Below are 57671 nucleotides of genomic sequence, written 5' to 3'. Positions count from 1 at the left end.
TGCGATGGTCACTTCTTTGTTGAATGAATGTTTGTCTGCCGGCAATAATGAATAGTTGGCCAGCGTCTTTTCATTGTATTCGTTCAGTATGGTTTCATCCACCACCAATGTGGCGTTGACGTCTTTAGACATGATGTCGGCGATGCGGACCGTAAAATCTGTTACTGTCTTTTCACCTACATTGACAGGCACGCTCTTTACATTCTTGAAAGCAGCTTCATTGATGTAAATGCGGTTTCCTATCGGGTCATATTCTTCCTTACAACCGGTTAAGGCTAACAAAGTCAATAATCCGGCAAATAATGTATATGCTTTATTCTTTCTCATAATATATTATTTTTTAGCTGGGTTCATTATTTGGATAGCTTGGCGCAAGTATTTGTAATTGTTGGAGAATTCGTATTCCATGTGGAATGTACCCAGTCCCCCTTTGCGTCCTTCAACAGGGTTCCAGTAAGCCATTCCGAGCAAGGAAGGCATTTCTCCTCGTTCCGGGTCACGGAAAGTAACCCCACCGGTTGCGGCCCAACTTTCAAAGTTTTCCGTTACGATGTAACGTTCGGGACCTATATATTCTTTTATCCAGTCGAACCGTTGTTTTAATCTTGTGGCGGAAGTTGCTCCGTATGCTTGCGATACTGCATAATTGGCATATTTCCAACCCTCTTCCGAGATGAGATCTACAAAGCCGTCTACAATAATCAACTTGTCCGGACCTAATCTTTGACGCATTTCCCTTAACAGGGTAGTCATGTTTTCTTCTTTGTACAGCAAGTCTTTGCTGGTACATTCGTGGTCGAAATCAATTCCGTCATAGCCGTATTTGTGTATACTGTCGGCTATCGCTTGTGCAGCTTTCGGAATATTTTCCGCTACGTTCTCGAAGTTACCGGGAAGATTGGCCATGTTGTGTGAGAATAGGGTGAATGTAACACGTGTTCCCAACACTTCCTGAACATATTTCAGGTCGTCTTTCTGGAATTGCGTCAGACTGCCGTATGATCCCCAGATAGAAACGATATCTACACTGTCCGGAATACTTTTCAGACTGTAGTATAACGAGGCTGCCCCTTGCGGTGACCAGCTTCCGAACCATCCGAATGTGAGGGGGTGATCACTTTTTTTATATTCCCTGAGTGCTGCATAATATTCTTCAGACAGCGGTTCAGGTTCGAAATTCTTGGTTTCCATTTCAGTCCAGTCATCGCAGCTATGGAAATTCATAGCTATGAGCATCACAAATAATAGGTTGAATATATTTTTCATATTGTTTATTCTTTGGTAATTTATCCGGTTAATCCTTCTTTGCCCACCATAAATCAGTAGCATCCGTATCCTGTCCGTTCGACAAGAAAGTACAAGCCTCTGTAACGTTGGCTCCATTACTGTTGTATTCATCTTCCGAGAAACGCAGACGGCGTTGCTGGCGTTCTTTAGTGACACCTTGTGTGGAAAGGTTGTCATGTGCGGGGAATACAGCCGGATATCCGGTGCGACGGAAGTCAGCCCAAGTTTCGTTTCCAATCGGGAAGTTGGCAATCATCTTTTGTGTCAGGATGCGTTGCAGGTTATCTTCGTCTGCATTAGCACCTGTCTTATCCCAAGCTACCGTTAATTTGCATGGGTTTGTGTAGTTGTAGGCAGCGTTCAACGGACATATGTAATCAGCCGGTACGTTCGTATTGTTGGCAATGTATGCATCGGCACCTGATATTCCGTGCTCGTTGAATGACAGGCGGATACCTTCTTTGTAGAATTCTTCTGCCGTTCCGCCCATGTTCCACTTTTTCAGTGCGCCTTCAGCCCGTAGGAAAGCTACTTCTGCTGCGTTGAATATCAACATGGGAGTTTTCGTTTCTACTTTGACGGTAGAATAGGTTGAGAACATACTGGTGGTAATACCTTGTATGCCGGAGCGCACGCCGATATAATCATAATCTCCGGATGCGGATGATTTAGTAAAGTAGGCTTCGCAACGAGGATCCTGATATCCGTTCATAAAGGAGACGATGCAGGCATTGGCACGAACCTCCCCCCAAGAGTTCACACTGGCAAGACCATTCTTATAGTTCGTTGCAGTGATGTTGTCGTAGGCGTCGCAGTCGTTACTGTCCATCACTCCGTATGGATGCGATACGGCTTCTTCTGCTTTTTCCTGTGCATATTCGGGTACTGCATTACTGATGCGGATAGCGATACGTAGTTTCAGGGAATTGGCGAATTTAATCCATTTCTTATAATCTCCCTGATAGATACGGTCTTCTGTGGTCAACTCGTTAAAGGACGGGTCGGTATTCATCAATGCGGTGAGTACGCCGATGCTGTAATCCAAATCGTCCATCATTGCTTTCCATGCAGTCTCTTCATTATCGTATCCTACGGAGTATTGTCCGCTTTCAACTTTTGTGTAAGGAAGCGGACCTTGCATGGTAGCTATAATCTGCATGATATATACCCGCATGATTTTAGCTAATGCATAATAGTGTCCCGAGGCTTCGCTGAAACGCTCGATGGAGAAATAGTTGGGGTAGAAATTTTTGAAATACCAGTCAACCGACCATTTATTCCAGTTGTCGTCTACATTATAAGTATAGAAATGTTGCGACCGGCTCCAACTGCTGGAAGGAGTCAGCATGCCACCGAACGGACCTGCCCAGAAAGTGATGTTACGTTGGGCGGGGTTCTCTTCGGTAGAAGACATACACGTGATAAGTTGTGCAAACAGCAGACGGGAGTTCAACGTAGGTGGCTGATACTGATTGGTGTTGAATTCCTCAAATTTTCCCGTACAATTACACATGAGTACTGTCAATAGTACCGAACATATTATTTGGGTTACTTTTTTCATAATTCTTTTTGTTTAGAAATTGAGTTTTACGCTAAATCCGAGATTACGTGTAGTGGGCTGCATAAAGTAGTCATAACTTTGATAGTAGTTCGACTGTGTTGATGCGGTTGCTTCTGGGTCGAAAGGTGCCTTGCAATAAATCATCCAGAGATTCTTACCTACTAATCCGACGGTCATTCTTAGTTTGTCACGGAACCATTCTTTAGGCAAAGTGTAGCTCAGGCTCAATTCCGCCAGACGCACATTGGTGGCGCTGTATGTATAATATGCAGCATATCCTTTCACAGTGTCAAAGTATTTTTCCGTATCTACATATCCATGATTGATAGGCACGCCACCAGTATCACGGTAGTTGGCAGTTACTTGTGAAACTCCGTACTGGTCAAGCACACTTTGTGTACCGGACAAGGCAATACCACCGAAACGAGCAGTAAGCGTCATACCCAGATTGACACCTTTGTAAGAGAAGTTGTTGCTCCATCCCATGTTTGTCTTCGGCAGGATCGAACCTAGTTTGAATTCGTCTACCGATTCGATTTCAATCTTTCCTTCCTGTGAAACGAAGACGTTACCATTACCGTCTCTCTTGATACGGTGAGTAGCATATACGTCACCGATAGAACCGCCTTTGTATAATTTTACACGTGCATCGAGATTGCCTAATTGTCCCATATCGTAATTATCTTTGGTAATTGGCTCTCCGGTCATCGGGTTAATGGAACCTTCGGTCAGCTTGATAATTTTATTCTTGTTCCAAGAGAGAGTCAGGTGGCTGTCCCATGCAAAACCGTTCCACTTGTCGCTATATCCTAATGCCATTTCTATACCTTCATTGCGGACATTACCACTTTGGATATACGCTTTGGAGTATCCGGACGAGATAGATAGGTCGGCGGTGAAAGTCTGGTTGATCGTGTTCGACTTATAATAAGTCAAATCGAAAGAAAGACGGTTGTCCAACCATTTTGAGTTCAGACCGAATTCCCATGAACGGGTCTTTTCCGGTTTCAGGTTACGCATCGGGTAAATGGATGTGGAAGACCATTTACCGGAAGCTATATTGAATTCGTATGTCGGACGTGTGATGAAACGCTCGAAAGAAGTACCTACTTCTGTATATGAACCGCGCACTTTCAGGAATGAAATCCATTCGGGTAGTCTGGCCATGCTGGAAATGACACCGGACAAACCTACGGATGGATAGAAGAAAGAAGATGCTTCGGAAAAGGCAAGTTGTGATTCCCAGTCGTTACGTCCGGTAGCGGTTAAGTAAAACATACTCTTGTAGCCGACTTCCGCATTGATGAAAACACCTTGCGACTGCTGGATATATCCCGATTGGATTCTTCTGTATTTGGCAGATGTGTCAATGTTGTGTACGGCAAAGAAGTTATAAATACCTTCCAGGTTACCGCCATGACCTATCTGCTCTTCTCTCTGGTCGTTGATAGAAGCTCCGATATTGGCATTTACGGACCACATGTTTTCGTTGAATGATTTGGCAATGTTCAGCATGATGTCACCGTAGAAACTGCTGTACTCTTTGCGGTTGTCATAGTAACCACCATAATCGCTGGCAAACTGCTCGATAGTAGAAGCGTAGCGCTTATCGGTGGAACGCATATCTGTTTTGTCATATTTCAGACGACCGGTAATGTCAATTCCGTCGATGATGTTCCATTTCAACGATGCATTGGTCATGAAACGTTTCTTTTTATTCTCACGGACAATGCGGTTCATGGTCCAGTAAGGATTTTGCAGTTCCATACTTTGAGTTTCGTACGGCCAGTATTGTTCATAAATGCCCAAACCTTCATTGTAGCGTTCGTACATACGGATTGCATCGAAGTTTTCTCCGCGTGGGAACAGGTATAAAGCGGTAAGCGGGTTGAAATAACGTCCCTGTGCGGTCATATTTCTGTCATTCTGGAAAATCAGGTTGGCACCGAAGTCCAGAACCAGTTTGTCGTTCAGGAAACTAGCGGTATTGCGTCCTGATACGTTATAACGTTCGTATTTGTTGTTGGGCAGAATACCGTTTGAGTTAGTTGCCGAGACGGAAACATACGTCTGGTTTTTTGACGTACCAGTAGAGAGCGATACCGAATTAATGGTATTTACACCTGTGCGGAAAAACTTTTCAGGGTCATAGTTGCTGTTCACAAGGTCACCCCAGCTGGCGAATACTCCATCTTTATTTCCATATTTACTTTGCATTTTGGGTAACATGGTGGGAGTAGAGAAAGTAGTACTGCTCGATACACTGATATTCGTTTTATCTTTTGTTCCTTTCTTGGTGTTGATAAGTACTACACCGGAAGCAGCAGCATTACCATAAAGTGCCGCTGCAGCGGGACCTGTCAGCATGTTGATGGACTCAATATCTTCCGGGTTGATATCCGCAACGGCGTCACTACCAGGCTGGTCGGCTGTGATACCCGTATCGGTCCCTTCGTTCACAACGTTGAACATCGGAATACCGTCGATAACGTAAAGGGCATTATTAGATTTGGTAATTGACTTCACGCCACGCATTACCACACGCGCTGCAGAACCCGCACCGGATGCCGAAGAATTGATTGTCACACCTGCAACCTTACCATTCAGCGAGTTCATAAAATTCGCATCCTTTACAGTAGTGATATCGTCAGAGCTTAACTGTTGCACATTGTAGCTCAACGCTTTCTCCGAACGTTTGATACCCAAAGCGGTTACAACCACCTGCTCCAGTTCAGTTGCTTCTTCCGACAGGACGATGTTCAGTCTCGTCTGACCGTTGAAAACAATGTTCTGTGTCTGATAACCGATATAAGAAACAGTCAGCACATCACCGACGTGTATATTTTCCAAACGGAAATCACCGTCAATAGAAGTAATGGTTCCCTGTCCGTTTTTAGTGGAGATGGAAGCTCCGATAACAGGACCGGAGGAATCATTTATTACACCCGAAACGGCATAGGATTTCTGTTGTTCCGTTCCTGATTTTTTGATAAACAAAACAATCCGTTTGTCTGTAATCCGATAATCTATGGAAGTGTTTTTCAGTAAAGAGGTTACGATTTGATTAATATCATTCGATGTCATCTTTATTGACGTCTTCTGATTAGTGTTGATGTCACTGTTGTAAAAGAAAGAATATCCACTTTGTTTCTCAATACTTTCGATTACTTTGGCAATGGAGGTATTCGTAAAGTCTAGCTTGACATCCCGTTTCACGGTCTGTGCGAGAGCAAAATAGGGAATCATTAAAAGTAATATTGCCAAAAAGAGGTCTTTTTTGAGCTCTTGTGTGGAAGTGTGGCAATATTTTTGATAAGAAATTTGGTACTTTCTTAAGTTTGTCATACTTTTATAAATTAGAAATTAAGGATTGTGACGATGGGCATCGTCATGATTTTTGCAAAGTCTCAGAAGCGGGAAAATATTGGTACTATTTTCTCGCTTTTTCTGTGTTTTTTACAGTACTATGTCATAGGCTATTCGTTTTTTAAGTTTTACAATATGGGTTATTTTAGTATTATATTTTTTCCTTTTCGTTCATACTTGAACGGGGTGCTTATCTGCATTATTTTTAAAATAGACTCAAGCGGCTCATTGGTATAAAACTCTCCAGTAAAGGATTTTCCTATCAGCTCATCATTCATGATGATAAATTTCACATTAAACAGTTGTTCCAGGCGTTGGCAGATGTCGAGCAAAGGAGTATCTGACAATACCCATACATTCTGGGTCCAACGTATCTCACGGATGGCATTGTTTAATTCTGTGAGCAGCATATTTCCGCTGTTAACATCGTACTTCAGTTGCTGACTGGGTTTCATCAACATCTGTTTCTTTTCATTGCTTACTTCAATAGAGCCTTCCAGTAAGGTCGCTGTAATCTGCGGAGACTGCGAACTGGCATTTACAGTGAACTTTGTTCCCAACACCCTGATCTTTAATTCACCGGCACGTACAATGAATGGATGTTTCTTATCATGCTTTACATCAAAGTAGGCTTCCCCTTCCAGAAAGATTTCTCTTGAATCGCCCGAAAAATGCTCCGGATAAATCAGCTTGGAATGATTGTTCAACTGAATCATGGTTCCATCGGGCAATGGCACTTTCTGTACGATCCCACTGTTGTTGGTCTTTATGATGAACGAAGGATCTGTATCCAACATCATGTACAACCACCCGCTCATTGCAATTAACAAAGCCACCGTAGCTGCTGCGAGCCATATTCGGTACTGCTTGTTACGGCGGCGGAAAATGTCAATAGAGTTGCTGTCAGTTTGGATTCGTGTCATCAGCCGGGAGAAAGACTTTTCTGCTGAGTGTTCTTTACTTGGTCCCGGAGATCGCAGTTTGATACCGGCAATCAACTCATCCATTTCATTTGTTTTTTCTTTTTCAATGCGCATTTTTTTCTTGTTTTCTAAAGCTTTATACTATATAGAAAACTCAAGTGGTAAAACTACTAAAAGGAAAAAGAACTTTTTTTTAAAATTTTTCTAGAAACGGTTTTATTGATTCCTTTATTTTAGCTTTGGCGAGTAAAAGCTGGCGTTCTACGGTACAAAGTTTCACGTTTAAAGCCTCTGCTATTTCGCGATGATTCATTTCATCTTCTTTCGCCATTTGAAAGATGACACGGCAACGTTCGGGCAATGAGGAGATTGCCTGTTTTACTGCTTGATGCAATTCTTTGTAGGATAATTCGTCCAGAGGATTCTGGGTAGTGATGTTTATTTGCAGTTCGGTCTCAGGAAGATCATCCCTTTTGGAGATATATCCACTTTTCAGTACATTGAGGCATCCGTTGCGTACTGCTTGATAAATGTAAGGGTGAAAATTAGGGATAGCCGTAAGCATGCTTCTGTCTTTCCACAAAACAAAAAATACGTCTCCTATAACGTCCTCGCACGCAGCTTCCGAATGAAGAAACAGCATCGCGAAATTGAAAAGGCGGTCGTAATAATGCATATATAACGTACGAAAAGCTTTCGAATCCCCTTCAGATACTAATTTCAGTATCTCTTGTTCATTGCTTATACGTTGTTTATTACTCATAGATTTTTCTCTTCTGGTAAAAGATTGTGGTTTGGCGTACAAAGAAACAGACTTTATTTTGTTTTTCCTAACGTTTTTATGAGTGGTGTTTGTTTTTTCTCTGTTATTGAGAAAACTTTATGTTGATTTTTGGAAGTATTATAGTAATTATTGAACATCTATTTCTATTTGTCATGCGTATTTTTGTGATCTAAATTCATTAATTATCAATCATTATGCTAATACTAAGAAAAATTGTATTCTTCTTTTTTTTGTTTGTAGGGTTATCGCTATTTGCACAACAAGACTATATGGTGAGTTCTTATGTGCGGGGTAATTTCTACAATCGCGGACGTATTTCTACTGAAAGTCTGCGGGCGAGTGACGACCTTATTTTCTTGAATGTTCATCCTGATAAAGATGGATCGCTTTCATTCGAGAACCCACGTGCATTTCAGGGAAAGGGGGTGACAACTTGGGAAGGATTGATTAAATCGGTTCGTGCAAAAGTAAAAGGAACAAAAGCGAAAATACGTTTAGGAGCTTCCAGTGGTGAATGGAAGGCAATGGTGGCTGATGAGACTGCTCGTACGGCATTTGCAAGAAACATAAAGAAAGTGCTGGAAAAGAATAAATTGGATGGCATTGACCTTGACTTTGAATGGGCGGAGAATGAGAAAGAGTATGAAGATTATAGTCTGGCTATCGTGAAGATGAGGGAGGTGTTGGGCGATAAGTATATTTTCAGTGTTTCTCTGCATCCTGTTTGCTATAAAATTAGCAGGAAAGCTATTGATGCAGTTGATTTTATTTCACTTCAATGCTACGGTCCTTCGCCGGTTCGTTTTCCGGTAGAGAAATATGATTCGGATATTCAGATGGTATTGAAGTATGGTATTCCCAAAGAGAAACTGGTAGCGGGAGTTCCTTTCTATGGTGTGACAAAGGATAATTCAAAGAAGACAGAGGCTTATTTCAGTTTTGTACAAGAGGGATTGATTACTGAGCCTGCACAAAATGAAGTAATATATAAGGGAGAGAAATATGTGTTTGACGGACAGGACAATATCCGTACTAAGACCCGTTATGCGATGGAGCAAGGACTAAAAGGCATGATGAGTTGGGATTTGGCCACGGATTTGCCGTTGGATGATTCTAAATCATTGCTCAAAGTGATGGTTGAAGAATTAAGGAAATGACCTCCCCTACAGGTCGCTGAATTTCCTATTGGGAGGTATCAGAAGAGATTCTTCATTATCGTTCTGAATAATAGAACAACATGAAGGCAGATTCTACTTCTGATACATCTCCCTTTCTCAAGATTGTTTAATTTGCTTCAGGTAATCTGAAGGAGAGAGCCCAAATTCTTCCTTAAAGCATTGACGGAAATATCCCGTACTGTTCATTCCTACTTTGTAGGCTATTTCAGAGATATTGAACTTCCCTTCAAGCAGCAAACGTTCTGCATTCTTCATTTTCACTTTTCGGATATATTCGTTGGTCGAGAGTCCTGTAAGTGCTTTCATTTTCCGGTAAAGAGTGGAACCGCTCATGCACATTTTATCAGATAGATAGTTAATATCAATCTTCTCTGAAGAAAGGTTTTCCTCGATTAAAAGGGTAATTTTTTCGATAAACTCATTATCTAATTTGCTCAAAGCTTCGGCAATTACTATACGCTTTTCACTTAAATCTATTTGACTTCCCGGAGTAGATTGCGCCTGGAATTGGGCTACTAACTTTTTCCTTGAATCGAGCAGATTATTGATTCGGCTACGTAACAGAGAAGCACTGAAAGGTTTCGTCAGATAAGAATCGGCTCCTACTTCATATCCTTCTTCTTTATCTTGGAGAGAATCTTTGGCTGTCAGCAGAATAATAGGAATATGGCTGGTGCGCACATCATCTTTTAATTGCTTGCATAAAGTGATGCCATCCATCACAGGCATCATAATGTCGCTGACTACAATATCGGGGATACGGCTAAGAGCTTGTTGCTTACCTTCTTCTCCGTTGTTGGCCGTGATTACCTCAAACGAGTCGGTGAAGGATTCAACTATATATTTCTGTATTTCTTCATTGTCTTCTACAATCAATAGGATTGGTTTACTGGTATCTAATGTCGCTTCTTGTGAATATTCCAGTTCCGTATTCTGGTTCATCTCTTCTTGAACCGGTTCCGTTGAGTCTGCGTGTAAGGCATTGGGGTAGATATTATCCGTCAGTAAACTGATATAGAACGTACTTCCTTCATTTTGGATGCTTTCTGCACGAATTTCCCCTTCATGTAAGGTGACGAGATTCTTCACCAAGGCCAGTCCGATACCTGTACCGGATGCCTGATGCTTGCCGCTTTCCTGATAATAGCGGTCGAAAATATGTGGCAGGGCCTCGGCGGAAATTCCGTACCCTGTATCACTGACTTTTATTTCCGTATAAGCTACCTCATTACGCATGGTCTGATGCAAACTTAGCGTTACACACCCTTGTTCCGTATATTTGATAGCGTTGGAAATCAGATTGTCCAAAACAATCGTGATGATTTCTTTATCGAAGAAAAGAAACATTTCTTCTTTTTCTATCTGAATCCGGAAATCTATTTTGGTATTTTGATTTAATTCTTTGTATTTAAGCCCTATTTCATAAATCAGAGGGGCAATGTTTCCTTTGCTGACACACAATTTCTTGTTTTGTGTCTCCGTCTTTCGGAATTCCAGTATCTGATTGATCAGATTGAGCAAACGTAGTGCGCTCTGATGGATAACTGATAGTTTCTGGGCTTGTTTTGCAGGAAGTGATGCTTCTTTTTGCATATCTTCGAGAGGACCGAGGATTAAGGTCAACGGTGTACGCAGCTCATGCGTGATATTGGTATAGAAACGCAAGCGTTCCTGATTTAACTCCTGTTCCTGCTCATGGTTTTTCTTTTCCAACGTATAGAGACTCTCCAGATCTAACTTCTTTTTGTAAGCATGCAAGATAAGATAAGTGATGCTGATAGATACCAAGATGTAGATAAGTTTTGCCCACCACGTCAACCAGAGAGGAGGATTGATACGGATGGTCAGGGAAGTGGCTTCTTCCGGCCATTTTTGATTATGAATTCGTGCTTTGATAAGGAACTCATATTTTCCCGGAGGAATGTTTCGGAAAGTGACACTATTATTTTCGTTGACGGTATACCAGGAATTTTCGAGTCCTTTCAGCATATACACATATTCTACCTGATTGACAAGTGAGTAGTTTTGTACATTGAATGTCAATCCGAAGCTATTTTGTGCATGACTCAACTCAACGTTTTGTCCTTTGGAGAGATTGATAATCATGTCATTGTTTTCCAGATTACTCAACCGTCCCAGTATTTTCATCTCTGTGACAACTGCTGCCGGGGCCGGTTGTTCATTCATAGTAATGTCTGGATTGAAACAACATACTCCATTGATAGAACCGAAATAAATCTGTCCATTCTTGCTTTGTGTGACACAACTGCTTGAAAAACTTCCTGCCGGAACATCGTCAGAGTGGTCATAGTTATAAAAACAGCCTTTATTCGTGACATAACAACTGATACCTTTATTATTGCTAAACCAGATATTCCCTTTTTTATCTTCTGTTATGGCACAAATATTCGTATTGATCAGCCCGTCTTTCCGTTGGTAAGTTTTGTAATTCAGCTCATCAGTCGACAGGAAACAAACTAATCCTTCCCCCGTTCCTATCCACATTCTTTTTTGTTTATCCTGTATGATCTGATTGATGGTGTTAGAACAAAAGCCATCTCTTTGAGTGAACGTCTTGATTTTCTGTAAGTTCGGGGTGTATATGCCAAGTCCGTCTCCGAAAGTTCCAATCCAAAAACGTCCTTTCTCATCTTGAGCTATAGAACGTATAAAATCACTGTGCAGTTCGCTATTATCTGTATTGTAATGTTGGATAATTTTCATGGTGAGAGGATTTAATACAACAATTCCTCCACTATATCCAACCCAAATGTTATGTTGGGCATCTTCATAGATCGTACGGACGTCTAGATTAGATTGTCCCATGAGGGAGATGGAACGGAATCTTTTATTCCGGCTATCATAATAGCTGATTCCTCCTTGGTAGGAACCGAACCATAAATTCCCTTTTGAATCCTGTAAAGAAGCTAATATAAAATTTGAAGGAATATCTCCACTCTCTTTCTTATAAATGGCAATCCGTTTCTCTCCTTCAAATACATTAATACCTCCTCCGTCTGTTCCGATCCAAATCCGTCCTTGTCTGTCCATACAAAGACTGCTGGCTACTTTGTTGTTCAGGCTGTTTTCATTGTTTGGAATCGGGGAATAGCTTAATGTGGTGAACAAAGGAGGTTTGCTACTAATAAAGTTGATGCCTCCTCCCCATGTTCCTATCCAGATATTGTCGAAAGAATCCTGAAATATACATCGAGCGCTTGCATTAGAGAGGCTTCGACTATCATCACCCTCCTGTATGTATTCAATAGAAAGCTCCTCTGGTGAGAGAAACATACCTTGCTTCAGGTTTAATATGGCAATGCCATTGAGCTCTGAAGCAATCCAAAGTCTATTATCTTTTAATTGCCGGATGGATAATATGCGACTGCATAAAGTAGCATACTTGTCATTCTTGTTATTTCTGAATGTGATAAAGTTATCATTGGCAGCATTATATAGAGCCAATCCATTATTCGTTCCTAACCAGATGTTGCCGTTTGCATCTTTTATGATACAAAACACATCATTACCGGGCAAGCTTGTCGGATTTCCCGTTTCATTCTGGAAATTCTTTACACTTTTGTCTTTGAGAGAAAAAATACTGAATCCGCTTCCGACATGGCCGATATACAAATTGTTGTCTCCTCCGTCCAATACTGTCCATGTCTGATTGGAGGGCAGACTAGGCACCGTACTCCTATTATAATGTGTGAATTGCCCGTTATTAATATTTAGATATTCTATACCTCTATAATAGGTGCTGACCCATAAACCATCGTCGTTTTGGGTGGAAGGAGAGATGTCCGTTACGTCATTTGTAATCAGGCTGTGTGGATTTTCCGGGTTATGTTGGTAGGCAGTAAATGTTTGTTCGTCATAATTGTATGCATTTAGTCCGTCTCGCTGAGTGGCTATCCAAATGATGGGACGTTTGGAATCAGCATACACCCGGTTGAGTTCGTTGCCGGTGATTCCCTGATTGTTATGTGGCAAATCATTTTTATAATAAGTAATGAAGCGGGTACCGTCAAACTTATTAAGTCCTTCTTCTGTAGCAAACCATAAAAAGCCTTGTTTATCCTGTGTAATACTGACTACATAATTGTTGGATAATCCTTGTTCTATCCCCAGTTTTTTTACAGAATGAGACTGGGCTGTCAATTGAAGAATAGACAACAAGGATAAAAATAAAGTAGAAGCAATGTGTTTTTTCATAACTCGTGCTTATTTGTTTCAATTACCAGTTCAAAAATAAGAATAAATATTTTATTTAGAGTGTGTAAATCGTGCAATGAATGATTTGCATAGCTCTTCTGCATGATTTTTGCTTAATTGATTTATATCAATACTCTATATTTGCATCGGAAAAAACAACAAAAAATGTTTAATCTTTAAATTCTAATTTATGAGGTATGTAAGAATCTTATGCATGTGTGTCATACAGTTGCTTCTGTCAGCTGCAGCATTTGCACAAACACAAGTTACAGGACATGTGGCCGATGTGAGAGGAGATGATATCATTGGTGCCAATGTTACTGTCAAAGGAACTTCTAATGGAACCATTACGGATATCGATGGTAATTTCACAATTAATGTAGATAGTAAAAATGCCGCATTGGCAATTTCGTTCATCGGTTATAAGACTAAAGAGGTGAAGGTGGATGGAAAGACACATCTTCAAATCGTTCTTGAAGAAGATACGGAAACCTTGGATGAAGTTGTGGTGGTGGGTTATGGTACACAAACCAAGAAAAGTCTGACCGGAGCCATCAGTGATGTTAAGTCTGATGCGTTGACGCGTTCTGTTTCTACGACTACTGCGGGAGCTTTATCCGGTAAGATAGCAGGTGTGTCTACGCGTGCTGTGGATGCCCGTCCGGGTAGAGGCATTAATCTTGAAATTCGTAATATGGGTAGCCCCCTGTTTGTAATCGACGGCATTCCTTACGGAGGAATGAACAGCCGCGACTGGTTGCAGGCATCGGATGTTTCCGGTAGCGATGTGTTTAATGCTCTGAATATCGAGGATATCGAGAGTATCACTGTCTTGAAGGATGCTTCTGCTGCTATTTACGGTCTGCGTGCATCAAATGGTGTAGTTCTGGTAACTACCAAGAAAGGTAAAAAGAATGATAAAGTAAGCATCAATGTCAATGGATACTATGGTTGGCAGAATCTGACCCGTTTCCCCGAATTGGCAAATGCAGGACAATATGTAAGAGGTTTGGCCGAAGCAGCACAGAATAGAGGTGAAGATCCAAGCAAATTATATAGTCCCGAAGAACTTGCTAAATGGGAAGCTGGTACCGAACCGGGATATAAGAGCTATGACTATTATGATATGGTAATGAGAAAAAATGTGCCTCAATACCACATCAATGCGAATGTGACAGGTGGCTCTGAAAAGACCAACTATTATCTTTCTGTAGCTCATACCGTACAAGATGCGATGATGCCTGACTTTAAATATGAGCGTACCAATCTTCAGTTGAATATTGATACTAAGATAACAGACCGTTTTACAATAGGTGCACAGATTAGCGGTAAGTATGAAAAGAGTGAAGACGTAGGTTTGCCGGGTGGTGACGGTTATTATTCGGCTATATTGGCTATGTTCAAAATGCAGCCTATCGAAAGCCCTTATGCCAATGATAATCCGGAATATATCAATAATGTACATGAGAATGGTTACAATCCGGCTGCATTCAGTCGTGACATTGCCGGTTACAAAGATAATTTGACTCGTAATGCCAATATCAATGCTTATGCGCAGTATGATTTCTCTTTCGGTTTGACTGCAAAAGCTACGTTCTCGTACAATTACACCAATAGCCGTTTTGACGGTTATCAATATGCTTATCAAATTTATACATACGATAAGGAGAAAGATGCTTATAACGGGACACCTGCTACAGGACGTTGGAGAAATCAAATAGATCGTAGTGTGCCTGCGCGTTATATGCAATTGCAATTGAATTATGCAAAACAGATTAAAAACCATAATATTTCGGCGGTTTTGGGTTATGAAGCCTCCGATTATGATTGGACTAAGAAAACTTATGGTACAGAACCTTCTACTGACTATCTGCCGTTATTGCAGTTTGATGAGCTCAACAGTTTCGCTGATGAATGGAGTTACGAAGCGCGTGCCGGATGGATTGGGCGTATCAATTACGACTTTGCCCACAAATATCTGATTGAATTATTGGCTCGCTATGACGGTTCTTATCTCTATGCAGCAAATAATCGTTGGGGATTCTTCCCGGGTGTATCTATAGGTTGGAGAATCTCGGAAGAGAAATTCTTTGAAAAGTTGAGACCTGTTGTAGATGATTTGAAGATTCGTGCTTCTATTGGTCAGACAGGTACAGAAAAGGATGTAAAACTGTTTGATTACTTGAGTGGTTATACGTGGAATAATGGTAATGCTGTATTGGATGGTGAACTGGTGACCGGATTGAACCAGAGAGGATTACCTATTACCAACTTATCCTGGACGAAGAATACAACATCGAATATCGGTTTTGACCTGACTATGTTCAATAATCGTTTGAAGGTAACCGCCGATGCTTTCCGCAAGGATATTACCGGTGTACCGGCTGCCCGTTATGATGTATTGCTTCCGAGTGAAGTGGGATATACATTGCCTAATGAGAACTTGAACAAACAAGCATATATCGGTGCGGAAGGTATGGTTACATGGACCGACCATATCGGTGATTTGAACTATACCGTAAGCGGTAACTTTACTTTCTCACGTTACAAGAGCATTGAGACTTATAAACCGCGTTTTAATAACTCTTGGGATGAATACCGCAATTCTGCGGAAGGCCGTTGGGGAGGTATCTATTGGGGATATCAGGTAATTGGCCAGTTCCAGTCGGAAGAAGAAATTCGTAATTATCCGGTAAATTTGGATGGCAATAATAACCGGACACTGCTCCCCGGTGACTTTATCTATAAAGATGTGAATGGTGATGGTATTATCAACAGTATGGATGAGCGTCCTATCGGTTATCCGGAAGGTTGGGCACCTATTATGTCGTTTGGTGGTAATATCGGTTTGGCATGGAAGGGGATTGACTTGAATATCGACCTTTCCGGTGGGGCTATGCAAGGATGGAGACAAAACTATGAATTGGCTAATGCATATCATGGAAATGGAAACTCACCGGTTTATTTATTGGAAGACCGTTGGCATCGTGCCGACTTGTACGATCCGGAAAGTGAATGGATACCGGGACGTTATCCGGCCATCCGTAAAGGTGAATTCAGCTATAACAATAAGAATAGTGACTTCTGGTTGCACAATGTGCGTTATCTCCGTATCAAGAATCTGGAAGTGGGTTATAGCCTGCCGGTACAACTGTTGAGACCGATTCGTGCACAGAAAGTACGTATTTATGCTAATGTTTCTAACTTGTGTTCGTTTGACAATGTGGGTAAGTTTGGAGTCGATCCTGAAATCACTGCCGCAGCTGCAGTGGTATACCCGCAACAACGTACATTCCTTCTTGGATTTAATATTACATACTAAAAAATGAACGCTATCATGAAAAGCAAATCTATAAAAATAGTTCTGTTGGGAGCCGTCCTTACTTCCATGTTATCGGGTTGTGGCGACAGCTGGTTCGAAAGAGATCCCAAAAATATTCTTACCAATGAGTTGGTATGGAACGATCCGAACATGATTAAATCACAGCTAGCCAATTTATATAATCGTATTCCACAGTTGCACGGTGACTTCAATACCGGTGGTATGTGCGAAACGGATGATGCTATGTACTGTGGCACGCTGGATCAGAATTATCGTAATGAATTACGTTATGGCAACGACTACGGACGTTGGTGGGATTATGGATTGATACGTGACATCAATATGTCTATTGAGAATATCGACAAATATGGAACAGATATTTCAGCAGATGCCAAGCTACAGTTCAAAGCTGAATTTCGCTTTATCCGCGCTTACGTTTATTTTGAGCTTGTAAGACGTATGGGTGGTGTACCATTGATTACAACTACTTTGGAGTATGATTTCAGCGGAGATCCTTCTTACTTACGTAATCCGCGTGCCAAGGAGCACGAAATATATGACTTTGTATACAGTGAATGTGAAGCAATCAAGTCACAATTGGGCAATAAAGGCAGTCAAAGTCGTGCCAACTATTACACTGCATTGGCATTGGAAAGCCGTGCTATGCTGTATGCCGGTTCTATTGCCAAATATAATGCGCTGAAGACTCCTAATATTGTAACGTCTGGCGGAGAAGTAGGTATTCCGGCTGATATGGCAGACGATTATTATCGTAAATCGTTGACAGCTTCGCAGGAAATCATTAAAAACGGTGGATATGAACTTTATGAGAAGGAGTCAGATAAAGGAGTGAACTTCTATAAGATGTTTGTGGACAAGACGCTGAATAAGGAGGCTATTTGGGTGAAAGACTATAAGAATCCTTTGAAAGTGCATAGCTTCGGTTATGATAATGTAGTTCATCATTTAAGAGAAGATAACGATAATTCTTCTTGCATCGGTCCGTCTTTAGGATTGGTAGAAGCATTTGATTATTTGGATGGAACTTCGGGGACCTTACATTATAAGAATGGTAATGACTATGTAGTATATGATACTCCGAGCGATATCTTTGCCAATAAAGATGCACGTTTGTATGGTACGATCGTCTATCCGGGCTCAAAGTTCAGAAATCAGGATGTGGATATTCAGGCAGGAGTAGCAGTATGGAATGATAAGACCGGTTCCTACGACTTACTGACAGACTCGAAATTAGGAAGTGCTTATGACGATGATAAAACTTTTGTCGGCCAGGACGGTCCTCAGACTAATAGTCCTAACGTGAGCAATACCGGATTTTATATCCGTAAGTTTATCAGTGAGGCATCCGGTTACACTCTCCGTAACTACGCTGAAAACTGGTGGCCTTGGTTCCGTCTGGGTGAAATCTATTTGAATGCTGCCGAAGCTGCTTTTGAATTGAATGACGAGCCGACAGCTTTACCCTACATTAACCGCTTGCGTCAGCGTGCCGGTTTCCCGGCCAACAGTCTGACAAGCCTGACAATAGAAAAGATTCAGAACGAACGTCGTGTGGAACTAGCTTTCGAAGATCACCGTTATTTTGATATGAAACGATGGAGAATAGCTGATATCACCTGGAACGGAAATACAGATAACGATAAAGCGATCGTTTACGGTTTATATCCTTATCGTATTGCTAAACCAAAACCGGGAACATCAGATCAGGACAAGTACATTTTTGTAAAGACAAAATCCGAACGTTTCAAGGTGGCAAGAACCTTCCAGCAGTCTAACTATTATTCATTCATTGCTGATGATGTAATTAATAACAATCCGACGATTGTGAAGAATCCATTCCAATAAAAATAAGAGATTATGAAAAAGATTATACCTTTCTTTATTATGATATGTTGTTTGTTGGCAGTAAGCAGTTGCAGCTACGACAACTTTGAGGAACCTAAGGCTACATTGACCGGAAGAGCAATTTATGACGGTGAAGCAGTAGGAGTTAGAAGCGGAAGTTCAGAGTTTGCTTTATTCCAGGACGGTTATGCTTTGCATGGCTCTATTCCGGTGTATGTTGCGCAGGACGGAAGCTATTCCGTGTCCCTTTTCAATGGCGATTATAAATTGGTGCGTATGGGTAATGCTCCTTGGGAAAGACCTTCTAATGACACAATTTATATTACAGTGAAAGGAAACACTGTGCAGGATATTCCTGTGACACCGTATTTCTCTGTTAGAAACGTATCTTTTGCCAGAAACGGCAACAAGGTTGCCGCACGGTTTACTATTAATAAAGTGGTTGCTGATGCCAATATGGAGAATGTAGGTATCTATCTGGGTACAGGTGTTTTGACGGATGAGAAACAGAAAGAAGCAGAGTTGAAGTTGGGTAATACAGTATCACTCGGTCAGGAAAACACTGCTGAAATTGAGATCCCGAATGGTTTGATAAACGAATCCTATCTTTATGCCCGTGTAGGAGTCAAATCAGACAAATCATCGGAATATTGTTACAGTCAATCTATTAAAGTAGCATTGAAATAAATAGTATCAAGAATGTAAATACCGGAGGGGGAGTATCACAACCTGATATTTCCCCTTTTTATCCAACTAATGAAAATATGATAGTACCTATTAAACGAACTTTGATTACAATCGGCTTGATGCTGGCAGTGACGCTGCCCGCTTTCTCGTTGTCTGGTAATCCTGTGTTGCCAGGTTTCCATGCTGATCCTGAAATTTTATATTCCAACAAGACTAAGAAATACTATATCTATTCTACCACAGACGGACAGCCCGGATGGGGTGGTTGGTATTTTACCGTTTTTTCGTCTGTTGACTTAAAGGATTGGAGGGATGAAGGGATAATGCTGGATCTGAAATCAGACCAAGTACCTTGGGCGGATGGTAATGCGTGGGCGCCTTGTATTGAGGAGAAGTTGATAGGAGGAGAATATAAATACTTCTTTTACTACAGCGGTCATCCGAAAGCAGGAGGAGGAAAACAGATCGGAGTAGCTACGAGCGATTCTCCCACCGGGCCGTTTGTTGATTTGGGACGTCCCATCGTAACGGATTCACCCACCGGAAACGGTCAGCAAATAGATGTGGATGTGTTTACCGATCCGGTTTCGGGGAAGTCTTATCTGTATTGGGGAAATGGTTATATGGCAGGTGCGGAGCTGAATGAGGATATGGTTTCCATAAAGAAGGAAACAGTCACAGTGATGACTCCCGTAGGAGGTACTTTGCAGGATTATGCTTATCGTGAAGCGGCTTATGTGTTCTATCGTAACGGGCTTTATTATTTTATGTGGTCGGTAGATGATACTGGCTCTCCCAATTATCATGTAGCTTATGGCACTTCAACATCACCTTTGGGACCGATTAAAGTGGCTGATAATCCTGTTGTGCTGATTCAAAACCCGGAAAAGGAAATATATGGTCCTGCTCATAATGCTGTTTTGCAAATTCCCGGCACTGATAAGTGGTATATTGTTTATCATCGCATCAATAAGAATTATCTGAAAAGTGATCCCGGTGTTCATCGTGAAGTATGTATAGATCGTATGGAATTTAATGAAGATGGGAGCATTAAGCAGGTAATACCTACTCCTTGATAATATCTTTCTTGATTTTGGTAGATGGTCAGGTTGTTTCAGGACGGAATTATATTGTATGATTTGAATAATGGAAGATTATAGATGAATAGGATTATAGGTAAAAAGAGAGTAGCGATTTTAGGTTTTCTGTTTGTATGTGTGGCGGGTGGATGTTCTCAATCTGTACCTGATGTAAGTTATCAGATAGAAACGGATAAGCCCTGTCAAACGATGGCATATTTCAGCGCTTCAGACGCTTGGAGTATGCAGTTTATCGGACTTTGGCCGGAAGAGAAACAAAACCAGGTAGCCGATTGGCTGTTCAGTACGGAGAATGATGCGAACGGACAGCCGAAAGGCATCGGCCTGTCCCTCTGGCGTTTCAATGTCGGAGCAGGTAGTGCGGAACAAGGGGAGCACAGCCAGATTGCTTCTCCCTGGATGCGAGCCGAGTGTTTCCTCAATGCAGATGGAACGTACGATTGGAACAAGCAACAAGGACAACGCAACTTCCTAAAACTGGCAAAAGAACGGGGAGTCAATAAATTCCTGGCTTTCCTGAACTCGCCTCCCGTACATTATACACAGAACGGATTGGCAACCAATACCGGTCGTGGAGGTACGGCAAATCTGAAGCCGGATTGTTATGAAAAGTACGTGCGTTTTCTGGCAGATGTAGTACAAGGCGTAGAAAAACATGATGGCATCAAGTTCAACTACATCTGTCCTTTCAACGAACCGGACGGACACTGGAATTGGGTAGGACCGAAACAGGAAGGTTGTCCGGCAACCAACAAAGAAGTAGCTCATACTGTCCGTTTGTTAAGCAAAGAATTTGTAAGCCGGAATATGGATACGCAGATTTTGGTGAATGAATCTTCCGATTATCGCTGTATGTTCCGCACTCACGAAACAGATTGGCAACGGGGTTATCAGATTCAAGCCTTTTTCTGTCCGGATAGTGTAGATACCTATTTAGGAGATACTCCGAATGTTCCCCGCCTGATGCTTGGACATAGCTATTGGACAACGACTCCGTTAAGTGAATTACGTAATATCCGCTGCCAGTTGCGGGATACCTTAGATAAACATCAAGTTGGCTTCTGGCAAACGGAGACTTGCATCATGGGTAATGATGAAGAAATTGGTGGTGGAAATGGTTTCGACCGTACAATGAAGACAGCGCTCTATGTGGCACGTATCATTCATCATGACATTGTGTATGCTAGAGCTGAAAGCTGGCAATGGTGGCGTGCTATTGGCGGTGACTACAAAGACGGATTGATTCGTGAGTATACTACAGACGATAACTTCTTGGATGGTAAAGTAGAAGATTCTAAACTGATGTGGGCTTTAGGAAATTATAGCCGTTTTATCCGTCCGGGAGCAGTCCGGCTATCCGTTTCGGCTTTCGATCAAACAAACGCATTCATCTCTGATGGCGACACCGACCAGCAAGGATTGATGTGTTCTGCTTATAAGAATGTAGACGGAACGTATGTGATAGTCGTTATAAACTATGCTAATGAAGAAAAAGAGTTTTCTATTAATGAAGGAAAGGTAGGAAATGCAGAATGGCAGATTTATCGTACTTCAGATAAAGAAGGAGAGAATTTGCTACCGGTCGGAAAAGTGAAAAGTGGAAAGATTGTTCAGATTCCGGCGCGTTCTATTATAACGCTTCAGAGTAACTAATAAAAGCAGCTTTATATTCTTTATTTCTTTTTGAAAGCTGTACATTTGTGTGTCCGTCCATTGCTACGAAGGTAATGGACGGACACAATGCGTAAATAAGGAGGCATTTTATGGACAATAGAGGAAAAATTGTCATTTATCAAACAAAGGATGGGAAAACTTCCATTGATGTGAAGTTGGAGAATGAGACGGTGTGGCTGACATTGAGTCAGATAACAGAACTTTTTGACCGTGACAAATCGGTGGTATCAAGACATATAAGTAATGTGTTTAGAGAAGGTGAGCTAGACAGAAATTCAGTTGTTGCAAAAAATGCAACAACTGCTTCTGATGGGAAGATATATCAAGTAGAGTATTTTAATCTGGATGTAATCATCTCTGTCGGCTATCGTGTAAAGTCGCAACGCGGCACCCAATTCCGTATCTGGGCGAACAAAATCCTGAAAGACTACCTGATTAAGGGTTACGCCATTAATCAGCAGGTCAAAGCTGCTCAACTGGAAGACCTGAAGAGCACCGTGCGTCTTCTTTCCAACGTCATCGAGCATAAGCAACTGACGCTGGATGAGGCTAATGGACTTTTGCGTGTGATTACCGATTATACTTACGGTCTGGATACACTGGATAAATACGATTACCAGCAATTGGAAGTAGACTCCACGACTCCTACTGAAGAATTTCGTGCCACCTATGAAGAAGCAATGGAAGCCATTCACCTTTTGCAGGAAAAGTTCGGAAGTAGTAACTTGTTTGGAAATGAAAAGGACCAGTCGTTCAAAAGCTCTATCAACACCATTTATCAGACGTTTGGCGGAGAAGAACTTTATCCGAGCGTTGAAGAGAAAGCCGCAATGCTTTTCTATCTTGTCGTAAAGAATCACTCGTTTAGTGACGGTAACAAGCGTATTGCTGCTTTCTTGTTTCTTTGGTTTCTGGAGAAGAACGGTATATTATATAAATCCGATGGTTCGAAGTTGATTGGAAACAATACGCTTGTGGCACTTACGTTGATGATTGCCGAAAGCCGGACGGAAGAAAAGGACGTGATGGTGAAGGTAGTAATCAATTTGATTAATAAGAATAATTGAATTTAGGTCTTATTAATGAGTGATATAGATAATGAGAGATACCTCGCTTCAAGGTGTCTCTCATTCTACCATAAAATAGGTTATTTTTTTGGGGGAAATTTATTATCAGGAATACCATTTTGCTGACGTCAGCAAAATGATCGGCAGTGTCTTCTTGGGCACTTTTTTCATACTCTTTACTTTATTGCTGTATAGTATTTGCTTCATCCTCTTTTATCTCCGCCTTGCCATAATATCCCGGCATCGGCATGTAAATCGGATTATAATAAGTATTGATATTCTTCAACTTCTTCTCCTCCTCTTTCAGCCGTTTGATTTGCCGTGCGGCAGTGGTAGGGGTAAAGCCGCACAATCTTTGAAAGTCGCGACGGGTTAATACAGGGTTGCTCTTGAAGTAGTTTGTCAGCAATTTGTCTATCTCGTCATTTGAAAGGACAGCCGAATGGGGTTTCAGTTTACTTCGCTCCACATGAACAACACTGACTGACCTTTTCAGTTTGGCATCCGCTTTAAAGCTGATGTTGGCTTTGAGTTTTATCTGATTCGCTTTTAGTTTGGGCGAAGTGATAGGTTCTTGACTATTCAGCTTTATCTGGAAATAACCGATGCCATCCAGATGGACGCTTTGTCCTTCCCGAAGACGATCCCCCATAAAATGACTTAGGGATTCGAGAACAGACTTTACATCCCCTTCAGTTAGAGAAGTTGCTATCTGGATTTCTTTTGCCAGATAGTCTGTGTCAATGTGTTGGAAGTTGACTACACGTGCGTGATACACTTCCTTACCTTCCTCATCCTTGGGACGGGGAGTCTTGTACAATTCAAATTGTATTGCCATTATTTACTTGTTTTTGCCTTATACATTACTACGTATTTTAAATTTATCGTTGTAAGCCTATAAGGACATTGTTTTTTGTTGTTGCGAAGCTAATCGATCATCTTCGGACTTAGAGGGAGGGTGTTATATAGCTGTTGTTTGTTTGCTATCAAGCGGCTTTTATAAGTTATCCTGCCTTTATTCTTGGACTAAGGCATAGGGATAGTTATCTTCCGGTGCCTTTATCATTAGTTTCCCACGGCCGTGGAGAGATCTCGTCATGGCTGTGGTAGTATCTTTCCACAGCCGTGGTAGGAATTCGCCACGGCCATGAAGAATGAACTATATCGGTAGCAAAGATAAACTATATCAGGGAGAAAAGCAAAGTATTCCTACTTGTTGTAGGTATTTATATGCCTTGTTCTATTTGATAGATATAGGGCAAGGGAGAATTAAACTATTTTACTGTGACAACAGTGGCATTGTCTGAAAAATATAGTTATATTTGTAGCGTGTCTTCGGGAGAGGATACGCTTGTTTTGTATTGGAGATAGTGTTTTTATTATCTATTGTGAGAAATCTGGTAAATTTAGCACCCGTAGATAATAAGTGACCGGTCTCCACGTCCATGTTGTATATATATTTGTTATATACCTCAACGGGCGTGGAGCTATTGCTTATTATTCGGGTACGGCCCACCAGAGCCTCTCACAGGATAGTACAGTAATAGTTTCCGCGCCTTTTTTATTGGCAAACGGGAACACATAATTTAAAAATGATAGTTATGAGTAACTTTACTTGTTCCCGTTCCTGCCTGATGAAGCACGATTTAGAACGCTCCGTCGACAAGCTTAGTTTTATGAAAGAAAACTGGCCTAGCTTTGCAAATATTGAAAGCGTAGACCAATTGTCAAAGGCTGAATTGCAGTGTTCTCTCTGTTTATTGAATATAGTGATAGACGGGCTGTCTAAAGATGAATTCTCATGTCCGAATAAAGAACTTATCCATTTGGTCATCATGTATGTGTATATACAGGAAAGGTTCGATTTATGTGAAATCAAAGAACTGCATACTAAATTGGTGATGGCTCCTGTGAAGGAAAGAAAGAAATGGCTCTCTAAGTCATAGCTATTCAGGTTGTCTTTGCCAAAATGTGATGAAAGTAGTGCTTTTTGCGGTGATAGGTGACAGATGTGGTGATAGGTTGAAAAACAACCTATCACCGCCGGAAACCTCGATGAATAAGGTGTTTGATTGCCGTTGGTGATAGGTGATAGAGAAAAGTGATTTTTTATATATGAGAAGAAGCTTATTAATGAAGAGTATTTTTAAGGGAATTAAGTTAGGGTTTTAATAGACCATTATCTGCCCATTCTTGTACTGAAAATGTGCAATTCCTAAATCGTTCAGTGCGTCCAACAGACTTTCTACCGAAACATTCCGGCTAAAACGAAAATGAATCCGTTTCTGTAAGAGGTTGGGTGAGTGGCAGATGACGCTGATATTATACCAAGTCCCTAAACTCTGTAATACTTGCATCATCTTCGTGTTGTCGAAATAAAACTCATTATCCGTCCATCCTTCTTTTTCGGTCTGCGTAGCCTTTGATACAACGATATCACCATTTGTTTCTAATGTGGCGGATTGACCTGGTGATATTTCCTTCCGGTGCGAAGAGTCGGTTTTTGCTACTTGCACCCGTCCTCTATATAATGTGACAGTGGGCGTATTACAAGGATAGGCATTTACATCAAATACTGTCCCCAATACCTGTGTCTGTATATCTCCGGTGGAAACGATGAAAGGACGAAGACTGTCTTTTGCCACTTCAAAGCGTGCTTCTCCGGTGAGGTTTACTATCCGCTTGTTTTGCGGAGTAAACTCTTTGGGGTATTCCAAACGACTGTTTGCACTTAACAGCACGTGGGTTCCGTCTTCTAATGTCAGATTAATGATAGTCGTTGGCGGGGTGGAAACGATTATTCTGCCGTTTTTTTCTTGTGTTGTGACCTGCTCGGGAACATTGAGGGCGGCAAATATTTTGATATCCGGTGCTGTACTGTCTGATTTATTCCAGGGTGACCACAGTATTAAGAGCAGGGCAATAGCTGCTGCCATGCCACCGGAAAGCCATATGCGGCGATATGCTTGTCGTTTCTTCTGCTCCTGTCGTTGCGAGAAAGCTGTCCATGCTTCCCGTGTCTCTTCCGGTAGGGGCAAATCGCCTAACGCTTCGCCAAAGGCATTTTGCAAACGACGTATCCCGGCATCCTCTGAAAAAGGGCGGCAGTCATCTCCCGTTAGTCCGTAATCGGGGGATTCCTCTTTGGGAGTATACTTTTTCTTTTCTTCCATTATCTGTTCTCCTTCCTTGATCGTTCATGATTTTCATCGTTCATGACTTCGCGTAATGTACGCAGTGCTTTGGATATATGCTTTTTCACTGTATCGGGACTGATGCCAAGTTGTTCGGCAACTTCCCGATAGGTGAGATGCTCGTAGTAACACAGCCGTAAGATAGTGCAGGTAGGATCAGGCAGACTTCGGGCTATCATTTCCGCCTTTTGCAATAACGCTTCGTGCTCCTGATAGTTGCTCTCCATATCAGCTAGTGTCGCTTCGTAGATCGCTCTCGCATTATCATGCTCCACTTGAAGGTGTTTCAGGCGGTTGAGGCAGGCGTTGCGGACTGCGGTATAAATCCATCCGCCCCGGTCGTTCTTATCCAACTGCTCAAAATGTGTCCAGGCCTGTTCCATCACTTCGCTCACTATATCCCGTGCTTCTTCTTTATCTCCTGTCAATTGTGAGGCATAACGTACCATTCGCGGATACATTTCCACAAACATCTGCTCGAAAACTTCTTTCTTGGTATGGTCTTTATGAAACAGGAACATGCTCTTTTAGGGGGTTGATACTGCAAAAGTACACACTTCTCTTTAAAAAGAGAGTCTACAGACGCGATTTTTCACTCTCTCCGGCTCCGGTTCCTTTATATTTGCTTTTCGCCGCGTTGAACTGATAACTCAGCCGGATGCCGAAACGCTGCTGGTCTGAATAATCGCGGTTGGAGCTGAATGTCCGGTCGCCATAGATGGTGAAGTATCTGTAGCCGGTGTGAAAGATGTCTTTGGCGGTTATCGATATTTTTAGCGACTGGTCTTTCAGGAACGATTTGGTCAGTTGGGCATCTACTCTTCCTTCGGTTTTCCAAATGGCGTAACTTTGTTTGGCTCCGGGCGACAGTACTCCTTTGATATTGAAGAACCAGCCTTTAGGGAAGTTGAAACTGTTGTCGAGACTGAAATAGAACCGTGGCTCATTCCAGTGCTGGGTGATGCCTATGGAAGTACCGTGGGAGTCAAACCAATTGATGCCGGTGGTCAGTTGAGGTTGCCAGATGCCGAATTTTGGTGAAAGGACGATGCTGCTTCCATAGCGGTTGGAATGCGGAATGCTTGCCATGCCGAACAGCAATACACCGGGATGATTGATGTCGTCATACGGGCGGGTGTAGCTGGTGTACATATTCCAGGAATGGTCGTAGTAAATACTGAAATTGATCCATTTCCATCCGGTGTCGAAGAAAGTTGCACGATGTATCTGGGGGACGAGAAACGGGTCTCCGCTCCGGTAAGAGTACTTGTTTTGATACGTGACGGCACTGGTGAGCATATCGTAGCTGGGACTGTATTTCAGAGTGCGGTGGGAAAGGGCGAAAAACCAGTTGCCGGAGGTATATCTGATGCTGACTACCGGTATCCAGTCGCGATAGGTGGGGCTTTGACCGTCCTGGTGAATCCCTTTCTCGTAGTAATCTGTTTGTTGAAATTCATATCGCAGTCCGGCTAAGATATTGAACTTTCCCAATGGCAGGTTGTAGTCGATGAAGCCGGAAAACATAGTTTGTTTGATGCGGTCGTCGGCATCGGCGGAGAAGCCGCTTTGGAGAAATACGTCGTGGCGGTTGGTGAATGTCTCTTCTGTGCCGAAACTGAGCTTGCCTTTCCAGAGTGGGGTGGTGATCAGGAGTTTGGCGGCATAGAGGTGGTTGCGTACGCGGTTGCTCGAAGTGGCGTCTTCGGTTCCGTTGTTCTCGGCGTATTGACGGATGCGGTCGCGGCCATACAGATAGTCGGCGTTGAAGTCGATGTTGCATTTGCCGAACGTGGCGTTGTAGTATCCGTTGGCTGCCTGCCACCAGCCGGTATGCGCATCTGTCTGCTGGCGAGCATACAGGTGGTCTACTTCTTTGCCGTCTTGCAGGATGAGGGTTGTCCCTTCATTGGTAGTATGCGCATTACCTATGTTCGTACCGGGCATATAGCGCATACCGAATGACTGATCCTCGTCGATTTCGTAGTTGAATCCCAGTTCGCCGTTGAAGGTGCGATAGGTTTGTTTGCTTTTGTTCTCCGTTGATTGGTTCCAGTCGGACGAAGCGTAAATGTCCTGACTGTGGATGCTTGTTAGGTGATTGTTGATTTCGGCAAAGTCCCCTTTTACGAAAATATCCAGTCCGCCGGTACGGTAGTTCAAGGATATGCCTTCGTTGCCGATCGGTACATGTCCTTGCGAGTAATCGGTATAGAAACTGCCGCTCATGCCTTGTCCCCGTTTGCGAATGGTGTGGAGACGGATAACGGCACCTACGGAAGAGCCATATTGCACCCCCGGAGTGGTGATGATTTCTGCAGAAAGTATTTCGTTGGCTTGCAGGCGGTTCAGTTCTGTGTTATCCCTGACTTTGCGTCCGTTGATATAGATTTCGGGAGTGCCCCTACCCAATACGGTGTATTCTCCGTCCGTACCTGTGACAAAAGGGAGATGTGAAATCATTTCGCTTGCCGATCCCATGAGTGAAAGGGGAGTTCCGGTTATATTGGCGGTTAATGTTCCGTCTTTCCTTTCTATCAATGGGCGTCCGGCGGTTACCACTATCTCTTTCAGCAGTTTCGTATCGGGTTGTAACCGGAGGATGTTTTGTTGCCGGCAGGAAATAATTTGCGGACAGTAACCTATATAGGTTGCTTTCAACAGGCAATCTTCCCCGGCTATGGCAGGCAGACGGAAAGAACCGTCCTCTTCTGTCACGCTCCCGGCCAGGAAACTGGAATCGGCAGCAAGCGCAAGTATATTGACGAATGCTAGGGGAGTTCCTTTCTCGTCATAGACTTTGCCTTGTACGGTTATAGCTTTGTTTGATTTCTTTCGTTGTACGACGAAATACTCTTCCCGTTCGACGGAAACGAAAGGTTTACCTTTCAATACGATGTCTATGGCTTCGCATTCTGTCTTTTCGTGAATACTGGCTGTCACGCGATAACTTTCGGTGCCGTTGTAAGTGAAGAGAATACTTTTTCCCCCTTTCTTTTCTATCTGTTTCAGTGCTTCGGGCAAGCTTTCATTCTTCAGTTCCAATGAGAACTTCTTGATGACTGCCTGTGCTTGTGCGTGGGAGGGAATAAAAGATAAACCGTATCCAATCAGTAACCAGCCGATTGTTGTCCAAGTAAAATTAAACTGTCGCATACTACTTCTGTTTTTGTAATTTTACTTATACTACAACAAAGGGGAGTGATCAGGTACGGTTTATCCGAATTATTTTTGCAGTTTATTTCAGTTTCTTCTGATACTCGTCCGAATTCAGTATTTCCAAAGCCTTTTGTATACTTTCATTCGTTGTATTCATTACCCGGAAATATTCGTTCATATCCCAAAGGTCGCGGGCGATCAGTGCTTTGAGTTGCGTTTTGATAAGTGGGAGCGATTTCTGATATTGTTCTTCATTGAACTTCACACCCTCTTTCTCACCCATTTCCCGTAAAGTAGCCAGCATATCGTCATCAATGACAAACTTCTCGTTGAATGATTCGAACTTCTTATACTTGTTAGCTAATTCTTTCCGGTGTCCCTCGATAAATTTCATGGTAAATTTGATAACCACTCCTTTAGCTACCAGGTTCCGGTGATAATCCGTATACAATGTAGTGTCGATGGGCACGAAATAATCAGGCATAATGCCACCTCCGCCATACACAGTACGTCCTAGTTTCTTTGTCTGCGCTTTCAATGAATCTGGGAAATGGATGCTGTCGGCATTCATAAGCTCACCGTGGTTGAAGCGCTCTATCAGGTCTTTATTGTAATCGACAGTGCTGTCGTATGGTTTTTGGATCGAGCGTCCCGATGGAGTATAGTAACGGGCGATGGTTAAACGAATCATGGAACCGTCCGGTAAGTCGATAGGACGTTGCACCAAGCCTTTACCGAAAGAACGGCGGCCTACAATAATTCCTCTGTCCCAATCCTGTACCGCACCGCTGACAATTTCGCTGGCGGAAGCTGTATACTCGTCTACCAATATGATGAGACGACCATTACGGAAGTCCCCGTTACCTTTTGCATAGAAATCACTACGCTTGGCAGTCCGGCCTTCGGTATATACAATCAGTTCCTTTTGTCCCAGGAATTCGTTAGCAAGGTCAATGGCTGCATTGAGATAACCGCCTCCGTTTCCTTGCAGGTCAAGAATCATATCCTTCATACCTTGCTTCTGGAGGTCCTTCATTGCTTTCTTGAACTCTTCAACAGTTGTCGCTCCGAAGCGGTTGATGCGGATATAACCCGTTTTAGGTTGAATCATATAAGAGGCGTCGAGGCTAAGGATAGGTATCTTATCTCTTTTCACTGTAAACAATAAAGGGTCTTGCACACCACGACGAACGATTGTCAGATTGACTTTCGAACCTTTCGGACCACGAAGACGTTTCATTATATCTTCCGTACTCATTTTCACTCCGGCAATAGCGCTGTCGTTCACGGCAATGATACGGTCACCGGCAAGGATACCGACTTTCTCGGAAGGGCCGTTGCTGACAGGCTGCACCACCAACAGGGTGTCTTCTATCATCTGGAATTGCACTCCGATACCCTCGAAGTTACCTTGGAGCGGTTCGTTCATCTTCTTCACTTCCTCTGCATCCGAGTAAGTAGAGTGCGGATCAAGTTGTGCCAGCATCTTGATGATGGCTTCTTCTACCAACTTGTCTTCATCTACTTTGTCCACATAGAAATTGGAGATTGCAAACTCTGCCATTTGTAACTTTCGCATGGCTTCGGAACCGAAGTTCTGGGCTTGTGCGGCAACTGCCCACAAGCAAACGGATAGTATAATCGTTAGTTTCTTCATCATCTTTTCTGACTCACCGCCTATTCCCTAACAAGTGTCATTCACTCATTTTCATTCCTTTGGGAATAAACTGGCTGATATCTTTATTATAGGTTAATAACTCGCGTACAATCGTAGAGCTGACGCAAGTCAGTTCCGGTTCTGTGAAAAGCAGGATGGTTTCAATCCCTGCCAGTTTGCGGTTAATGTCCGCAATGGTCTCTTCATACTCGAAATCTTTCACCGTACGGATACCGCGGACAATGAACCTGGCCCCTACTTCCTGCGCAAAATCAATTGTCAGACAGTCGTAGGACATCACTGTGATGCGAGATTCGTCTTTATAAAGTTCCCGAATCATTTCCTCCCTTTTCTCAATGGGGAAGTAGGTATTCTTGTTCTCATTGATACCGATTCCTATCACGATTTCGTCCATAAAGGTAAGTGCACGCTCCACTACCGAATAATGTCCGATGGTGAAAGGGTCGAAAGTACCCGGGAATATTGCTTTTCTCATGATGCCAAGTCTTCTTCTATAACCAGATTATCTATAATAAAGTTCTGCCGTTCCATAGTATTTTTACCCATGTAGAATTCGAGTAGTTCTTTTACTGCATCCGTTTTGCGCAGTGTCACCTGCTCCAGACGCATATCCTTGCCGATGAAATGTTTGAACTCGTCCGGTGAGATTTCTCCCAAACCTTTAAATCGGGTGATCTCCGGATTCGGACCTAATTCGTTGATGGCATTGATACGTTCTTCTTCGCTATAGCAGTAACTTGTCTTTTTCTTGTTACGTACACGGAATAAAGGGGTTTGCAGGATATATACATGTCCTTTCTTGATGAGGTCGGGGAAGAATTGCAGGAAGAACGTAATCAGCAGCAAGCGGATGTGCATACCGTCCACATCGGCATCGGTTGCTACGATCACTTTGTTGTAGCGTAGTCCTTCAATACCATCTTCTATATTCAGGGCTGCTTGAAGCAGGTTGAATTCCTCGTTCTCGTAAACCACCTTTTTCGTCAGTCCGAAAGAATTCAACGGTTTACCACGGAGGCTGAATACTGCTTGAGTATTTACGTCACGACTCTTGGTGATGGAACCGCTTGCAGAGTCTCCCTCGGTGATAAAGATGCAGGAGTCTTCTTCCAGTCCTTTTCCTTTCGGGTCGTTGAGGTGGATGCGGCAGTCGCGTAATTTACGGTTATGCAGGTTCGCCTTTTTTGCGCGCTCACGAGCAAGTTTCGTTACACCTGCAATGGCTTTACGTTCTTTTTCGGATTCCTGTATCTTCTGTTGGATGGCTTCCGCTATATCCGCATTCTTGTGCAGGAAATTATCTACTTCAAGTTTGATAAAGTCGCCTACATATTTGTTGACCGTCACGCCACCGGGAACCATATTGGTAGACCCTAGTTTAGTCTTGGTCTGGCTTTCAAAAATCGGTTCTTCCACATTGACGGCAATGGCGGCAACCAGTCCGTTACGGATATCGGTATAATCCATGTTCTTGTTGAAGAACTCTTTGATGGTGCGGGCAATGTGTTCTTTGAAGGCACTTTGATGCGTACCACCCTGGGTAGTATGCTGACCGTTGACAAAAGAATAATATTCTTCTCCGTACTGCCCTGTATGTGTGAAGGCGATTTCGATGTCTTCCCCTTTCAGATGGATGATCGGGTAAAGTCCGGTTGCCGTCATGTTGTCGTTCAAAAGGTCTACTAGACCATTGCGTGACAAGATGCGGTGTCCGTTATAAATAATGGCAAGCCCTGTATTAAGGTACGTGTAATTACGTAGCATTGTTTCAATAAATTCGGGCTTGAAGCTGTAATTCAGGAATAGTGTATTATCCGGTTCGAAGAAGATATAAGTTCCGTTTTCTTCTTCGGTGTTCTGCGTCTCATCGGTCAGCAGGTTACCTTTTGAGAAAGTGGCGATACGTACTTTGCCATCGCGGTAACTGCGTACCTCGAAATGGGAGCTTAGAGCATTGACGGCTTTCACACCGACACCATTCAGTCCGACACTTTTCTTAAATGCTTTACTGTCGTATTTACCACCGGTATTCAGCATGCTGACTGCTTCGATGAGTTTTCCTTGCGGGATGCCCCGTCCGTAGTCGCGTACGCTGACACGAAGGTTTTCTTCAACGGTAATCTCGATTTTCTTACCGGCTTGCATTTTGAACTCGTCAATACTGTTGTCAATTACTTCTTTCAGGAGGACATAGATTCCATCTTCGGCATGTGCACCGTCGCCCAGCCTTCCGATATACATACCGGGGCGTGTGCGTACATGTTCCATGTCACTCAAGTGGCGGATGTTGTCGTCAGTGTACTCTACTGCATTGTTGTTGTCTACAGGTATCAATTCGTTCTCTTCCATAGTTGTTTTTTATTTTATCTCTTTGATGAACGCACGGCGGCGCTTATGTTGTTGAGTCTCAAAGTAATCCCATTGTGCCTGAACTTTACCGTTCAATTCCAGTTCGGGATTGCTTTCTGCAAATATAAAACCTAATTTTTGATAAACTGGAATTAAATCGGAAAATAACAAAGCATTAACACCTTTATTTTGGTATTCCGGTTTCACTGCAACAAGTAGCAGATCAAGCATTTTGGCACGGCGTTTCATAAATAGTGCTTTTAGCAGATAGAACCATCCGAGCGGTAACAGGCGTCCGTGTGATTTTTGTAGTGCCTCGGCAAGGGATGGCATGGAGATACCTACACAAACCAGCTCGTCATTGGCATCGGTGATCAGGGTAACCATCCGTAAATCAAGGATTGGGAGGTACATTTTTACGTACTGGTCGATTTGTCGCTGTGTCAATGGAGAATAGCCGTAAAGTGGGCTGTATGCTTCGTTCATCAGTTCGAAAATCTTCTGTCCGTAGTCTTTGGCTATTTTTCTTCCGGAGGTGTATTTCTTTATTTTGAGGTTGTATTTTCGTTGGATCAGTTCGGAGATACGTTTGTGCTTGTCGGGAATGGCGTCCGGTATGTAGATTTTGTATTCCACCCAGTCGGCGTCTTTCTCGAAACCTAGCTTTTCCATGTGTACAGGATAGTAGGGGTAGTTGTAGATAGTGGCCATGGTGCTAAGCTGGTCGAATCCTTCAATCAGCATTCCTTCAGCATCGAAATCGGTAAATCCGAGAGGACCGGCAATGTGAGTCATGCCTCGTTCTTTTCCCCAGTCTTCTACTGCTTTGATAAGTGCGGATGACACTTCGGGGTCGTCGATAAAGTCTATCCATCCGAAACGAACGTTCTTACATTCCCACTTTGCGTTCGCCTGATTGTTGATGATTGCAGCTACACGTCCTACTATTTTATCATCCCGATATGCGAGGAAATAATCTGCTTCACAGAATTCGAATGCTGCGTTCTTCTTCTTGTTGAAGGTGTTGAGCATATCGTCATAAAGATCAGGCACAGAGTAAGGATTATCCTTGTACATTCTGTAATTGAAACGGATAAATTTCTTAAGCTCTCTCTTTGTGGAGACTTTCTTGATTGTAATAGCCATATCTCGTATTTATGATTTGAGGAGGCAAAGATACGTGATAATCTTTAAATTACAACGCGTAGGGTGGCAAAAACTGCGCGAGGGTAAAACAATGCACATTGCCGGAATAATCGCAAACAATCATACAATTTCCGGATACGGCAACTGTTGAGAATATGGGTGCTCCAAGATTTAGTTTTTCTTTTATGATACCGGTTGACTGGTCGATGGCGTAAAGGTAGCCATCGGAAGCTCCGATAAACACGGTTCCTTGCGAAGCGACGGGACTGGTTTCTACTCCGGCTTGCGGTGTGGTGGAGTAAGGTGCAGTGTACACCAGAGACGGTAATGTTTCAGCTTTCCATTTGTTGAAAAGGGTTGATTTGTCCAGTGCCATCACTCCGCGTTCTACGGTTCCGAAAATGATCTCATTTTCAGTGACCAGAGGGGTAGAGGTGGCATCCAGATTGATTGATAAATCTTTTTGTTGAAGTACTGTTCCGGTTTTAGGATCGATGGTAAACAGGCTTTTGGAAGAGATAATCCATAATTTGCCATCTTTGTAAACCGGAGACGCACCACGATTGCCAAGTCCGTTGTCCGAGAGTTTCCAAAGTTGTTTTCCCGTGTGGATGTCATTGCCGTATAATCCTCCCCATTGAGTTCCGCTGATAAGTACACCATCGGCAATGGTTAATGTGGTGGTGGAGCCTTCACGTTGCCGCCAGTCTTTGTTGGTCCATAGAGTACGTCCGGTTTTCAGGTCATAGGCAGATAGACCTACACCGATTCCGGCATAGACTACTCCGTTATCTGTTGTCAGTCCCTCGGTGAGATATGGATAGCTGTCCAAGTTGATTCGTTGTTTCCATAGCAGCTGACCTGTTTTTGCATCAATGGCATATAGATGGCAGGCGGCATCCTGTGCTACAATAATTCCATCTTCGTAAGCAATGGTATTCTTTATTGAGTTTTCTGTCCGGTATTTCCATACGGGATTCCCGGAGTTGAGGTCGAATGCGCATATATAGGTGTTTAGTGAAACATTATCGTCTGTGGTAGCTGTAAATACTTGGCCGTCCGCAATGAGGGGGGAAGTCATAAAAATGTTGCTTCCGGCATTGGCGGTCCAAGCCAGTTGCAGAGGGAGATGGAGGTTGGAATGATTGATTCCTCCGGTATGGGCGGCATTTTGGAGTAAGGTATTCCAGTTCTCACCGGGAATGATGGACGGTTTGAAACCATTCTCATAAATGAAAGAACAGGAGTCTGTCGCTTTCTTTCCGTCATTGAAAGAGGAGGTGACTGTCAGTTTCAGTTCTTTCCCGTTTTTATCGGAGGGGATTGAAATATTAGCAGTCCAATTCCAGTCGGTGAGCGGTGTGAGAGTGCCTCGTACTACTTCTTCGTTACTTTCCGGAGTGGTCAATATATATGAGATTTGTTGGGTCTTTGCTTGCGAATTGTATGCATTTACAGAAATGGAAAGTTGTCCGTCAGTGTTGGTTCCCACTTTTTGTTGTTTCATTGGAAAAACAATGGTGGTTTGCGGGGCGACGAAAGCATATCGTAGCTGTGTGGTGATGTTGTCGTTTGCGTCTACTTTAATGTCGCGGAAAGAGCAGGGGGAGTGGTCAATACCACCTTTGTCCAGTGTGCCGGTACAAATGGTATAGATTCCGTTTTGATTGCGCACATAGTTGTAGTGCATGTGCCCGTATATTTGGGCTTTGGCATTGAATGGGCGGAAGTCGAGCACGTGCTGATTGTCTGCTTTGAATACGAAAGTATCATTGGGAGTAAATAGGTCGTGATTGAAAATAATCAGGGCTTGGCCTTTCTTCATGGAGGAGAGGTCATTTTTCAGCCAGTTATATACATCTTTCAGAGTGTAATCGGTCGGGTTGTCGCCGTGGTCGATGGGGGTGACCACGTAATGGATATTGCCGATATCAAATGAATACCAGGTCGGGCCGTAGATTGATTCATAAAGTTCTTCGCCGTAGTTGCCTTTTACAAGGTCATGATTCCCTATGCAGTAGTAAACAGGGCAGTTCATGGTTTGTGAATTTACTATCCGGTTGTGCATTTGCAAGCCCGGTTCGTAACAAATATCTCCGGTGTGAATCAGAAAGGCGGGCTTTTCGCTGTTGATGTAATTTTTCAAATCTGTCACCCATCTTCCCAGTCCTCCGGTAGCTTCAGTATCAGTGATTTGGATGAAAGAGTGCTCTTTGGATTGAGTCCGTTCACTTTCTGTCAGCAGGAAGTCATAGGTTTTTCTGTTTTCCTGGGTAGGCAAATAGAATTGTTGCGTTTCGAATCCGGCAGGGGTGGTAATAGTGATAAATCTTGTTTTTGCGAATCCGGGTAAAGAGAACCGACCTTTTTTATCTGTTTTTACCACATTCAATCCATCTGTTACCATGACTCCCATCAGCGGCTTATCGCTTTTATCCAATATGCCCGATTGGTTGCTGTCGATATAGACTGTCCCTTTAAATTGAGCGCATAGTGGGAGGCATAGTATCAATGACAATAGTATGACGGATAGTTTTTTCATGATCGGTTCTCTGTCTTTTAGTGTGTTAAGCTAATAATCTTTTTTCCTTATTTTAGTTGTTTCATTTCTTCATTATACCTTACTTCTTCTTTACACAAGGGTTTATACCAGGTTTTTCTTAGTATCAGTGTCGTAACCAGAAGTAACGCGATAGAACTCCATAACCCCAGTTGTTCGCGGACAACGAGATACATCGGAATGATCGTGAGGCTGCATTGCCAGATAATACCGATAACCACGTTGAATGCATCTCTTTTGAAGTTCTTGTTGGGCTGTATATGGGGGTAACGGGCTAATGCTTTTTCTTCAATCGGTTTCCACCATCCCCATGGACGTACACGGGTGTAGAAACTGATTAATGTTTCTTCGTCTGTCGGAGGTGCACTGTACGTTCCGGCAATACATCCTATCAGAGAGACACCGAACAGTACCGGGAAGAAGTAGAGCACCCATGCGTCGGGAACTGTAAACTTCATGACAATGGCTGCTATGACTCCGGCAGTCATTCCCCAGAAGTAACCTTCGCCATTGAAGCGCCACCAATGCCATTTCAATACATTGGCTGCGATGTATCCTCCGAAGAGTGCGCCTACAATCCATTGGAATATTTCATTGATGTCTTTCAGGAAGAATCCGATGATAGTGCTGACAACTACCACTGCAACAGAAATGATATAGCTGCTGCGTATCTGTGTTTTCACACTCGCTTTCGGATTGATATATTTCAAATAAATATCATTCACGATATAGGCCGGTGCGGCATTGACTGTGGATGCAAAGGTTGACATGAAAGCCGCCAGTAGTCCGGCTAATAGCAAACCTGCCAGTCCTGCCGGTACGTAACGTGTGATTAGGTGGGGGAGAATGGTCTCAAAATCGGTCCGTGTCACTTCCATTTGTGTCAGGCCGCCATCTTCCTTAAAGAAGTAGATAGCCAACAAGGCAAATCCCATAATCATCAGGTAGCGGGGAATTAACAGTACGACCGATACGGAGCCGCTCATCATAGCCGCTTCTTTAGGGGATTTGCAGGATAGAATTTTCTGCATATCATAGTTGGGTGCAGGTCCTGCCATACTCATAAATATTCCTTTGAGTAAAGCCATCATGACGAAGATACTAATCAGGCTATATGGTTCATTTGCCATGCGTTCTGTCAGGAGGTTCATTCGGCTGCTCCAGTCAATGTCCAGTGTCCATCCGAAGAAAGGGGAATCCCATCCGGCGGGAACGAAGGAGTGAATCATATCCGGTGCTACCATTTGCATTCCGATAATAACGATCACGATACCTGCTACTGTCATAATCAGGAATTGCACCACATCTGTCCATACAATACTCAACATACCTCCGAGCATTACGTAGAATGTGGCAATAGCGGTAAAGAAGATACCATATACGTGGGGGACGTATTCTGCCGGAACATTGAAAGGAATGTAAGGAGATACTACTTCCCAGGGGATGAATATCTCCATAAACTTGCCAATACCTATGAAACCGTAACTTAGAAAACCTAAGACACTCAATAGTGCGAAGATGATAACAATCGTATGTGAAAGAGTAGACCCTTTACCTTTTCCGAAACGTGTCTTGATCCATTCCGCTCCGGTAAGTACATTGGAACGGCGGAGCCACACCGATAGATATATCATTAGAAATATCTGATTGAATACCGGCCATAACCAGGGAATCCAAAGGCTCTTGAATCCGTAAGCGAATGCCCAATATACCATTAGCATCGTGCCTGTGATGTCGAACATTCCGGAAGCATTGGACAGTCCGAGCATATAGAAAGGCAGTGATTTTCCTCCTAGAAAATAGGAGTTCATATTTTGGGCAGCCCGTTTTTTTAGAATAAGTCCGATGGCAATCATAGCGATCAGATAAGCGCAAATGATGAGAAGGTCGGTAGTGTGTAATTTCATACTATAGGTTTGAATCGATTTATATGTTATGATCTTTGTGACAAAGGTAGGTGGAAAGCGATAACGAAACAAATATTATTTTAACTCATTCTGATACTATGTTGATATCACCGGAGTTTTCTTTTTGTATTGACATATTCAGTGATAGATGCGGAGATGCGGGTGGAAGTAGTTCTATATAAAGAGGAGAATGCAAAACTGCCGGTTTTAAGCAATAAAACCGGCAGTTTTGCGCTTTGTGCCTGAATACCTTAAAAATGAAACTGTTCTGCCAGGATCAGTTTGTTGGCTTCTACGGACTTACAAATGTTCTTCACAGAAGCAGCGGAACGGAAACCGTCCGCAGGTGTGTGGAAGCAATAGTCTATCAGTCTGTCGATTGTAGAAGTTGCCACATGCATACGAGTATCGGAAGAGGCATAATAGATATACACTGTTCCATTTTCATCAGCAATCCATCCATTAGAGAAAAGTACATTGGATACATCTCCTATCCTTTCTTCTCCCATGGGTGCCAGTAAGAAACCACCCGGTTCGGCAATGATCTTTGTCGGATCTTCCAAAGAAGTCATGTACAGATAGAGCACATAGCGCAGACCGGCGGCGCATGCACGGACTCCGTGAGCCAGGTGCAACCATCCTTGGGAAGTTTTGATGGGATGAGGCCCTTCACCGTTTTTCACCTCTTTGATGGTGTGATAATGACGGTGGTTTATAATGGTTTCTTCTTTTATTTCTGCATGGGTGATGTCGTCTATCAGTGCCCAGCCGATACCTCCGCCGTTACCGGCGTTGATAAAGTTATCCTGCGGACGGGTATATAAAGCATATTTGCCATTTACAAATTCCGGATGCAGTACGACATTGCGCTGCTGACTTTGGGAAATCAAATTAGGGAGACGTTCCCAGTTCTTTAAATCTTTGGTACGTATGATACCCGCTTTGGCTACGGCAGAAGACAGATCACCCGGCGCAGCGTTGGGATCAAGACTTTCGCTGCAGAAAATTCCATAAATCCAGCCGTCCTCATGGGCTGTCAAGCGCATATCATATACATTCGTTTCTTCGGGATATAAATCCGGGAGTTGAACCGGATACTCCCAGAAGTGGAAACGATCAATACCGTTAGGGCTTTCGGCAATGGCAAAGAATGATTTGCGATCATACCCCTCTACCCGTCCCATTACAAGATATTTCTCATTGAACTTGATTGCTCCTGCATTGAATACGGCATTAATGCCGAAGCGTTCCATAAAATATGGATTTGTCTCGGGGTTGAAGTCGTATCTCCATTCCAGTGGAGTATGGGCAGCCGTTAATATGGGATATTTATAGCGTTCGAATATTCCATTGCCTGGCAGTATCTTTTCATTTTCACGTGAGATGAGCGTTTCGTATTCTTCCATAAGAACACGTAATCTGTTATCATATCTATTCATATCTATTCAAAATTAATAAAAAGAGACTGACCACAATACAGACAGATACAAGGGATATACTGTGTTGCAAGAACAGTCTCTTTTTATGTTTGTCACTTCAAAAGTATGGGGGTACTTTTAAAATACATGCGTCAAGTTTACAAATTATTGTTTAGTTATAAAATACGAACGAGCTGTACAGTTCGGTTCCGTAAAACTAACCCAATACCAGTCGTTTTCAACTTTATCGATACGGCAATTTTCTGCCGGATATTTCACACTTTTATCTATTGCATTTCTTGTCACCTTATACAGTACAGCGTTGCTCTTATCGCCCACTGTCAAGTCTCCTGTAAATTGGATGGCAAAACCGCTGGCATACGTTCCTGTTCCTTTTATAACCAGTTCGGACATGTTGAACTCTGCTGCGTGAGTTACTGTGCCTACTGCTGAGGTAGATAGGCTTTGGTAAGAAGCAGAACCGGCTATAAAGTAGCGATAAGACGGGTTTGTCAGATAAGGGTCGTCGATATATACCACATTGATGCTGATTGATTCCCCTTCCTGGTCACTGATAGTTATCGTCTTGTTGAAACGGTATCTTTTAAGACCTTCGACTACGACATCCGTTCCATTCTCCGCCATTGTACATTTCAGATAAGTGGCAGAGCCATTATTGACACAGGTATATTCTCCGTTACCGTCCAGAATCTTGAGAATCAGAGGTTCACCAATAGTCAGATAAGCAATTTCTTCACTGTTGTCGAGCATTAGTTGTTTGACTACTTTCACAGAAAGTTCAGCAGTCTTATTCAGTCTGTCGGTAACTGTCACGGTCGCAATGCCCGGTGCCAGGGATTCCACTTGGATATGTCCCTCTTCATCCACCGTAGCTTTGGCTATGGATTCTTTATCGACTGTCACTTTGTATCCTCTATTTCCTGTATGTATGTTAATCACTTTATTTTCACCCAGATACATTTTAGTGGATGAAACAGCCAGAACTAGCTCACTTAACTGATCTACTATAACTTTTACATTGGTACTCATTTGTGCCCAGTCGGTGATTGTCAGATTAGTGATGCCCGCTTTCAAGGCTGTCACTTTAATCATATTTCCTTCGGCAACGGCAGTGGCTACTTCTTCATTAGAACTGACTATCTTGTAGTTGCCATTTCCCTGAAGCACCTGAATCGTTCCTTGTGGTGCTTCATCAAAATTAATTATCAGCTCCTGTGTATCTGTCACGAGATTGTGATAGGAGGGATCTTCATCGTTACAGCCGGAGAAAATAGTAGCGGCTGCAAGCAGGAATCCTGCTAAATATAATAGATTTCTTTTCATGATATTCATTGTTTATTTAGGATGATTATTCAGCTCCAATGTCTTTCATTTTACCGGTGATGGTTACAACGCTAAATTTGGGAACAGTGATGGCGCGCAATCCGCTAAGAGACGGGTTTACTTTCTTACGCTGCCATTTTACACCCTCGTCTGACGTATATGAAATCATTGTCTGGAATTCTTTTCCCTCAATCTCCAGTTTAGTTTCGAAAGCTTTGCTTGTAGAGTTATTCACTAATACGATCGTATAAGTGTCGTCTTTAACATAAGCTGTCATTAACAGTTCTTTAGGGAAAACTTCTTCACCATTTTCAGGAGCAATCGTTTTTACGTCTACGCGACGGCTTCCCTCCGGAATGAACTTGGTGAACTGTCCATAACTATAATAGCGGGCGGCTCTTTCATAATTTGTTCCGGGTAGTGCCTCTTCCAGTCTGATAAGTGCTTCATTATTGGTACAAGGACGTGCGCCTGCCCACCATACAAATGCATTCAGATTGGAAACAGCCAGATAATTGTGGAAAGTAGTGGCCCATTGCATTGCATTTTTCCAGGATGGATCGTATGTGTCTGTAGAGCTGGTCTCTGTATTCCATATATGAATGTTATTTTCTGCACAGAGAGGTGATTGTACGAATTCAGTGTTACCGATTAAAGTATATCCATGAGCGGCTGCAATAATATTAGAATTTGCTAATTCGGGGCGAGCCTTCAAACCGTTTTCAAGGAAGGTGACTCCCGCTTTCCACCATGAGTGTTCTCCAAAGATAATTTTCATATCCTGATAACCTGCCTTGTCTAAAGCCGGGCGAAGATTATCTTGGCAGAAATTTGCAAGATTGGTGTAACTCCAGCTACATCCATTCCAACCTGTTCCGCTACTGTTCGGCTCATTGGATGGTGAAATGGCGTAAATCTTGATTCCGAATTTCTCTGTATATGCTTTGATGAAGTCTATCAGATAATCAGCGAATGCATCTTCCGAACCGGATTTCAAACTACCGCCGGAAGGCTTACCGTTAGATTTCATCGTTCCGGGAGGACTCCATGTGGAAAACATGAACTTTACATTTTTGTATTTCCTCTGGAGAATGTCCACTAACCACATTTGCCCCAACTGTACCTGTTCGCCGCATCCTGAACCATTAAAGTCTCTCCAGTAATCATTAATCATAGACGGATCATTGGCTGCCAGATTGAATGTGCGGTTAATGCCGAAGTCGATAACGTTGGTGACAGGATTCTGATAGTGTGGAAATACTTCTCCCCGGAATATGTTCAGTTTTAAACCATTTTCGCCAAACAGATCGTCCACTACGTCTTCACGCATCATATTATTCCAGATGCGGTGTGACCATTCGGCAAAAGCACATCCGAAACCATCAATAATCTGATGCTCATGTCCATCCCCGAACTGCATTTTGATGACAGCTTCGGTGGTTGGTTCGGCAGAGAATCCGTCATCTTCATCGGTTTCTTCTACCGGATCAGGAATGTAGACATCACTGTGACTCAGACTTCCGTCGTCACAAGAGTATTCTAGAAATAGGAAGAGGGATACGAATAATAATGAATATATCTTTTTCATATTGTTTCTTTATTAAGTTAATCTTGTCTGGACATTATTTCCATAGACTGGTTTGCACCATGGCAGTATTATTGTTCAATTCACTTGTCGGTATAGGATAGTAAAGGTGCTTTTCCTGAAAATTTTCTGCACCCTGCTTCCCGTTGGCCTTGAAAATCAATTGAATTTCGCTGACAGAATACCAACGCTTGAGATCATAAAAACGGTGACCTTCTCCGAAGAATTCCAATAAACATTGATGTTCGATTTCAGTCATAAGTTCCTCTTGTGCGAAAGTCTTTTCCTGAAGTCCTGCTCTGTTGCGGATTAGTTTTAAAGCATAGTTGGCACCGTCCGGATCATTGGTTTTGGCACATGCCTCGGCATAAAGCAGCAAGACTTCCGCAAAACGCATCACACGTAAGTTGCTGGACCTTCCTTCCTTATTACCCATATTATCCGGTGCTTTATCATCCACATAGTATGCGGTATTTTTCTTGATTAAGAATTTACCTGCCGTTCCGTTGACATTGAAGCTGGGAGCTCCTCCTGCCATTTTACCCTCATTACCTTCCCAAAGCTCGTCCATCGAGTAATTGTTTCCATACCATTTTTCGTTGGGTACTTTGTCGCCGTAGTTGGCTGCATCAAAGAAAAGACTGGCATACATACGTTTGTCAAACTTGGTATCTGCATCGCTCGGGCGAGTTTCTTTGGTGAATTCTCCTACGATGAAAGAGCTCGGCATCAGTTTGGCCCATCCGCCGGATTTTACCGGACCGATAAACTGTGGTATATAGCAACCCAGACAGATTCCACTTTCGTTGCTCCATGAGTATTCTCCGTCGGGACTGTATGCTATTTCATACACGGATTCTTTATTGAACTCATCTTCATTTGTGAAGTTCTTACCGAAGTTGTCAACTAACTCATAAGAATAAGGAGCTTTTAATAATGTTCCTAATAATTGCTTGGCTTCCGGATATTTATGTTGGGTGGCATATACTTTACCCAACATTGCGATAGCAGCGCCTTTGGTAACCCGCTCTTTGGCAGTGGTGCGTTCTACGGGCAGATTGCATTTGATAGCGTTACCCAGATCTTCTTCCACTTGTGTCCATAATGCTGCTTCAGTGGCAGGCCCTTTGTTGGTTTCATCTTCGTTAGACGGTATCAGTCGCAAAGGGACTTCTTTGTAGTTGTTGACTAACAGAAAATATTGATAGCCGCGCAGAAAGAGCGCTTCGCCCTTAATCATCGAACGATCTTCTTCCGTAATGCCCGAAGCCGGTACCTGGTCGATATAGCGTAATACGATATTGGCACGTTGGATACCCGAATAAAGCGCTCCATAAGGATCGTTGCCGGTGGACGGTGAATTCAGGAAGTTTGCAATATTCCACATGGGAACTTCTTCTCCTTTGATGGTGAAGATATCGTCGCCGCGACCGTTGAGGTTCAGCCAACCGTCGAATGCGCCGAAGTATCCGTACATGGCTCCTTTTATAGGGGAATAGGCGGCTGCCAAAGCACTTTCCGCATCTGCTTTATCTTTCCAGAAGTTGCTTTCAGTGAAATGGTTAGGGTCCGACAGATTCAAAAAGCTGGATTCGTTGCACGATGTCAGTGCTCCGGAAAGAAGAGCTGCCATGCACATATATGATAACCAATTTCTTTTCATGTTTATAGACTTTTAATGTTTAATATTAATTTAAGGCATTATAGGTTAACTTGTATTCCGAATGAGATGGTGCGGGGCAATGGATAACGTCCCTGGTCGATACCTCTTGAGAATACGTTGTAGTCAACACCGGCAACAGTACTTTCACCCAAATCCGGAGTATAACCCGAATATTTGGTCAGTGTGAATAGATTTTCCATTGAAGTGTATATTCTTACATTCTCAAGTTTGACTTTTTTGGTCAGGTTTTTGGGCAATGTATAGCCGATATCCAATGTTTTCAGACGCATATATGAACCATTCTCAAGCCATCTGTCGGAGTATGCCCATTTGTTGTCTGCACCATCTGTTTTAGAGAAGCGTGGAATATCGGTGTTCTGATTGTCCGGTCTCCACGAGTTTGCCAATACAGTGCTCATATTTCCGTTGAAGTTTCCTGATTCCAGGCGATAACGCGGATAATTATAGATTTTGTTACCTACCATACCGTCAAAGAAAAGGTTGAAGTCAAAGTTGTTCCACTCACCACCCAGTCTGACGCCGAAAGTGAAATCGGGGAAAGGGCTTCCTACATCATGCTGGTCGTCTGTATTAATCTTGCCATCACCGTTCCAGTCCTTGTAGCGGATATCGCCGACCTGGGCTCCGGGTTGAATGAGTTCGCCGTCTTTGTTCTTGTAATTGGCAATCTCTTCTGCCGAACGGAACAAACCGTCTGTTTCAATCAGGTTGAAATAGGACATGGAATGTCCTTCGGCAAACATATTGATACCACGACCACCGGCACCGTGTGCGCTATAACCGGAAATCATCAGATTCTGGCCGCCCAATGTGATTTTCGTTACTTCATTCTTGTCGGCAGCGATATTGGCACCTATATAATAAGTGAACTTATCTTTGATAGAACCCCGATAATTCACGGCAAATTCAAATCCCTTATTTCGTACCTGTCCTGCATTCTGGATCGAGTTTCCGCTGATACCGGTAGATGCGGTCGAGGGAATAGGCAGCAGTACGTCATTGGTGTTTTTCACATAAGCATCGGCAGTGAAAGTTAATTTTCCGTTCAGCAGGCTGACATCCAGACCGATGTTATATGTTTCTGTATTTTCCCATGTCAGATTGGCTGGTGAAATAGCCTGTACATAAGGCATGGAGCCAAACCATGGTGAATTGTTCGATACATAGTTCATTCCATCCGATACTACACTTTGCGTAGGATAGTAGCTGGTCATTTCCTGATTACCGAGTTTACCGTAGCTGAAACGTAACTTCAATTGGTCGAATACATTTTCCAACGGTTTGAAGAACTTTTCGCGGTTAATGTTCCATCCGATGGAAGCGGATGGGAATGCACCATATTGATGCCCTTTCTTGAAACGTGACGAACCGTCGCGACGGATGGAGGCAGAAAACAGATAGCGGTCGTCGAATGAATACATGACACGTCCGAATAGAGATACTAATGCCAGTTCATTCAGGCTGCTGGATGCTTTCAGGTTGGACGGATCCACATTGCCCGGCATTGTTTCTATGAATTGGGCCATATCGCTATTCTTTCCATATAAGCTGTGGCTTTTGTCTTTCTGCGCAGAGTAACCGGCGAGAAGTGACAGGTTGTGTTTGCCGAATGTACGGTCGTAGTTCAAAGTATTCTCTAAAACCCACGATTCCCAGGTGGATGATTTTTCTTCCAGGTCGGGTTTGTCATTCTTTCCAAATGTACCTAAATCGTATGCATCTGTATATTTGCGCCATTTAGTATGTTCTTTTCTGATACCTACGTTGAGCTTGTATTTTAATCCTTTGATGATTTCCGCTTGCAAATAGGCATTGAGGAAAATTCTGGTTGTTTCAGTTCGCTCATCATTGACTGTCATTTCTGCCAATGGGTTGGGTAAGTTGATATCGTTGGAAGTACCCCAGCCCCCTGAATTCGTCGGGTCATATACGGGTACAACGGAGGGGAACTGGAAGATGTCGAACATTGTATCCTGATGAATGTAGCCGCTTCCTTTTGTCATGTTTACAATCATCGATTCACCTATGGTTAATCGATTGTTCAGGAAAGAATAATCGCTCTTCAGGCGGATATTATAAGACTCATGATCTGTATTGCGCAATATACCCTCTTTGTTGAGATAACTTACGGATGAACTGTAAGAACCATTTTTCGAACCGCCGCTGATTGTAGCATTGGCTTTGTAGGTCATGGCGGTGCGTAACATTATATCCTGCCAGTCTGTACCCTCACCGATAAAAGGGGTTGCCCCGTTTTCTGATCCGTAACCGTCGCCCGCCAGACGATAATAACGTGCGAAACGACTGTATTCTTCTCCATTAAATACTTTTAGGGTTTTAGGGGTTTGGCTGATACCTGTGAAGAAGTTGATATCCAATTTGGTTGGCATATCTTTACGGCCGCTTTTCGTAGTGATCAATACCACGCCACCTGCTGCACGTGAACCGTAGATGGCTGCTGCGGCAGCGTCTTTTAATACCTCGATAGAAGAGATATCATTCGGATCGACCATGCTGATGTCGCCAAATGCACCATCAATTACATACAGTGGATTGTTGTTGGATAATGAACTGATACCGCGTACGTTAATTGTCATCGTTCCATTCGGATCACCGCTGGAACTTGCCACTGATACTCCGGGTATCTTTCCTTGTAATGCTGTTGCAGCATTGGAAGCAACCTGTCCGTTAAGCTCTTTGGCACTAACCGAACTTACAGCTCCCGAAAGATGGCTTTTTTTCACTGTACCGTAACCGATAACTACTACTTGTTCAAGAGCAATATTATCTTCTTCCATTGAGACGTTGATCGGAGCACCGGATGTAACTGCTCTCTCTATTTGTTTCATACCTATTGCTGAGAATCGTAAAATATCTCCTTGGTTTGTTTTGATGGAATATTTTCCATCCATGTCTGTTACTGTGCCGGTGTCCTTTCCTTTAATACTGACTGTAACTCCAGGTAGAGGTTCATTTGTTGCAGCTTCTGTAACTATACCTTTTATTTCAATATTCTGAGCAGCTAGTGGAATGCTAGTTATGCAAAGAAAAAGGAATAGTAGAAAATGAATTTTTCTTCTCATAATTTATTGTATTAGATTATAAACTCTGTTCAATTATTGATTGATCCATGGAAACCTCAAACAATAATTGGATGATGCAAAAGTATGGGATAATATAGTGATAGACAAGTATTATTTTATCCTATTCTAATACTTTTCTGTAATGTGGTATTAAAATATGCTTTTGTCCTTTTTTTTAGTGGAGGAATATAAATAGGTTATTATTAGAATGGGAAAGCGTATATCGATTAATGGATCTTATGTCGTGGCTTTTGATTGCTTTTTTATTATGTTATTAAGAGGCGAAGGTTAAAGGATATGGATTCTGATACAAATATTATTTTGTAATTAACAACAGTGAGAATCTTATTTTATTATTCTTGTAAAAAAGAACTAGGTTTTGACTTATGAAAAAGCCGCATAATATGATTATATTAACGAATGTAGTAAACAGATATAATAATATCAGAGATATACGACTATTGCTGGATTTTGTATAAAGTAAAAAGAGAAGCTAAATAGTGTCTAGCTTCTCTTTTATAATCTCAAAAAATTATTTGAAAACCGCCTTCATCGGTCTGCCAATCCAAACTTGTGGTTGTTCAAGATTGAAAATAGATGCTATTGTAGAAGCTACATCGTATTGCATCATACTTATGTCATCGAATCTAAGTCCTTTTTTGATATTCTTTCCGGAAATGATAAACGGAGTTTCCATTTCTTGCATTGTTTTTCCTCCGTGTCCTTTGTTGATGCCTCCGTGGTCGGAAGTTAAGATAAAAATGGTGTCATCCAGGATTCCTGCGTCTTTTACTGCCTGAACGATTTGGCCGACATAAGTATCCAGTTCTTTGAGCTTTTCATAATATGCAGGAGTGTCATGCCCTTCAGTGTGACCGGTATGGTCGGGACCATCGTAACAGATAGCAACCAGTGCCGGCTGTTTTTCTTTAATATAAGCAGATGCCATATTTCCTAATTCTTTAGGAGTTTTGTTGCAATCAGCAACGTGATAATGATAGCTCATGGAAAGAGTATCTACCAAATATTTAATCCCCTCCCATTCGTACAAGCAGCCGATTTCTGCTTCAGGACGAGCATCACGCAGCAATTGGAAAACTGTTGGGAAAATGCCATGCTGGTTTAATACTCGTGAGGGAAGTTCCGGAGTTTTAGAGCCCCACTCGGTATATCCGTGCAGTTCCGGTCCGGCTCCCATGAACATGGAAGCCCAGTTGATGGCACTGGACGAAGGAAGTGCGGAGCGTTTCTTTAATGTATAGGCTCCGTCCTCCATTAATTTTTTAACATTAGGCATATCCGCTTTGGGGAGACTGTATGCACCCCAGCCGTCCAAACCGATGAAGACAACGTGTTTGGCTTTGTCTTTTCCTTTGGCATTACAAGAATATGTGAAACAGAAGAGTAATGTGAATGTAGCAAATAAAGTGAAAAGGTTTTGTCTATTCATGATACTTTTATTTAAAGGGTTAATGTTTTATTCGTTGTTTAATGAGATGTTGTAACTGACGATAAGCAAAGGTAGGACTATTTTGAAAGGGAGACAAATATAATATTAGCAGATACTAATACTTTTTTTCTATTTCCTTTGAAACTACATGATTTGTTTTTTGATTTTCTTATTTGCTAGCTGATTTTCTGGAGAAAAAGGATGTACTATTAATATATGTAAAGAAAATACCATGAGGAATTTGTCTGTAATATTGACTATATAGTGATCTCTCTTCTTTAAATATGAATAAGCCTGCTGTTTTATAGAGATAATATATTTACAGCTCTATAATAAATCCGAATATCGTTTTTAATAAATAGTTGAAGAGTTTATTAAGAACGGTATTCGAGTTTATTAGAAACTATTTTTGATGAATATCAGAAATGTTTGTGAATTATATAAACAAAATGGGAGAAAATCAGTACTGATCTTCTCCCATTCCTATTCTTGTATATATGGAAATATATGCTTGTTAATACGTATTTATGTCTTGATATTTATATGTCTCATCTTGCTTTTCTTCTTTTTGTTTTCTCAAAGATACGAAATAAAACAGGAGAAGTCAAGGGTTTGGCTACTATTAAACTGTTCTCTTCTTTACTTGTTTCATCCACAACACAAAAAAGTGATATTTATTGATTTTCTTACTTATAAGGAATAAAAACAAGGAGCTGTGTTACATGATAGTTTCCATTCGTAATGGATAATAGTTTCCAGTGCGACTGGAAACTATTATATAATGCTGATTATCAATTATTCCTCATGATAAGAATGATCTCTCGGAAAATCCTCTCCATCCCATGCCTTTTTCGAAGTCCAAGGCTGTGAAGCATCTGTCCAAAAGGGATCGTCGGCAGGAAGGCCTAACGGTAGAAAAGCAAGGGAAGCCATATATAAACTGCCATTGTTGGTGTAATAGTCTGAAATGCCGGGTTGGGAACCGTTGAAACCTAGCGTGAGAAAATCTTTCTCATTGAAATTGCGGTTATTTCCAAACATGCGGTTGATGACGGCCGTCATGCCGGCACGTACTTGTCCGTTTGTCAATTCTTCAGGAAGCCATTTGCGCCAGGCGAGTAATGCCAGTGTTTGCAGTGAACCGGTGCGGTAAGTAATGGAACGTCCGACAACGGGTAGTGTTCCTTCCGGAGAGATGAGTCGTTCGAGGATCACCCCGAATCGCTGTGCACGCGTGATCGCTTTGTGGTAATCACAGCCGGGCATGTTCCATATCTTTTTATGTTTGCCGGCTTCGGTGATAATTTCCAATGCTTCGATATACATGGGGTGTATCACGAAACTATTATAATAATCGAATGCGAAGTTGGGGCCATCCGAATACCAGCCGTCACCTACGTACCATTCTTCTATCTTTCGTAAAGAAGAACTGATACGATAGGTGTCGCTGGGTGCGCCTGCTTTTCGAAGAAACGATTCGACAGTTGCGCTGAACAGTAACCAGTTGCTGTATGAAGGGTCCACTCGTCGGAGCTGGGTAAACTCATTGATATATCGTTGTTTGGTAACACTGTCTAAAGGCATCCATAAAGCATCGTACCCTCTTAAAAAACTCTCTGCAATATACGCTGCATCAACTAAAGTCTGTCCTTCCTGACGCCACAGCAGATAATCCGGTGCTGCAGGGTCAACAGCCTGCTTATAGCTATTCAAAGCCCATTCCCGTAGCTGCTTGCGCTGTATGCCTTCTGCCGTATCATCATCCGGTAATGATAGCCAGGGGGCCACCCCTGCCATTAGTCGCCCGAAACATTCCATGTAAGTGACCTCTTTATTGCGACCATCCCATGTCGGACTTAGTTCTACAAGCATATTCTGTTTCAACAGACCATCACTCATATTCTTTAATACAGGGGTCGCCATCCGGTACATAATTTCACACCAGATTTCTCTATCGCTTTTTTCTGTTTTCTTTTTAGCAATTATATTTTCTGCCGGAAGCAGCAGAATGAAAAGTAAGAGTAGCCAATTTTGTTTTTTCATGTATTACCTTAATTTTTGAGATGTAGGCAAAGGTAGGGCAATTCCTGTCGTGGGACAAATACAATCTTAGCATTATCCAATACTTTTGCATTATTTATCCCAAACTGATACTTTACTGTGCGAAATGAGTGATAACGGATGGTCGTGTTTCGATTTGTTATATATTTGCCGGCAAACAACATATTACTATGAAGAAGAACTGGATGTATGGCAGTGTAATAGCTGCTTTATTTGCCTTGTTGGCAAGTGGATGCGGTGATTCCCGGCAGACTGTTGAGTTTCGCGGAATCTGTGTCGATGATTTACACGGTGAGAATGGGCTCTATAATCCCGGAAGAGGATTCCGGCTGGAGACAGCGGTAGATGTGCTGCATGAAAAGGATAGCCCTACAAAAGAGCTGGTAGAATTGTCGGAAAAATATGTGGCGGATAGTGTTTCGCTGGCTCAAAGCTATTTCTATCTTACCTATTTAATCGGTGAAAAACTATCGGAGGAAAACTTCCTGACCATGCAGGCGTATTTTGATGAATTGCAGAAGCAGGGAAAGAAAGCCGTATTGCGTTTTGCTTATGAAAGAGATTTCATGGGAAGAGCTGCCGTTGGCCCCACCGGCAAACAGATTCTGGAACATCTGGACCAGCTGAAACCTTTCTTGGAGAAGAATAAAGATTTGATTCTGGTGGTGCAAGCCGGAATGATTGGAGCATGGGGCGAATGGCATAGCTCTATTCAGGGGCTTGAGAACTCGGAAGAGACAAAGGCTGCGGTATTGGAAAAATTACTGTCAGTAGTGCCTGAAGGCAGAAATGTGCAGGTGAGACTTCCGGAATTTAAAAACTTGTTGAAAGATAAACCGGAACTGTATAAAAGGCTTTCATTCCACGATGATTTTATCGTCATACGACCTGATAGATGGGATGCCGACATGCACGAAGGGACTGCCAAATTCGATCAGATTGTAGCAGAATCTCCTTATCTCGTTGTAGATGGAGAACTTCCCTGGGGATTCTGGAGCGTAGGAGCCGATCCCGACAGCCCGTCTGCCGGATGGATTATTGACGGACTGCAAGCAGCGAGACGTCTGTTCCTCCAGCATTATACTTCCTTGAGCGTTATCCATAATTATAAGGAACAGCATCCTAATAACAGATTTGATGAGAATAATCCTCCCGAATATTCCATGATTGTCTGGAAGAAGACAATGATAACGGAAGATTCTCTTCGCCAGCATCTCATGCCTGTGTCCGACAGCTATTTCCGGAAACAGGACGGAACGAAAGTGAAACGCAATATGTTCGATTATATACGCGACCATCTAGGCTATCGTATAGAATTGCAATCCCTTCAATTACCGGATCATCTGCAAGCAGGAAAAGAGAACCAACTGACTCTGAACCTGGTGAACAGAGGTTTCGCCACCGTCTTCGGAGAACATCCGGTTTATTTTGTATTGATTGATGATAAAGGAAAAGTGACAGAGCTCCTGACTGAAGCCAGTCCGTTGGATTGGCAACCTTTCCAACCGGGTGATATATTATGTAGACCATTGACACATTCTGTAGAACAAGCTGTTCAGTTACCCGGTTCAATGGCTGCCGGAGAGTATAAACTAGGTCTGTGGATACCTGATGGTTCAGATCGGTTGAAGTATAATCCCCGTTATGCTATCCGTTGTGCAAATGGGAATACTACTTGGTGGACATCTGCCGATGGAAAATATGGTGTAAATATACTGACGACTGTCGAGGTGAAATAAATATCAGAGTTTAATTGGCTAATGGGAATAAAAGGCTTCCGGTGTTACTGCCGGAAGCCTTTTATTATTTTCAGGTATTATAAATCAATACCACCGTATATGCCACATAACAAAGTATCATAATTCCTCCTTCAATTCTCGTAATGGTCCTTTTTGCAAAGAACAGCCCGAATAACCAAAGCAGAATACCGGAACCTACTAACGTAAACAGGTCGAAATTGGTGATTCCGCTAAGACGGAGAGGCGTGATGCTCGCGCTACACCCTAGTACAAAGAAAATATTGAAGAGGTTACTACCGATTACATTTCCGATGGCAATCTCCGGATTTTTCTTTAATGCGGCAACGATAGACGTAGCCAGTTCCGGAAGAGAAGTACCTCCCGCCACCAAAGTCAGTCCGATAATCGATTCGCTGACACCCAGATTGCGGGCGATGCCTGTGGCACCGTCGACAAACAACTGACCTCCAAAAATAAGTGCAGCCAGACCTCCGATGATATAAAGAATGGATTTCCACCAGGGCAGTGATTTGATTTCTGTTTCCTCTTCTATGACCGGGTGTCCGGCATCTCCCGTTGTGGTAGGCTTGGAGGCAATGGCAAAAGTGTAGCCCATGAAAATGACAAAGAAGCAAAGCAACAGCAAACCGTCTACCCTGTTCAGGATATTTTCTGAAGCTTTATCCAGAAAGACGTCATTGGCACAGATCAGCAGGACAATAGAAGAAAGTATGCAGAGTGGTATCTCTTTTCTAAGTGTATTGCGGGTGATGACTATCGGGGCAAATAATGCCGTGCAGCCCACAATCATCAATGTATTGAAAATGTTGCTTCCCACTACGTTGCCTATGGCAATATCCGCACTGCCTTTGAGGGCAGAAGATACACTGACCGTCAGTTCAGGGGCGGAAGTACCGAATGCGACAATGGTAAGACCGATCACGATGGGAGGAATGCGGAAACGTTTGGCTACCGAGGCGGCGCCGTCTGTTAATCCGTTAGCTCCTAGAAGAATGAGGATTAATCCCCCGATGAGTAGCAATATATTCATGGTTTTTCTCTTTTAGTGGCAAAGATAATCAATTTGGAAATGGTAATGTCAAAAACAATCCGTATGTTTGCTCTGTTTTTAATGAAAAGTTTGATTAACCTTAATTATAATCAAGGAATATAAGGTATGGAAAAAAATAAAATAAAGCGGTCGTTACTGGTGTTGTTCCTTTCTTTCCTGGCAATCGGGGCGCAAGCACAGCTGGAACAGGCTGTCAAGAAGATATTTGCCGGAGATACAATAACGAACGGACATGTTCCTTTGAGACGGGATTCGGATTCTATCCATCTGGCGAATATGCGGAAATCATTGGAAGAAGCCCGGCTCAACGAGGCGAATATGCGGATGGAAATGGAACAGATGAAGCTACAGATGGCTTCCGCCGACTCCGTAAAATATGCCCAGCAGAGACAGCGTATCGACTCTTTACGCCAGTTCACTAAAGGAGTGCCGGTAGTGGCGGACGGCGATACCTTATTTTACCTTTTTACCAAACGTGGAGGATATACTCCCCAACAACGTGCTCAAATGACCGGTGCGGCGATTGAAGAAATAGGAAAACGCTTTAATCTACGCCCCGATTCTGTTTCTATCGATCATTCGGACATTGTTTCCGATTTGATGTACGGCAGCAAAGTGCTGCTTTCTCTTACTGATCAGGATGCTTTGTGGGAAGGCGTCTCACGTGACTCACTGGCTAAAGAAAGACAGCAGAATGTCATTACCAAACTGCATGAGATGAAAGCGGAGCACGGACTTTGGCGAATGGCAAAGCGTGTGCTCTATTTTGTGTTGGTGATTGTGGGACAGTATTTCCTGTTCCGCTTGACCAACTGGCTGTTCCGTAAACTGAAAGCGCGTATCCTACGTCTGAAAGATACGAAGATAAAACCGGTATCTATTCAGGGATATGAATTGCTGGATGCGCAGAAACAGGCGAATCTGTTAGTATTCCTGTCCAGTATCGGGCGGTATATACTGATGGGATTACAGCTACTGTTTAGCGTACCGTTAATTTTCATCATCTTCCCGCAGACAGAAGGACTGGCATATCAACTGTTAGGGTATATATGGAATCCGATTCGCGGTATTTTTGTGGGGATTATCGACTATGTTCCCAAGTTGTTCACCATTATCGTTATCTGGTATGCCGTGAAGTATCTGGTGCGTCTCGTTCTGTATTTGGCGCGTGAAGTGGAAGCAGGACGGCTCAAAATCAACGGATTCTACCCGGACTGGGCGATGCCGACTTTCCATATCGCCCGTTTCCTGCTCTATGCATTTATGATTGCGATGATTTATCCTTATCTGCCGGGCTCCGATTCCGGTGTGTTCCAAGGCATTTCGGTATTCGTCGGATTGATCGTTTCATTGGGATCAAGTACGGTGATCGGTAATATTATAGCCGGACTGGTGATTACTTATATGCGTCCGTTCAAGATGGGCGACCGGATCAAGTTGAATGATACCACGGGAGATATTATCGAAAAGACTCCTCTTGTTACCCGTATCCGGACACCCAAGAATGAGGTGGTGACCGTACCTAACTCATTTATCATGTCGTCTCATACGGTAAATTATAGTACCTCGGCACGTGAATATGGACTGATTATTCACTCGGAAGTATCTATCGGTTATGATATTCCTTGGCGACAGGTTAATCAGATTCTGATTGATGCTGCATTGAACACTCCCGGAGTGGTAGATGATCCGCGTCCGTTTGTGTTGGAAACCTCTTTAAGCGACTGGTATCCGGTCTATCAGATCAATGCATATATCAGGGAGGCAGATAAAATGGCACAGATTTATTCGGATTTGCATCAGAATATTCAGGATAAAATTAATGAAGCCGGCATTGAAATTATGTCGCCGCACTATATGGCTGTACGGGATGGAAATGAAACAACCACTCCCAAAGAGTATCAGAAAAGTAACAATCCTTCCAATAAAGCGGGGGAAGAAAATAAACCTGAATAGTTATTACTGTCGCCGCCGTTATTGCTGTTGTGTTGTATAATGAATATCAAAACGTCCGTTAGTCAGACGTTTGCCGTTGCCGAAGGTTGCACTGATAATATTCAATTCTGGGTCGAAATGGCTTATAAAAGCTGTTCCGTCTTCCAGTTCTTCTCCTCTGAACCGTATATCGGTGATTGTTGACTCTTTGCCTTCTTTGGGGGATAAAATAGTGAAGTGTATGTTGATGTCAGGTTTGACGGAAACATTGACGGATAGTTTGTCCTCCTCCGGATAGTAGTGGAATGAATCATACGTCCAGACATACGAGTGCCCCCAATTCAGGTATCGTCCTCCCACATAAATCCATCCGTCCATCAGACAGCCAAAGGTGTTGGCACCTGTAGTGGTGGCAGGAGGTAAAACTGTGATGTCGATCGATTCGTCTTCCGTACAGCTCCAAAAGCTGATGATGGAGAAAAGAATAAGTATATATTTCTTCATAGTGCTTTTTTTAGTGAATGTTAGAAATAATAGGATAATCCCGAAGTGATATTTATTCGTGTGAGGTCAGCATCAGCATTGCCATCGAGTTTTACAATAACCTTTTCTCCATGATAGTGGGTTCTCATTCTGAGTAGTTCGCTATACATATATTGTACTCCTAAACTGACTCCCAGATTGGGATTCAGCTTATAGGTAAGATTGGCATTGGTCAGGAGACCAATAGTAAAGGCTCTCACTTTTCGTGCTTTGCCGAATACCTCACTGTTGTTTCGTAGAATGACTCCACCGGGACCGGTTGTTACCCGGATTTGCCAATGCTTGGTGTTGGCATTACACATTCCGATTTGAGTGCCGATGAAATGAACCCATAAATGATCCTTCCCTTCCGGATGGCTTCCTTTGGAAGAAAATCCGGAGTAGATTCCTCCAAAGACAAAACGTTTGAGAGGGCGGAAATTATATTGTCCATCCCAGCTTACGCCTTGTGCGAGTGTACGTTGGTAACTGTGGGTACTCAACGTGAGTGTGGGAGGGTGATGGAACATAACGCCGTAGCCCGCGTGAAAAGAGAACTCGTGTCGCTCAAAATCTCTCTGTGAGAAAAGTGGAGTGTGGCAGGACAGGGTGAGTGCGATTAGTAATAGAATCGCTTTTACGGGTGTTTGATTCATCTGGATTAGTTTAGATTGTGTTTGTTATGTAGGTCGGCGGCATTGCTGCCGCTTTCCCCATTAAGAACTGTACGTGCGACTTTCACCGCATACAGCTCC

37 protein-coding genes (1 of these 37 running past the window's edge) are annotated in these 57671 nt (G+C 42.7%); 10 read left to right on the top strand and 27 right to left on the bottom strand.

Going from position 1 to position 57671, the window contains the following annotated elements; genetic code table 11:
• The 6 genes from AAHJ11_RS07915 to AAHJ11_RS07890 form a co-directional block, all read right to left on the bottom strand.
• On the bottom strand, positions 1 to 327 hold the beginning of the coding sequence (locus AAHJ11_RS07915; protein ID WP_148366851.1) for a DUF1735 and LamG domain-containing protein. 819 nt of this gene lie to the left of the window's left edge; only the first 327 of its 1146 coding nucleotides appear in the window; its start codon is at positions 325 to 327; the stop codon falls past the left edge of the window.
• 6 nt (positions 328 to 333) lie between these two features.
• On the bottom strand, positions 334 to 1266 hold the full coding sequence (locus tag AAHJ11_RS07910) for a glycoside hydrolase family 18 (protein ID WP_148366850.1): 933 nt from the start codon (positions 1264 to 1266) through the stop codon (positions 334 to 336).
• A gap of 28 nt (positions 1267 to 1294) precedes the next feature.
• Positions 1295 to 2848 (bottom strand): SusD/RagB family nutrient-binding outer membrane lipoprotein, encoded by a 1554-nt coding sequence (locus tag AAHJ11_RS07905; protein ID WP_148366849.1) that lies wholly within the window; start codon positions 2846 to 2848, stop codon positions 1295 to 1297.
• 12 nt (positions 2849 to 2860) lie between these two features.
• The gene (locus AAHJ11_RS07900; protein ID WP_370540796.1) at positions 2861 to 6094 is read right to left on the bottom strand and encodes a SusC/RagA family TonB-linked outer membrane protein; all 3234 of its coding nucleotides are present in this window, start codon (positions 6092 to 6094) and stop codon (positions 2861 to 2863) included.
• Positions 6095 to 6354: 260 nt separating this feature from the next.
• The gene (locus tag AAHJ11_RS07895) at positions 6355 to 7251 is read right to left on the bottom strand and encodes a FecR family protein (RefSeq protein WP_148366847.1); all 897 of its coding nucleotides are present in this window, start codon (positions 7249 to 7251) and stop codon (positions 6355 to 6357) included.
• A gap of 79 nt (positions 7252 to 7330) precedes the next feature.
• Positions 7331 to 7900, bottom strand: coding sequence for an RNA polymerase sigma-70 factor (locus tag AAHJ11_RS07890; protein ID WP_148366846.1), 570 nt, complete (start codon positions 7898 to 7900; stop codon positions 7331 to 7333).
• 215 nt (positions 7901 to 8115) lie between these two features.
• On the opposite strand from AAHJ11_RS07890, the gene AAHJ11_RS07885 reads away from it, so the two are divergent.
• Positions 8116 to 9078: a glycoside hydrolase family 18 protein gene (locus AAHJ11_RS07885; RefSeq protein WP_413579306.1), complete on the top strand. Its 963-nt coding sequence runs from the start codon at positions 8116 to 8118 to the stop codon at positions 9076 to 9078.
• Between the two features lie 117 nt (positions 9079 to 9195).
• On the opposite strand, the gene AAHJ11_RS07880 is transcribed toward AAHJ11_RS07885, so the two are convergent.
• Entirely contained in the window at positions 9196 to 13314 is a 4119-nt protein-coding gene (locus AAHJ11_RS07880) for a two-component regulator propeller domain-containing protein (protein WP_258978758.1), read from the bottom strand.
• Positions 13315 to 13504: 190 nt separating this feature from the next.
• On the opposite strand from AAHJ11_RS07880, the gene AAHJ11_RS07875 reads away from it, so the two are divergent.
• The 6 genes from AAHJ11_RS07875 to rhuM all read left to right on the top strand — a co-directional run bounded on the left by AAHJ11_RS07875 (position 13505) and on the right by rhuM (position 23030).
• The gene (locus AAHJ11_RS07875; RefSeq protein ID WP_413579303.1) at positions 13505 to 16636 is read left to right on the top strand and encodes a SusC/RagA family TonB-linked outer membrane protein; all 3132 of its coding nucleotides are present in this window, start codon (positions 13505 to 13507) and stop codon (positions 16634 to 16636) included.
• A 15-nt stretch (positions 16637 to 16651) separates the two neighbouring features.
• Positions 16652 to 18502: a RagB/SusD family nutrient uptake outer membrane protein gene (locus tag AAHJ11_RS07870; RefSeq protein ID WP_074637502.1), complete on the top strand. Its 1851-nt coding sequence runs from the start codon at positions 16652 to 16654 to the stop codon at positions 18500 to 18502.
• 12 nt (positions 18503 to 18514) lie between these two features.
• Positions 18515 to 19189, top strand: coding sequence for a DUF3823 domain-containing protein (locus AAHJ11_RS07865; protein ID WP_148366842.1), 675 nt, complete (start codon positions 18515 to 18517; stop codon positions 19187 to 19189).
• A gap of 77 nt (positions 19190 to 19266) precedes the next feature.
• Entirely contained in the window at positions 19267 to 20265 is a 999-nt protein-coding gene (locus tag AAHJ11_RS07860; RefSeq protein WP_413579302.1) for a family 43 glycosylhydrolase, read from the top strand.
• An 84-nt stretch (positions 20266 to 20349) separates the two neighbouring features.
• A complete protein-coding gene (locus AAHJ11_RS07855) occupies positions 20350 to 21942 on the top strand; it encodes a glycoside hydrolase family 30 protein (protein ID WP_413579301.1) in 1593 nt (530 codons plus the stop codon).
• 110 nt (positions 21943 to 22052) lie between these two features.
• Positions 22053 to 23030, top strand: a complete 978-nt coding sequence (rhuM, locus tag AAHJ11_RS07850; protein WP_320974759.1) for a RhuM family protein — start codon at positions 22053 to 22055, stop codon at positions 23028 to 23030.
• 181 nt (positions 23031 to 23211) lie between these two features.
• Here the strand turns inward: rhuM and AAHJ11_RS07845 are convergent, their stop codons facing one another.
• The gene (locus AAHJ11_RS07845) at positions 23212 to 23868 is read right to left on the bottom strand and encodes an HU family DNA-binding protein (RefSeq protein ID WP_367745217.1); all 657 of its coding nucleotides are present in this window, start codon (positions 23866 to 23868) and stop codon (positions 23212 to 23214) included.
• Between the two features lie 763 nt (positions 23869 to 24631).
• Here AAHJ11_RS07845 and AAHJ11_RS07840 point away from each other — a divergent pair.
• Complete coding sequence (locus tag AAHJ11_RS07840; RefSeq protein ID WP_413579299.1) at positions 24632 to 24976, top strand: hypothetical protein; 345 nt, start codon at positions 24632 to 24634, stop codon at positions 24974 to 24976.
• A 222-nt stretch (positions 24977 to 25198) separates the two neighbouring features.
• On the opposite strand, the gene AAHJ11_RS07835 is transcribed toward AAHJ11_RS07840, so the two are convergent.
• The 16 genes from AAHJ11_RS07835 to AAHJ11_RS07760 form a co-directional block, all read right to left on the bottom strand.
• The gene (locus AAHJ11_RS07835) at positions 25199 to 26203 is read right to left on the bottom strand and encodes a FecR family protein (RefSeq protein ID WP_413579297.1); all 1005 of its coding nucleotides are present in this window, start codon (positions 26201 to 26203) and stop codon (positions 25199 to 25201) included.
• The gene (locus AAHJ11_RS07830) at positions 26203 to 26745 is read right to left on the bottom strand and encodes an RNA polymerase sigma-70 factor (protein WP_413579296.1); all 543 of its coding nucleotides are present in this window, start codon (positions 26743 to 26745) and stop codon (positions 26203 to 26205) included. Before AAHJ11_RS07830 ends, AAHJ11_RS07835 begins: the two co-directional genes overlap by 1 nt.
• A gap of 55 nt (positions 26746 to 26800) precedes the next feature.
• Positions 26801 to 29380, bottom strand: coding sequence for an outer membrane beta-barrel family protein (locus AAHJ11_RS07825; RefSeq protein WP_413579295.1), 2580 nt, complete (start codon positions 29378 to 29380; stop codon positions 26801 to 26803).
• Positions 29381 to 29462: 82 nt separating this feature from the next.
• Positions 29463 to 31040, bottom strand: coding sequence for a S41 family peptidase (locus AAHJ11_RS07820; RefSeq protein ID WP_321019633.1), 1578 nt, complete (start codon positions 31038 to 31040; stop codon positions 29463 to 29465).
• Between the two features lie 37 nt (positions 31041 to 31077).
• Positions 31078 to 31536, bottom strand: a complete 459-nt coding sequence (gene coaD, locus AAHJ11_RS07815) for a pantetheine-phosphate adenylyltransferase (RefSeq protein WP_320974769.1) — start codon at positions 31534 to 31536, stop codon at positions 31078 to 31080.
• Complete coding sequence (locus tag AAHJ11_RS07810; protein ID WP_148366826.1) at positions 31533 to 33410, bottom strand: DNA topoisomerase IV subunit B; 1878 nt, start codon at positions 33408 to 33410, stop codon at positions 31533 to 31535. The genes coaD and AAHJ11_RS07810 overlap by 4 nt, the downstream gene beginning before the upstream one ends.
• Positions 33411 to 33419: 9 nt before the next feature.
• Positions 33420 to 34556: a GNAT family N-acetyltransferase gene (locus AAHJ11_RS07805; RefSeq protein WP_148366825.1), complete on the bottom strand. Its 1137-nt coding sequence runs from the start codon at positions 34554 to 34556 to the stop codon at positions 33420 to 33422.
• Positions 34557 to 34605: 49 nt separating this feature from the next.
• Positions 34606 to 37098, bottom strand: a complete 2493-nt coding sequence (locus tag AAHJ11_RS07800) for a PQQ-binding-like beta-propeller repeat protein (RefSeq protein WP_413579294.1) — start codon at positions 37096 to 37098, stop codon at positions 34606 to 34608.
• 47 nt (positions 37099 to 37145) lie between these two features.
• Positions 37146 to 39023: a sodium:solute symporter family protein gene (locus AAHJ11_RS07795; protein WP_320996162.1), complete on the bottom strand. Its 1878-nt coding sequence runs from the start codon at positions 39021 to 39023 to the stop codon at positions 37146 to 37148.
• Between the two features lie 251 nt (positions 39024 to 39274).
• On the bottom strand, positions 39275 to 40462 hold the full coding sequence (locus AAHJ11_RS07790) for a glycosidase (protein ID WP_148366822.1): 1188 nt from the start codon (positions 40460 to 40462) through the stop codon (positions 39275 to 39277).
• A gap of 144 nt (positions 40463 to 40606) precedes the next feature.
• The gene (locus AAHJ11_RS07785) at positions 40607 to 41785 is read right to left on the bottom strand and encodes a hypothetical protein (RefSeq protein ID WP_413579292.1); all 1179 of its coding nucleotides are present in this window, start codon (positions 41783 to 41785) and stop codon (positions 40607 to 40609) included.
• Positions 41786 to 41810: 25 nt separating this feature from the next.
• The gene (locus AAHJ11_RS07780) at positions 41811 to 43373 is read right to left on the bottom strand and encodes a glycoside hydrolase family 30 protein (protein ID WP_413579290.1); all 1563 of its coding nucleotides are present in this window, start codon (positions 43371 to 43373) and stop codon (positions 41811 to 41813) included.
• Between the two features lie 34 nt (positions 43374 to 43407).
• Positions 43408 to 45033, bottom strand: coding sequence for a RagB/SusD family nutrient uptake outer membrane protein (locus AAHJ11_RS07775; protein WP_195648799.1), 1626 nt, complete (start codon positions 45031 to 45033; stop codon positions 43408 to 43410).
• Positions 45034 to 45071: 38 nt separating this feature from the next.
• Positions 45072 to 48137 (bottom strand): SusC/RagA family TonB-linked outer membrane protein, encoded by a 3066-nt coding sequence (locus AAHJ11_RS07770; protein ID WP_413579288.1) that lies wholly within the window; start codon positions 48135 to 48137, stop codon positions 45072 to 45074.
• A gap of 532 nt (positions 48138 to 48669) precedes the next feature.
• Entirely contained in the window at positions 48670 to 49587 is a 918-nt protein-coding gene (locus AAHJ11_RS07765) for an alkaline phosphatase (RefSeq protein WP_413579287.1), read from the bottom strand.
• Positions 49588 to 50382: 795 nt separating this feature from the next.
• Positions 50383 to 51630, bottom strand: a complete 1248-nt coding sequence (locus tag AAHJ11_RS07760; protein ID WP_195648801.1) for a DUF2264 domain-containing protein — start codon at positions 51628 to 51630, stop codon at positions 50383 to 50385.
• A gap of 188 nt (positions 51631 to 51818) precedes the next feature.
• On the opposite strand from AAHJ11_RS07760, the gene AAHJ11_RS07755 reads away from it, so the two are divergent.
• A complete protein-coding gene (locus AAHJ11_RS07755) occupies positions 51819 to 53387 on the top strand; it encodes a DUF4832 domain-containing protein (protein ID WP_195648802.1) in 1569 nt (522 codons plus the stop codon).
• A 70-nt stretch (positions 53388 to 53457) separates the two neighbouring features.
• Here AAHJ11_RS07755 and AAHJ11_RS07750 read toward each other — a convergent pair whose 3' ends face one another.
• Positions 53458 to 54438 carry a calcium/sodium antiporter gene (locus tag AAHJ11_RS07750; RefSeq protein ID WP_413579283.1) on the bottom strand — a complete coding sequence of 327 codons (981 nt, stop codon included), beginning with the start codon at positions 54436 to 54438 and terminating at the stop codon, positions 53458 to 53460.
• Positions 54439 to 54564: 126 nt separating this feature from the next.
• Between AAHJ11_RS07750 and AAHJ11_RS07745 the strand changes: the two genes are divergently transcribed.
• Positions 54565 to 56415 carry a mechanosensitive ion channel family protein gene (locus AAHJ11_RS07745; RefSeq protein WP_413579281.1) on the top strand — a complete coding sequence of 617 codons (1851 nt, stop codon included), beginning with the start codon at positions 54565 to 54567 and terminating at the stop codon, positions 56413 to 56415.
• 18 nt (positions 56416 to 56433) lie between these two features.
• Here the strand turns inward: AAHJ11_RS07745 and AAHJ11_RS07740 are convergent, their stop codons facing one another.
• Together AAHJ11_RS07740 and AAHJ11_RS07735 are read right to left on the bottom strand one after the other, a co-directional pair.
• Positions 56434 to 56898, bottom strand: coding sequence for a hypothetical protein (locus AAHJ11_RS07740; RefSeq protein WP_234133127.1), 465 nt, complete (start codon positions 56896 to 56898; stop codon positions 56434 to 56436).
• Between the two features lie 20 nt (positions 56899 to 56918).
• Positions 56919 to 57572, bottom strand: coding sequence for a hypothetical protein (locus AAHJ11_RS07735; RefSeq protein WP_413579279.1), 654 nt, complete (start codon positions 57570 to 57572; stop codon positions 56919 to 56921).
• Positions 57573 to 57671 lie beyond the last annotated feature (99 nt).

Source organism: Bacteroides sp. 90-K9/2 (genome assembly GCF_047310725.1).
Taxonomy (GTDB): domain Bacteria; phylum Bacteroidota; class Bacteroidia; order Bacteroidales; family Bacteroidaceae; genus Bacteroides; species Bacteroides vicugnae.
Note: the sequence above shows the minus strand (reverse complement) of the source record. Positions and strands in the feature narration are given on the sequence as shown.

Excerpts from the sequence above, each read along its gene's own strand:
- AAHJ11_RS07910 (WP_148366850.1), bottom strand. The coding sequence starts at position 1,266 with ATGAAAAATATATTCAACCTATTATTTGTGATGCTCATAGCTATGAAT.
- AAHJ11_RS07905 (WP_148366849.1), bottom strand. The coding sequence starts at position 2,848 with ATGAAAAAAGTAACCCAAATAATATGTTCGGTACTATTGACAGTACTC.
- AAHJ11_RS07900 (WP_370540796.1), bottom strand. The coding sequence starts at position 6,094 with ATGATTCCCTATTTTGCTCTCGCACAGACCGTGAAACGGGATGTCAAG.
- AAHJ11_RS07895 (WP_148366847.1), bottom strand. The coding sequence starts at position 7,251 with ATGCGCATTGAAAAAGAAAAAACAAATGAAATGGATGAGTTGATTGCC.
- AAHJ11_RS07890 (WP_148366846.1), bottom strand. The coding sequence starts at position 7,900 with ATGAGTAATAAACAACGTATAAGCAATGAACAAGAGATACTGAAATTA.
- AAHJ11_RS07885 (WP_413579306.1), top strand. The coding sequence starts at position 8,116 with ATGCTAATACTAAGAAAAATTGTATTCTTCTTTTTTTTGTTTGTAGGG.
- AAHJ11_RS07880 (WP_258978758.1), bottom strand. The coding sequence starts at position 13,314 with ATGAAAAAACACATTGCTTCTACTTTATTTTTATCCTTGTTGTCTATT.
- AAHJ11_RS07875 (WP_413579303.1), top strand. The coding sequence starts at position 13,505 with ATGAGGTATGTAAGAATCTTATGCATGTGTGTCATACAGTTGCTTCTG.
- AAHJ11_RS07870 (WP_074637502.1), top strand. The coding sequence starts at position 16,652 with ATGAAAAGCAAATCTATAAAAATAGTTCTGTTGGGAGCCGTCCTTACT.
- AAHJ11_RS07865 (WP_148366842.1), top strand. The coding sequence starts at position 18,515 with ATGAAAAAGATTATACCTTTCTTTATTATGATATGTTGTTTGTTGGCA.
- AAHJ11_RS07860 (WP_413579302.1), top strand. The coding sequence starts at position 19,267 with ATGATAGTACCTATTAAACGAACTTTGATTACAATCGGCTTGATGCTG.
- AAHJ11_RS07855 (WP_413579301.1), top strand. The coding sequence starts at position 20,350 with ATGAATAGGATTATAGGTAAAAAGAGAGTAGCGATTTTAGGTTTTCTG.
- rhuM (WP_320974759.1), top strand. The coding sequence starts at position 22,053 with ATGGACAATAGAGGAAAAATTGTCATTTATCAAACAAAGGATGGGAAA.
- AAHJ11_RS07845 (WP_367745217.1), bottom strand. The coding sequence starts at position 23,868 with ATGGCAATACAATTTGAATTGTACAAGACTCCCCGTCCCAAGGATGAG.
- AAHJ11_RS07840 (WP_413579299.1), top strand. The coding sequence starts at position 24,632 with ATGAGTAACTTTACTTGTTCCCGTTCCTGCCTGATGAAGCACGATTTA.
- AAHJ11_RS07835 (WP_413579297.1), bottom strand. The coding sequence starts at position 26,203 with ATGGAAGAAAAGAAAAAGTATACTCCCAAAGAGGAATCCCCCGATTAC.
- AAHJ11_RS07830 (WP_413579296.1), bottom strand. The coding sequence starts at position 26,745 with ATGTTCCTGTTTCATAAAGACCATACCAAGAAAGAAGTTTTCGAGCAG.
- AAHJ11_RS07825 (WP_413579295.1), bottom strand. The coding sequence starts at position 29,380 with ATGCGACAGTTTAATTTTACTTGGACAACAATCGGCTGGTTACTGATT.
- AAHJ11_RS07820 (WP_321019633.1), bottom strand. The coding sequence starts at position 31,040 with ATGAAGAAACTAACGATTATACTATCCGTTTGCTTGTGGGCAGTTGCC.
- coaD (WP_320974769.1), bottom strand. The coding sequence starts at position 31,536 with ATGAGAAAAGCAATATTCCCGGGTACTTTCGACCCTTTCACCATCGGA.
- AAHJ11_RS07810 (WP_148366826.1), bottom strand. The coding sequence starts at position 33,410 with ATGGAAGAGAACGAATTGATACCTGTAGACAACAACAATGCAGTAGAG.
- AAHJ11_RS07805 (WP_148366825.1), bottom strand. The coding sequence starts at position 34,556 with ATGGCTATTACAATCAAGAAAGTCTCCACAAAGAGAGAGCTTAAGAAA.
- AAHJ11_RS07800 (WP_413579294.1), bottom strand. The coding sequence starts at position 37,098 with ATGAAAAAACTATCCGTCATACTATTGTCATTGATACTATGCCTCCCA.
- AAHJ11_RS07795 (WP_320996162.1), bottom strand. The coding sequence starts at position 39,023 with ATGAAATTACACACTACCGACCTTCTCATCATTTGCGCTTATCTGATC.
- AAHJ11_RS07790 (WP_148366822.1), bottom strand. The coding sequence starts at position 40,462 with ATGAATAGATATGATAACAGATTACGTGTTCTTATGGAAGAATACGAA.
- AAHJ11_RS07785 (WP_413579292.1), bottom strand. The coding sequence starts at position 41,785 with ATGAAAAGAAATCTATTATATTTAGCAGGATTCCTGCTTGCAGCCGCT.
- AAHJ11_RS07780 (WP_413579290.1), bottom strand. The coding sequence starts at position 43,373 with ATGAAAAAGATATATTCATTATTATTCGTATCCCTCTTCCTATTTCTA.
- AAHJ11_RS07775 (WP_195648799.1), bottom strand. The coding sequence starts at position 45,033 with ATGAAAAGAAATTGGTTATCATATATGTGCATGGCAGCTCTTCTTTCC.
- AAHJ11_RS07770 (WP_413579288.1), bottom strand. The coding sequence starts at position 48,137 with ATGAGAAGAAAAATTCATTTTCTACTATTCCTTTTTCTTTGCATAACT.
- AAHJ11_RS07765 (WP_413579287.1), bottom strand. The coding sequence starts at position 49,587 with ATGAATAGACAAAACCTTTTCACTTTATTTGCTACATTCACATTACTC.
- AAHJ11_RS07760 (WP_195648801.1), bottom strand. The coding sequence starts at position 51,630 with ATGAAAAAACAAAATTGGCTACTCTTACTTTTCATTCTGCTGCTTCCG.
- AAHJ11_RS07755 (WP_195648802.1), top strand. The coding sequence starts at position 51,819 with ATGAAGAAGAACTGGATGTATGGCAGTGTAATAGCTGCTTTATTTGCC.
- AAHJ11_RS07750 (WP_413579283.1), bottom strand. The coding sequence starts at position 54,438 with ATGAATATATTGCTACTCATCGGGGGATTAATCCTCATTCTTCTAGGA.
- AAHJ11_RS07745 (WP_413579281.1), top strand. The coding sequence starts at position 54,565 with ATGGAAAAAAATAAAATAAAGCGGTCGTTACTGGTGTTGTTCCTTTCT.
- AAHJ11_RS07740 (WP_234133127.1), bottom strand. The coding sequence starts at position 56,898 with ATGAAGAAATATATACTTATTCTTTTCTCCATCATCAGCTTTTGGAGC.
- AAHJ11_RS07735 (WP_413579279.1), bottom strand. The coding sequence starts at position 57,572 with ATGAATCAAACACCCGTAAAAGCGATTCTATTACTAATCGCACTCACC.